Source organism: Kutzneria sp. CA-103260, assembly GCF_018263855.1.
In the GTDB taxonomy this organism is placed as follows: Bacteria; Actinomycetota; Actinomycetes; order Mycobacteriales; family Pseudonocardiaceae; genus Kutzneria.
The window spans coordinates 9,620,507-9,677,028 of record NZ_CP073318.1 but is presented as its reverse complement, the minus strand read 5'-3'; the positions used below and the strand labels follow the sequence as shown (position 1 = coordinate 9,677,028).

56 protein-coding genes and 2 pseudogenes (2 of these 58 running past the window's edge) are annotated in these 56,522 nt (G+C 70.6%); 27 read left to right on the top strand and 31 right to left on the bottom strand.

Annotation, left to right across the window (positions count from 1 at the left end; all coding sequences use genetic code 11):
• Positions 1-1,691, bottom strand: the 5' portion of a protein-coding gene (locus JJ691_RS43250) for a glycerol-3-phosphate dehydrogenase/oxidase (protein ID WP_442912558.1). 70 nt of this gene lie to the left of the window's left edge; the window shows 1,691 of its 1,761 coding nt (coding positions 1-1,691); the start codon lies at positions 1,689-1,691; its stop codon lies beyond the left edge, outside the window.
• A gap of 186 nt (positions 1,692-1,877) precedes the next feature.
• Between JJ691_RS43250 and JJ691_RS43245 the strand changes: the two genes are divergently transcribed.
• Together JJ691_RS43245 and glpK are read left to right on the top strand one after the other, a co-directional pair.
• Positions 1,878-2,624: an MIP/aquaporin family protein gene (locus tag JJ691_RS43245; RefSeq protein ID WP_211765211.1), complete on the top strand. Its 747-nt coding sequence runs from the start codon at positions 1,878-1,880 to the stop codon at positions 2,622-2,624.
• 19 nt (positions 2,625-2,643) lie between these two features.
• Positions 2,644-4,146 (top strand): glycerol kinase GlpK, encoded by a 1,503-nt coding sequence (glpK, locus tag JJ691_RS43240; RefSeq protein WP_211765210.1) that lies wholly within the window; start codon positions 2,644-2,646, stop codon positions 4,144-4,146.
• A gap of 34 nt (positions 4,147-4,180) precedes the next feature.
• Here the strand turns inward: glpK and JJ691_RS43235 are convergent, their stop codons facing one another.
• The 3 genes from JJ691_RS43235 to JJ691_RS43225 all read right to left on the bottom strand — a co-directional run bounded on the left by JJ691_RS43235 (position 4,181) and on the right by JJ691_RS43225 (position 6,936).
• The gene (locus tag JJ691_RS43235; protein ID WP_211765209.1) at positions 4,181-4,789 is read right to left on the bottom strand and encodes a class F sortase; all 609 of its coding nucleotides are present in this window, start codon (positions 4,787-4,789) and stop codon (positions 4,181-4,183) included.
• A 157-nt stretch (positions 4,790-4,946) separates the two neighbouring features.
• A complete protein-coding gene (locus JJ691_RS43230) occupies positions 4,947-5,423 on the bottom strand; it encodes a hypothetical protein (protein WP_211765208.1) in 477 nt (158 codons plus the stop codon).
• A 109-nt stretch (positions 5,424-5,532) separates the two neighbouring features.
• Positions 5,533-6,936 (bottom strand): NAD(P)H-quinone dehydrogenase, encoded by a 1,404-nt coding sequence (locus tag JJ691_RS43225; protein WP_211765207.1) that lies wholly within the window; start codon positions 6,934-6,936, stop codon positions 5,533-5,535.
• A 107-nt stretch (positions 6,937-7,043) separates the two neighbouring features.
• Here JJ691_RS43225 and JJ691_RS43220 point away from each other — a divergent pair, with 107 nt between their 5' ends.
• Positions 7,044-7,493, top strand: coding sequence for a gamma-glutamylcyclotransferase family protein (locus JJ691_RS43220; RefSeq protein ID WP_116172595.1), 450 nt, complete (start codon positions 7,044-7,046; stop codon positions 7,491-7,493).
• 18 nt (positions 7,494-7,511) lie between these two features.
• On the opposite strand, the gene JJ691_RS43215 is transcribed toward JJ691_RS43220, so the two are convergent.
• The 6 genes from JJ691_RS43215 to JJ691_RS43190 all read right to left on the bottom strand — a co-directional run bounded on the left by JJ691_RS43215 (position 7,512) and on the right by JJ691_RS43190 (position 13,541).
• The gene (locus tag JJ691_RS43215) at positions 7,512-8,414 is read right to left on the bottom strand and encodes an endonuclease domain-containing protein (RefSeq protein ID WP_211765206.1); all 903 of its coding nucleotides are present in this window, start codon (positions 8,412-8,414) and stop codon (positions 7,512-7,514) included.
• Positions 8,415-8,543: 129 nt separating this feature from the next.
• Positions 8,544-9,836, bottom strand: a complete 1,293-nt coding sequence (locus JJ691_RS43210) for an amidohydrolase (protein ID WP_211765205.1) — start codon at positions 9,834-9,836, stop codon at positions 8,544-8,546.
• Entirely contained in the window at positions 9,833-10,969 is a 1,137-nt protein-coding gene (locus JJ691_RS43205) for a M20 family metallopeptidase (protein WP_249227389.1), read from the bottom strand. Before JJ691_RS43205 ends, JJ691_RS43210 begins: the two co-directional genes overlap by 4 nt.
• Before the next feature lie 247 nt (positions 10,970-11,216).
• Positions 11,217-11,450 (bottom strand): hypothetical protein, encoded by a 234-nt coding sequence (locus tag JJ691_RS43200; protein ID WP_211765203.1) that lies wholly within the window; start codon positions 11,448-11,450, stop codon positions 11,217-11,219.
• 26 nt (positions 11,451-11,476) lie between these two features.
• On the bottom strand, positions 11,477-12,877 hold the full coding sequence (gene xylB, locus JJ691_RS43195; protein WP_211765202.1) for a xylulokinase: 1,401 nt from the start codon (positions 12,875-12,877) through the stop codon (positions 11,477-11,479).
• A 40-nt stretch (positions 12,878-12,917) separates the two neighbouring features.
• Complete coding sequence (locus JJ691_RS43190) at positions 12,918-13,541, bottom strand: GOLPH3/VPS74 family protein (RefSeq protein ID WP_256449448.1); 624 nt, start codon at positions 13,539-13,541, stop codon at positions 12,918-12,920.
• A 120-nt stretch (positions 13,542-13,661) separates the two neighbouring features.
• Between JJ691_RS43190 and JJ691_RS43185 the strand changes: the two genes are divergently transcribed.
• Together JJ691_RS43185 and JJ691_RS43180 are read left to right on the top strand one after the other, a co-directional pair.
• Entirely contained in the window at positions 13,662-15,104 is a 1,443-nt protein-coding gene (locus JJ691_RS43185) for an APC family permease (RefSeq protein WP_249227388.1), read from the top strand.
• Positions 15,104-15,691 carry a GNAT family N-acetyltransferase gene (locus JJ691_RS43180; protein ID WP_211765200.1) on the top strand — a complete coding sequence of 196 codons (588 nt, stop codon included), beginning with the start codon at positions 15,104-15,106 and terminating at the stop codon, positions 15,689-15,691. The genes JJ691_RS43185 and JJ691_RS43180 overlap by 1 nt, the downstream gene beginning before the upstream one ends.
• Here JJ691_RS43180 and JJ691_RS43175 read toward each other — a convergent pair.
• A complete protein-coding gene (locus JJ691_RS43175; protein ID WP_211765199.1) occupies positions 15,688-16,491 on the bottom strand; it encodes an LLM class flavin-dependent oxidoreductase in 804 nt (267 codons plus the stop codon). The two genes, JJ691_RS43180 and JJ691_RS43175, sit on opposite strands and share 4 nt — an antisense overlap.
• 89 nt (positions 16,492-16,580) lie before the next feature.
• Between JJ691_RS43175 and JJ691_RS43170 the strand changes: the two genes are divergently transcribed.
• From JJ691_RS43170 to JJ691_RS43155, 4 genes are read left to right on the top strand one after another with little or no spacing between them, the layout of a single operon-like run.
• Positions 16,581-17,090, top strand: coding sequence for a TetR/AcrR family transcriptional regulator (locus JJ691_RS43170; RefSeq protein ID WP_211765198.1), 510 nt, complete (start codon positions 16,581-16,583; stop codon positions 17,088-17,090).
• Positions 17,091-17,126: 36 nt separating this feature from the next.
• Positions 17,127-18,830: a serine/threonine-protein kinase gene (locus JJ691_RS43165; RefSeq protein ID WP_211765197.1), complete on the top strand. Its 1,704-nt coding sequence runs from the start codon at positions 17,127-17,129 to the stop codon at positions 18,828-18,830.
• A 21-nt stretch (positions 18,831-18,851) separates the two neighbouring features.
• Positions 18,852-19,667, top strand: a complete 816-nt coding sequence (locus tag JJ691_RS43160; RefSeq protein ID WP_442912557.1) for a purine-nucleoside phosphorylase — start codon at positions 18,852-18,854, stop codon at positions 19,665-19,667.
• Positions 19,664-21,313, top strand: coding sequence for a phospho-sugar mutase (locus tag JJ691_RS43155; protein WP_211765196.1), 1,650 nt, complete (start codon positions 19,664-19,666; stop codon positions 21,311-21,313). The genes JJ691_RS43160 and JJ691_RS43155 overlap by 4 nt, the downstream gene beginning before the upstream one ends.
• A gap of 5 nt (positions 21,314-21,318) precedes the next feature.
• Here JJ691_RS43155 and JJ691_RS43150 read toward each other — a convergent pair whose 3' ends face one another.
• Positions 21,319-21,654: a hypothetical protein gene (locus JJ691_RS43150; protein ID WP_211765195.1), complete on the bottom strand. Its 336-nt coding sequence runs from the start codon at positions 21,652-21,654 to the stop codon at positions 21,319-21,321.
• Positions 21,655-21,891: 237 nt separating this feature from the next.
• On the opposite strand from JJ691_RS43150, the gene JJ691_RS43145 reads away from it, so the two are divergent.
• A complete protein-coding gene (locus JJ691_RS43145) occupies positions 21,892-22,344 on the top strand; it encodes a flavodoxin family protein (protein WP_211765194.1) in 453 nt (150 codons plus the stop codon).
• A 43-nt stretch (positions 22,345-22,387) separates the two neighbouring features.
• Here JJ691_RS43145 and JJ691_RS43140 read toward each other — a convergent pair whose 3' ends face one another.
• From JJ691_RS43140 to JJ691_RS43130, 3 genes are read right to left on the bottom strand one after another with little or no spacing between them, the layout of a single operon-like run.
• The gene (locus JJ691_RS43140) at positions 22,388-23,377 is read right to left on the bottom strand and encodes an aldo/keto reductase (protein ID WP_211765193.1); all 990 of its coding nucleotides are present in this window, start codon (positions 23,375-23,377) and stop codon (positions 22,388-22,390) included.
• 8 nt (positions 23,378-23,385) lie between these two features.
• Positions 23,386-24,309, bottom strand: a complete 924-nt coding sequence (locus JJ691_RS43135; RefSeq protein WP_211772081.1) for an aldo/keto reductase — start codon at positions 24,307-24,309, stop codon at positions 23,386-23,388.
• Positions 24,310-24,365: 56 nt separating this feature from the next.
• A complete protein-coding gene (locus JJ691_RS43130) occupies positions 24,366-24,764 on the bottom strand; it encodes a MerR family transcriptional regulator (protein WP_211765192.1) in 399 nt (132 codons plus the stop codon).
• 98 nt (positions 24,765-24,862) lie between these two features.
• On the opposite strand from JJ691_RS43130, the pseudogene JJ691_RS43125 reads away from it, so the two are divergent.
• Positions 24,863-25,408 (top strand): annotated as a pseudogene (locus tag JJ691_RS43125) (DinB family protein).
• 2 nt (positions 25,409-25,410) lie between these two features.
• Here the strand turns inward: JJ691_RS43125 and JJ691_RS43120 are convergent.
• From JJ691_RS43120 to JJ691_RS43110, 3 genes are read right to left on the bottom strand one after another with little or no spacing between them, the layout of a single operon-like run.
• Positions 25,411-25,791, bottom strand: a complete 381-nt coding sequence (locus JJ691_RS43120; protein ID WP_211765191.1) for a type II toxin-antitoxin system death-on-curing family toxin — start codon at positions 25,789-25,791, stop codon at positions 25,411-25,413.
• Positions 25,792-25,992, bottom strand: a complete 201-nt coding sequence (locus JJ691_RS43115; RefSeq protein ID WP_249227387.1) for a CopG family transcriptional regulator — start codon at positions 25,990-25,992, stop codon at positions 25,792-25,794.
• A gap of 29 nt (positions 25,993-26,021) precedes the next feature.
• Positions 26,022-26,468, bottom strand: a complete 447-nt coding sequence (locus JJ691_RS43110) for a DUF4188 domain-containing protein (RefSeq protein ID WP_211765189.1) — start codon at positions 26,466-26,468, stop codon at positions 26,022-26,024.
• A gap of 64 nt (positions 26,469-26,532) precedes the next feature.
• Here JJ691_RS43110 and JJ691_RS43105 point away from each other — a divergent pair, with 64 nt between their 5' ends.
• Positions 26,533-27,195, top strand: coding sequence for a TetR/AcrR family transcriptional regulator (locus JJ691_RS43105; protein ID WP_211765188.1), 663 nt, complete (start codon positions 26,533-26,535; stop codon positions 27,193-27,195).
• A gap of 121 nt (positions 27,196-27,316) precedes the next feature.
• Here the strand turns inward: JJ691_RS43105 and upp are convergent, their stop codons facing one another.
• On the bottom strand, positions 27,317-27,940 hold the full coding sequence (gene upp, locus JJ691_RS43100) for a uracil phosphoribosyltransferase (RefSeq protein WP_211765187.1): 624 nt from the start codon (positions 27,938-27,940) through the stop codon (positions 27,317-27,319).
• A 132-nt stretch (positions 27,941-28,072) separates the two neighbouring features.
• Here upp and efeU point away from each other — a divergent pair, with 132 nt between their 5' ends.
• The 4 genes from efeU to JJ691_RS43080 all read left to right on the top strand — a co-directional run bounded on the left by efeU (position 28,073) and on the right by JJ691_RS43080 (position 32,100).
• Positions 28,073-28,909: an iron uptake transporter permease EfeU gene (efeU, locus tag JJ691_RS43095; RefSeq protein WP_211765186.1), complete on the top strand. Its 837-nt coding sequence runs from the start codon at positions 28,073-28,075 to the stop codon at positions 28,907-28,909.
• Positions 28,906-30,060: an iron uptake system protein EfeO gene (efeO, locus tag JJ691_RS43090; protein ID WP_211765185.1), complete on the top strand. Its 1,155-nt coding sequence runs from the start codon at positions 28,906-28,908 to the stop codon at positions 30,058-30,060. The genes efeU and efeO overlap by 4 nt, the downstream gene beginning before the upstream one ends.
• Positions 30,057-31,256, top strand: a complete 1,200-nt coding sequence (gene efeB, locus JJ691_RS43085; RefSeq protein WP_211765184.1) for an iron uptake transporter deferrochelatase/peroxidase subunit — start codon at positions 30,057-30,059, stop codon at positions 31,254-31,256. Before efeO ends, efeB begins: the two co-directional genes overlap by 4 nt.
• A gap of 211 nt (positions 31,257-31,467) precedes the next feature.
• A complete protein-coding gene (locus JJ691_RS43080; protein ID WP_211765183.1) occupies positions 31,468-32,100 on the top strand; it encodes a DUF1707 SHOCT-like domain-containing protein in 633 nt (210 codons plus the stop codon).
• A 40-nt stretch (positions 32,101-32,140) separates the two neighbouring features.
• On the opposite strand, the gene JJ691_RS43075 is transcribed toward JJ691_RS43080, so the two are convergent.
• Together JJ691_RS43075 and JJ691_RS43070 are read right to left on the bottom strand one after the other, a co-directional pair.
• A complete protein-coding gene (locus tag JJ691_RS43075) occupies positions 32,141-32,416 on the bottom strand; it encodes a CU044_2847 family protein (protein WP_211765182.1) in 276 nt (91 codons plus the stop codon).
• A 131-nt stretch (positions 32,417-32,547) separates the two neighbouring features.
• Entirely contained in the window at positions 32,548-33,276 is a 729-nt protein-coding gene (locus tag JJ691_RS43070) for a DivIVA domain-containing protein (protein WP_211765181.1), read from the bottom strand.
• 59 nt (positions 33,277-33,335) lie between these two features.
• Between JJ691_RS43070 and deoC the strand changes: the two genes are divergently transcribed.
• From deoC to JJ691_RS43050, 4 genes are all read left to right on the top strand, one after another.
• Positions 33,336-34,286 carry a deoxyribose-phosphate aldolase gene (gene deoC, locus JJ691_RS43065; protein ID WP_211765180.1) on the top strand — a complete coding sequence of 317 codons (951 nt, stop codon included), beginning with the start codon at positions 33,336-33,338 and terminating at the stop codon, positions 34,284-34,286.
• Between the two features lie 2 nt (positions 34,287-34,288).
• On the top strand, positions 34,289-35,722 hold the full coding sequence (locus JJ691_RS43060) for an aldehyde dehydrogenase family protein (protein ID WP_211765179.1): 1,434 nt from the start codon (positions 34,289-34,291) through the stop codon (positions 35,720-35,722).
• Positions 35,715-36,575, top strand: coding sequence for an aldehyde dehydrogenase family protein (locus tag JJ691_RS43055; protein ID WP_211765178.1), 861 nt, complete (start codon positions 35,715-35,717; stop codon positions 36,573-36,575). Before JJ691_RS43060 ends, JJ691_RS43055 begins: the two co-directional genes overlap by 8 nt.
• A 68-nt stretch (positions 36,576-36,643) precedes the next feature.
• A complete protein-coding gene (locus tag JJ691_RS43050; RefSeq protein WP_211765177.1) occupies positions 36,644-37,237 on the top strand; it encodes a Uma2 family endonuclease in 594 nt (197 codons plus the stop codon).
• Positions 37,238-37,244: 7 nt separating this feature from the next.
• Here JJ691_RS43050 and JJ691_RS43045 read toward each other — a convergent pair.
• Both JJ691_RS43045 and JJ691_RS43040 read right to left on the bottom strand, forming a co-directional pair.
• Positions 37,245-38,422 (bottom strand): annotated as a pseudogene (locus JJ691_RS43045) (thiolase family protein).
• A 115-nt stretch (positions 38,423-38,537) separates the two neighbouring features.
• Complete coding sequence (locus JJ691_RS43040; protein WP_305874433.1) at positions 38,538-39,797, bottom strand: hypothetical protein; 1,260 nt, start codon at positions 39,795-39,797, stop codon at positions 38,538-38,540.
• A 363-nt stretch (positions 39,798-40,160) separates the two neighbouring features.
• Here JJ691_RS43040 and JJ691_RS43035 point away from each other — a divergent pair, with 363 nt between their 5' ends.
• Together JJ691_RS43035 and JJ691_RS43030 are read left to right on the top strand one after the other, a co-directional pair.
• Complete coding sequence (locus JJ691_RS43035; protein ID WP_211765176.1) at positions 40,161-41,240, top strand: adenosine deaminase; 1,080 nt, start codon at positions 40,161-40,163, stop codon at positions 41,238-41,240.
• 93 nt (positions 41,241-41,333) lie between these two features.
• Positions 41,334-42,536: an MFS transporter gene (locus JJ691_RS43030; protein WP_211765175.1), complete on the top strand. Its 1,203-nt coding sequence runs from the start codon at positions 41,334-41,336 to the stop codon at positions 42,534-42,536.
• An 80-nt stretch (positions 42,537-42,616) separates the two neighbouring features.
• Here the strand turns inward: JJ691_RS43030 and JJ691_RS43025 are convergent, their stop codons facing one another.
• Complete coding sequence (locus JJ691_RS43025; protein ID WP_211765174.1) at positions 42,617-43,849, bottom strand: primosomal protein; 1,233 nt, start codon at positions 43,847-43,849, stop codon at positions 42,617-42,619.
• Between the two features lie 80 nt (positions 43,850-43,929).
• Positions 43,930-44,607, bottom strand: a complete 678-nt coding sequence (locus JJ691_RS43020) for a hypothetical protein (RefSeq protein ID WP_211765173.1) — start codon at positions 44,605-44,607, stop codon at positions 43,930-43,932.
• A 133-nt stretch (positions 44,608-44,740) separates the two neighbouring features.
• Between JJ691_RS43020 and JJ691_RS43015 the strand changes: the two genes are divergently transcribed.
• On the top strand, positions 44,741-45,322 hold the full coding sequence (locus tag JJ691_RS43015; RefSeq protein WP_211765172.1) for an SMI1/KNR4 family protein: 582 nt from the start codon (positions 44,741-44,743) through the stop codon (positions 45,320-45,322).
• Between the two features lie 126 nt (positions 45,323-45,448).
• Here the strand turns inward: JJ691_RS43015 and JJ691_RS43010 are convergent, their stop codons facing one another.
• The 6 genes from JJ691_RS43010 to JJ691_RS42985 all read right to left on the bottom strand — a co-directional run bounded on the left by JJ691_RS43010 (position 45,449) and on the right by JJ691_RS42985 (position 52,320).
• A complete protein-coding gene (locus JJ691_RS43010) occupies positions 45,449-46,729 on the bottom strand; it encodes a thymidine phosphorylase (protein WP_211765171.1) in 1,281 nt (426 codons plus the stop codon).
• 73 nt (positions 46,730-46,802) lie between these two features.
• Positions 46,803-47,192: a cytidine deaminase gene (locus JJ691_RS43005; protein WP_211765170.1), complete on the bottom strand. Its 390-nt coding sequence runs from the start codon at positions 47,190-47,192 to the stop codon at positions 46,803-46,805.
• On the bottom strand, positions 47,193-48,449 hold the full coding sequence (locus JJ691_RS43000) for an ABC transporter permease (protein WP_211772079.1): 1,257 nt from the start codon (positions 48,447-48,449) through the stop codon (positions 47,193-47,195). It abuts the gene before it with no gap.
• Between the two features lie 5 nt (positions 48,450-48,454).
• On the bottom strand, positions 48,455-49,543 hold the full coding sequence (locus tag JJ691_RS42995) for an ABC transporter permease (RefSeq protein ID WP_211765169.1): 1,089 nt from the start codon (positions 49,541-49,543) through the stop codon (positions 48,455-48,457).
• Positions 49,543-51,096 carry an ABC transporter ATP-binding protein gene (locus JJ691_RS42990; protein WP_211765168.1) on the bottom strand — a complete coding sequence of 518 codons (1,554 nt, stop codon included), beginning with the start codon at positions 51,094-51,096 and terminating at the stop codon, positions 49,543-49,545. Before JJ691_RS42990 ends, JJ691_RS42995 begins: the two co-directional genes overlap by 1 nt.
• 75 nt (positions 51,097-51,171) lie before the next feature.
• Positions 51,172-52,320: a BMP family lipoprotein gene (locus tag JJ691_RS42985; protein ID WP_211765167.1), complete on the bottom strand. Its 1,149-nt coding sequence runs from the start codon at positions 52,318-52,320 to the stop codon at positions 51,172-51,174.
• Between the two features lie 250 nt (positions 52,321-52,570).
• On the opposite strand from JJ691_RS42985, the gene JJ691_RS42980 reads away from it, so the two are divergent.
• The 4 genes in view from JJ691_RS42980 to JJ691_RS42965 are tightly spaced (at most 24 nt apart) and all read left to right on the top strand, a layout consistent with a single transcriptional unit that may run on beyond the window.
• Positions 52,571-53,947, top strand: a complete 1,377-nt coding sequence (locus JJ691_RS42980) for a YwqJ-related putative deaminase (RefSeq protein ID WP_211765166.1) — start codon at positions 52,571-52,573, stop codon at positions 53,945-53,947.
• 4 nt (positions 53,948-53,951) lie between these two features.
• Positions 53,952-54,314, top strand: a complete 363-nt coding sequence (locus JJ691_RS42975; RefSeq protein WP_211765165.1) for a toxin-antitoxin system YwqK family antitoxin — start codon at positions 53,952-53,954, stop codon at positions 54,312-54,314.
• A complete protein-coding gene (locus JJ691_RS42970; RefSeq protein ID WP_211765164.1) occupies positions 54,311-55,246 on the top strand; it encodes a toxin-antitoxin system YwqK family antitoxin in 936 nt (311 codons plus the stop codon). The genes JJ691_RS42975 and JJ691_RS42970 overlap by 4 nt, the downstream gene beginning before the upstream one ends.
• Positions 55,247-55,270: 24 nt before the next feature.
• On the top strand, positions 55,271-56,522 hold the 5' portion of the coding sequence (locus JJ691_RS42965) for a pentapeptide repeat-containing protein (RefSeq protein ID WP_211765163.1). The gene runs 119 nt beyond the window's last position; only the first 1,252 of its 1,371 coding nucleotides appear in the window; its start codon is at positions 55,271-55,273; the stop codon falls past the right edge of the window.

Here is a 56,522-nt window from a genome sequence, read left to right as displayed (position 1 = left end):
TCGGGCTCGGACTGGGAGTCCCGCTCGGCCCGCACCCGGGCGGTGTAGACCTCGACCTCGCGGGCGATGCGGGCCTCGTCCCAGCCCAGGACGCCGGCCATGAGGCGGGCGACCTGCTCGGCGCAGTCGACGCCGCGGTGCGGGTACTCGATGGAGATCCGGGTCCGCCGGGTGAGGGCGTCCTCCAGGTGCAGCGCGCCCTCGTGGGAGGCGGCGTAGACGATCTCGACCTGGAGGTAGTCGGGGGCGGCGGGCAGGGGGCGCAGCAGCTCGGGGTCGCCGTCGGCGGCGTCGAGCACCTCGTGCACAAGCGAGCCGTAGCGGTCGAGCAGGTGCCGCACGCGGTAGGGGTGCAGCCCGTGCCGGGTGGCGAGCTGGTCGGCCTGGTTGACGAGGGCGTAGTAGCCGTCGGCGCCGAGCAGCGGAACCTTGTCGGTGATGGAGGGCTGCAACCGGCCGGTGAGGTCGGCCCCGGCGGCGTCGACGGCGTCGGCGGCCATCACGCGGTACGTCGTGTACTTGCCGCCGGCGATGGCGACCAGGCCGGGGGCGACCCGGGCGACGGCGTGCTCGCGGGACAGCTTGGACGTGGACTCGTTCTCCCCGGCCAGCAGCGGCCGCAGCCCGGCGTAGACGCCCTCGATGTCGTCGTGCGTGAGCGGCGTGGCCAGCACGGTGTTGACGTGGTTGAGGATGTAGTCGATGTCGGCCTTGGTGGCGGCCGGGTGGGCCAGGTCGAGCTTCCAGTCGGTGTCGGTGGTGCCGACGATCCAGTGGTTGCGCCACGGGATCACGAACAGCACGGACTTCTCGGTGCGCAGGATGAGCCCGGACTCGGCGACGATCCGGTCCCGCGGCACCACGATGTGCACGCCCTTGCTGGCCCGCACCCGGAACCGGCCGCGGCTGCCGGACAGCCGCTGCAACTCGTCGGTCCACACGCCGGTGCAGTTGATCACGACGTTGGCCTTGACCTCGGTCTCCCGGCCGTCCTCGACGTCACGCACGCGCACGCCGGAGATCCGGTCGGCCTCCCGCAGGAAGCCGGTGACCTGGGTGGAGGTCCGCACCACGGCGCCGTAGTGGGCGGCGGTGCGGCCGACGGTCATGGTGTGCCGGGCGTCGTCGGACTGCGCGTCGTAGTAGCGGATGCCGCCGATCAGCGCGGACCGCTTGAGCGCCGGGAACATGCGCAGCGCGCCGGCCCGGGTCAGGTGCTTCTGCCCGGGCACCGAGCGGGCGCCGCCCATGGTGTCGTACATCAGCAGGCCGGCCGCGGTGTAGGGGCGCTCCCACAGCCGGTGGCTGAGCGGGTAGAGGAAGCTCACCGGCTTGACCAGGTGCGGCGCGATCCGGGTGAGCATCAGCTCCCGTTCCCGCAGCGCCTCGCGCACCAGGCCGAACTCCAACTGCTCCAGGTAGCGCAGGCCGCCGTGGAACAGCTTGCTGGACCGGCTGGACGTGCCGGACGCCAGGTCGCGGGCCTCGACGAGGGCCACCCGCAGGCCACGGGTCGCGGCGTCCAGCGCGGTGCCGGCGCCGACCACGCCGCCGCCGACCACCACGACGTCGAAGGTCTCCGAAGCCAGGCGCTGCCAGTCCCGCTCCCGTTCCTCGGTGCCGAGCCGCCCGGTCTCGGCCGAGGCTCGCGTCGGTGTCGTTGGGGCTGCTGCTGGTTTCCGGGTGGCCACGCCACTCGCCTCCCGCCTGTTGGCTGCCTGGTTCCGACGGATCATCACGCTACCTGCAACCGCACCGGGTCGGGCAGTGGAGCGGCCGGGGCGGGCAGTGGTGCCGTTGGGCCATGGACAGCACCCGTACCGCTAAGTAACGTCCGATCTCCCGTTCCAACGGCGTCGACGGGCGCGGAGGTGTGTATGGGCTATGGCGCGATCTTCGTCTGGGAGACGATCGGCACCGCGCTGCTGATCCTGCTGGGCACCGGTGTGGTGGCCAACGCTGTGCTGAAGAACACCAATGGCAACAACGGCGGCACGCTGTTCATCAACGTGGGGTGGGCCTTCGCGGTCTTCACCGGCGCGAGTGTCGCCAATCCGAGTGGCGCTCACCTCAATCCCGCGGTGACCCTCGGCCTGGCCATCGCCGACAAGGTCAGCTGGGACAAGGTCCCGTTCTACTTCGCCGGCCAGATGGTCGGCGCGATCATCGGCGCGATGCTGTGCTGGGCGACCTACAAGCTCCAGTTCGACAAGCACGACGAGCCGCAGAACACGCTCGGCATCTTCTCCACGGCGCCGCGTGTCGCGGGCACGGCGTGGAACCTGGTGACCGAGATCATCGGCACCTTCGTGCTGCTCATCTGGATCCTGGAGAGCCCGACCGTGAAGACCGGCACCGACGGCGTGCCGCAGTTCGGCAACTCGGCGCTGGGCTACGCCGGCGTCGCGTTCGTGGTGCTGGTCATCGGCACCTCGCTCGGCGGCCCCACCGGCTACGCCATCAACCCGGCCCGCGACCTGGGCCCGCGCATCGCGTACGCGTTCCTGATGCCGATCAAGGGCAAGGGCGACGGCAACTGGGGCTACTCCTGGGTGCCGGTCGTCGGCCCGCTGGTCGGCGGCGCGCTCGCCGCCCTGCTCTCGCTGGCCCTGCCCGCATCCTGAAGTCCGGAAAGGCGAATTCATGTCCTCCTATGTGGCCGCCATCGACCAGGGCACGACCTCGACCCGCTGCATGATCTTCGACCACTCCGGCCGGGTGGTCGCGGTCGACCAGAAGGAGCACCGGCAGATCTTCCCGAAGGCCGGCTGGGTCGAGCACGACCCCGAGGAGGTGTGGACCAACACCAGAGAGGTCGCCGCCGGCGCCGTGGCCAAGGCCGACCTGCATGTCAGCGACATCGTCGCGGTGGGCATCACCAACCAGCGCGAGACCGCCGTGGTGTGGGACCGGACCACCGGCAAGCCGGTGTACAACGCGATCGTCTGGCAGGACACCCGCACCCAGGCCATCGTCGACGAGCTCGGCGGGGACGTCGGCGCGGACCGGTACAAGACGAGGACCGGCCTGCCGCTGGCCACCTACTTCTCCGGGCCGAAGATCCGCTGGATCCTCGACAACGTCGAGGGCGCGCGGGCCAGGGCCGAGGCCGGCGACCTCGTGTTCGGCAACATGGACACCTGGGTGCTGTGGAACATGACCGGCGGCGTCGACGGCGGCGTGCACGTCACCGACCCGACCAACGCCTCCCGCACCCTGTTGATGGACCTGGACACGCTGTCCTGGGACGCCGAGATCGCCGCGGACATGGGCATCCCGCTGTCCATGCTGCCGGAGATCCGGTCCTCGTCCGAGGAGTACGGCAAGGTGCGCGAGCGGGGCGCGCTGGCCGGCGTGCCGATCGCCGGCATCCTCGGCGACCAGCAGGCGGCCACCTTCGGGCAGGCCTGCCTGTCCCCCGGCGAGGCCAAGAACACCTACGGCACCGGCAACTTCGTGCTGCTCAACACCGGCACCGAGAAGGTGCTCAGCGAGAACGGGCTGCTCACCACGGTCTGCTACAAGATCGGCTCGAACGACACGGTGTACGCGCTGGAGGGCTCCATCGCCGTCACCGGCTCGCTCGTGCAGTGGATCCGCGACAACCTCGGCATGATCAGCTCGGCCGCCGAGATCGAGGAGCACGCCCGCGCCGTGGAGGACAACGGCGGCTGCTACTTCGTGCCCGCCTTCTCCGGCCTGTTCGCCCCGTACTGGCGGGCCGACGCCCGCGGCGCGATCGTCGGTCTCACCCGCTTCGTCAACAAGGGCCACCTCGCCCGCGCCGTCCTGGAGGCCACCGCCTTCCAGACCCGCGAGGTCATCGACGCCATGAACGCCGACTCGGGCGTGCCCCTGACGTCGTTGAAGGTCGACGGCGGCATGGTCGTCAACGAGCTGCTGATGCAGTTCCAGTCCGACATCCTCGGCGTGCCGGTGATCCGGCCCGTCGTCGCCGAGACCACCGCGCTGGGCGCCGCCTACGCGGCCGGCCTGGCCGTCGGCTTCTGGAAGAGCGAGGACGACATCCGCCAGAACTGGGCCAAGGACAAGGAGTGGACCCCGGCGATGGACGAGGACCGGCGGGCCTCGGAGTACGCGAACTGGAAGAAGGCCGTCACCAAGACCTTCGACTGGGTGGACTGATTTCCGGCTGAGGGGTCGGCCTGCGGCCGGCCCCTCACGCCTTGTCCAGCGTGGCGAACACGATCACGTTGTCCACGTAGCTGTGCGCCTTGGCGTCGAACGCGCCACCGCAGGTGATGACCCGCAGGTCGGCGGTGCTGGTGTCGCCGTAGACGGCATCGGTCGGGAAGCTGTCCTTGCGGTCCAGCTCGACCTTCTGCACGGTGAACGTCGCGGTGCGGCCGTCCTGGCGCGCGACCGAGACCTTGTCGCCGGCGGCGAGCTCGTGCAGGCGGAAGAAGATGCCGGCCTGCTTGTTGCCGTCGACGTGGCCGAGGATGACGGCCGGCCCGATCTCACCGGGCGTCGGGCCCTCCTTGTACCAGCCGGCCTGCATCGGCGTGCTGACCGGCGGCACCTCGATGGTCTGGTCGGCGTTCAGGCCGAGCGGCACCAGCGACGAGTGCGCGCCGATCTTGGCGATGTCCACCGACACCGGGGTGGACGCCGGCAGCGACGGCGAGGCTGGCGCGTTGGCTGCCGTGGCCGCGCCGGTGGCGGTCGTGGTGCCGGTGGTCTGGACAGCCGACGGCGGCTGGGCGGCGCCGCAGGCGCCGGTGAGCAGGCCGCCGGCCAGCACCAGGCCGACGAGGATCTTCTTCATCTCATGCTCCAGGTGTTGGTCGCGCCGCCGTGGATTTCGTGCACCCCTGCAAAACGAAAGCCGCGACGGCGCGACCGCTGATGGGCGTGCCCATCGCCGTGGAGACGTAAACCGGCGACGGTGGGGTTGCCTGGGTCGGCGAACTTCTTCGGACGGGTCAGGCGAAGACGGTCGCCGTGCCACCGCCGCCGGTCTGCGGCGCGCCCACCGGCGTCTTGGTCACCTGCTTGCCCGGCACCGTGAAGGTGGCGCTGATCGACCTGTTTCCGCAGGTCATCGTCAGCTTGTACGCGCCCGCCCCGACGCCCGGCTTGAGCTTCGCCTTGGCGAACACGTTGGACGTCACGGCCATCACGTCGGCGTTGTAGGTGTAGCCGTCGAAGGTGAGCGCCGACGAGGAGAACACGCCCTTGTCGCCGGGGCAGTTGCCGTAGGCGACGTTACCCTCGGTGAACTGGTAGACGTTCGCACGGCCGGGCAGGGCGGCGGTGTCGGCGTTGAGCTGCACGAAGAGCTCGCCCTGCGCCGGCGGCGGGGTCGTCGTGGTGGTCGTGGTGGACGCGGACGCGATGGGCGCGACAGCGAGCAGGGCGGCGACGGCGACGGCGCCGCCAATGACGGTCTTGGCGAGCATGACTGGGCTCCCCCCGATGGTTTCCGATTCGAACGACGAGAAGACGTCGCCCGATCGGGCAGGGTTGCCGCTGGTCACGGGCAACCTTTCGGGGGTTCGCGCGTCGCGCTCAGTCCAGGTCGTCGTGCCGCATCAGCTGGCGGCCGGCGTCGGTGATCGAGCCGGACAGCGACGGGTAGACCGAGAACGTGTGGGCCAGGTGCTCGACGGTGAGCTGGTTCTGCACGGCCAGCGCGATCGGCAGGATCAGCTCGCTGGCCGACGGGGCCACCACCACGCCGCCGATGACCACGCCGGTGGCCGGCCGGCAGAACAGCTTCACGAAGCCGCGGCGCAGGCCCTCCATCTTGGCCCGCGGGTTGGTGGCCAGCGGCAGCATGATCGTGCGGGCCGGCACCTCGCCGGAGTCGATCGCCTGCTGGCTGATGCCGACGGTGGCGATCTCCGGGTTGGTGAACACGTTCGCGGCGACGGTCTTCAACCGGATCGGCTGCACGCCCTCGCCGAGCGCGTGCCACATCGCGATGCGGCCCTGCATGGCGGCGACCGAGGCGAGCATCAGCACACCGGTGCAGTCGCCGGCCGCGTACACGCCGCTGACCGAGGTGCGGGACACCCGGTCCACCGGGATGAAGCCGCCCTTGGCCGGCTCGATGCCGATCCGGTCCAGGCCGATGTCGGTGGTGTTGGGCACCGAGCCGACGGTCATCAGGGCGTGGCTTCCCTCGACCGTGCGACCGTCCTCCAGGTAGACCTTCACGCCCTTCTCGGTGCGCTCCACCCGGGAGGCGCGGCCGTGCTTGGCCATCTCGCTGCCGCGCTCGGTGAACACGTCCTCCAGCACTGCGGCCGCGTCGGCGTCCTCGTGCGGCAGCACCCGGTCCCGGCTGGACACCAGCGTGACCTTGACGCCGATCTCGGTGTAGGCGGACGCGAACTCGGCGCCGGTGACGCCGGAGCCGATCACGATCAGGTGCTCGGGCAGCTCGGTGAGGTCGTAGATCTGCCGCCAGTCCAGGATGCGCTCGCCGTCGGGCACCGCGCCCGGCAGCACGCGCGGCGTGGCGCCGGTGGCGATCAGCACCACGTCGGCCGGCAGCACCTCGGTGCCGCCGTCGGCGGTGTGGGCTACGACACGGTGCTGGGCCAGGCCGGGCGCGTCGTCGCAGAACCGGGCGGTGCCGGTGATGATGCGCACACCCTCGCGCTGGAGCTTGGCCCGCACGTCCGCGGACTGGGCCAGGGCCAGGCCCTTCACCCGTCCGTGCACGACGGGCACGTCCACCGCCGCGTCCGCGTTCTCGGTGCGAATGCCCAGCTCACCGGCGTTGCGGAAGGCCGAGCGGGCACCGGCGGAGGCGATGTAGGTCTTGGACGGCACGCAGTCGTAGAGCACGCAGGCGCCACCGAGGCCGTCCCGCTCGACCACGGTCACGTCGGCCCCGTGCGGCGCGGCGACCAGCGCCGCCTCGTAGCCGGCCGGGCCACCGCCCATGATCACGATCCGGGTCACCGGGTTCCTCCCAATACACCTGACGCGGGCGGTTAGAACTTACATCCTCACGCGCCGTGTGCTCGGCGTCCCGACTCCTGATCACATCGGTCGCTAGGCTGTCGGTCGTGCCGCTCTACGCCGCGTACGGCTCCAACATGGATCCGAACCAGATGATGGAGCGAGCCCCGCACTCCCCGATGGCGGGGACCGGGTGGCTCGCCGGTTGGCGCCTGTCCTTCGGCGGCGAGGATCTCGGCTGGGAGGGCTCGCTCGCGACTATCGTCGAGGACCCGGACTCGCAGGTCTTCGTCGTGCTGTACGACGTCAGCCCCCGGGACGAGGCCAGGCTGGACCGCTGGGAGGGCTCCCTCGGCCTCTACAAGAAGATCCGCCTGCGGGCCCAGACCCTCGAGGGCACCGTCGTGGCGTGGCTCTACGTCCTGGACGCCTACGAGGGCGGCCTCCCCTCGGCCCGCTACCTCGGCGTGGTCGCCGACGCCGCCGAAGCCGCCGGCGCCCCCGACGACTACGTCAACGACCTCCGCACCCGCCCCTGCCGAGGCATCACCGGCTAACCCCCGCGAGTCCCGCTCTCAGGCAACTATGCGTCGAGTTCGGAACGCGTCGCGGATCTCATCGATCAGACGGCGCGGGGTCATCAGATCGGCGACAGCCGCCCGGATGACGATCCAGCCGCGCCTGGCGAGATCCTCGTCCCTGAGTCGGTCGCGTTCCTGGCGTTCCGCGTGGGCGGCATAGCCGTCGTACTCGACCGCGATGCGGAATTCGGGCCAGGCGAAGTCGAGCCGGTACAGTTCCCGGCCGTCGATCGTCGTGATCGAATGCTGCGGAGTGGCCAGCGGCAGGTCGTGGTCGTAGAAAGTCAGCACGAGCTGGCTTTCGAACGGTGATTCCGGCAGTCCGGTCGCGAGATTGAGCAGAACCCCGGCCCGCTTCTGGCCGCGCGGGTCCTTGCGCTCACGGATCCGCCGAAGAACCAACTCTCGAAAGCCCGCTCGTCCCGCGTCGGGGAGCCGGGCGAGCATCTGGTCCGCGCAGGCCAGCGCCGCCGGCTGATATCCCCTGCACAGCAGGTCAGCCAGGACCATGTCGGGCACGAGCACCCGAAGACCCGAGACCTCGGCGACATCATCCTCATCGACGAAGGCGCCGTTGTGGATGGCCAGGCCCTGGCTCTGGTAGAGGCGGCGCGAATAGGGCACGAGAATGTCGATCGGCGCGGTATTGGCGGCTGTGCAACCGTAGAGCCGAGCGGCAGTATGTCGGGTCAGAACGGCGTCGTCACCGGCGAAGAGCAGACCCGCCGCCGCCCGAGTCTCAAGATCCGCGATGCGCTCCCGCACCACAAGCACTCGGCGGTGCGATGCCACAAGCCGGCCCTCGCGAATGGCCGCGCGAAGATCGGACAGGCCGATGGCGGCCTCGAGTTCGGGCCGCCGGTATGCGCCGTGCAATCCGTCAGGAAGTTCGGTCACGGATCCACGGTGCAACCGGCGGCCATCGACCGACAGCCCCCGTCCACAGCCTGTGGATAACTCCGCCAGGCTGTGGACAACTTGACTCGAACCTGTATTTCAGTTGCCCGAGAGCGGGACTCGCGGGGGTTAGGCGAGGGCGGTTAGGGCGGCGTGGACCATGACGCGGACGCCGACCAGGAGGGCGCGTTCGTCGAGGATGAAGGTCGGCTGGTGGAGGTCGTACTGGCGGCCCTCGCCGGACCAGACGCCCAGGCGGGCGAAGGAGCCGGAGACGTGCTCCAGGTACCAGCCGAAGTCCTCGCCGCCGGACGACTGCTCGGTGCCGGCCAGGGCGTCCTCGCCGAGGGCGGCCTCGATGCCGGCGCGCAGCACGGCGGTGCTCTCGGCGTCGTTGACCACGGGCGGCACGCCGCGGCGGTGCTCCAGCTCGAAGCCGACACCGGTGGGCCACAGGAGGGACTGCACGAGGTCCTTGACCAGCGGCTCCAGCTCGTTCCACACGTGGTGGTCGCCGGTGCGCAGGGTGCCGCGCAGCAGGCCGTCCTGCGGCACCGCGTTGGCGGCCTGGCCGGCGTGCACGGCGCCCCAGGTCAGCACGGTGCCGGACCGCGGGTCGACGCGGCGGTTGAGCAGCGCCGGCAGGCCGGTGATCACGGTGCCGAGGGCGTGCACGAGGTCGGCGGTCAGGTGCGGCCGCGAGGTGTGCCCGCCGGGCGAGGTGAGCTTGAGTTCGAGCAGGTCGGCGGCGGAGGTGATGGCGCCGACCCGGGTGCCGATGCGGCCGACCTCCAGCCGCGGGTCGCAGTGCAGGCCGAAGATCCGCTCCACGCCGTCGAGCGCGCCGGCGGCGATCACGTCGAGCGCGCCGCCGGGCATGGACTCCTCGGCCGGCTGGAAGATCAGCCGGACCCGGCCGGGCAGCTCCGGCGCGGAGGCCAGGGCCAGCGCCGCGCCGAGCAGCACGGCCGTGTGGGCGTCGTGGCCGCAGGCGTGGCAGGCGCCCTCGTTCGTGGACGAGAAGGGCAGGCCGGTGTCCTCGGTCAGCGGCAGCGCGTCGATGTCGGCCCGCAGCGCCACGCAGCGCTCGCCGGAGCCGATGTCGCAGATCAGGCCCGTGCCGCCGGGCAGCACCGTGGGGTGCAGGCCGACGGACCTGAGCACCCCGGCCAGCAGCTCGGTGGTGTCGTGCTCCTGCCGGGAGACCTCGGGGTGGGCGTGGATGTGCCGCCGCCACGCCACGACGTCGGCCGCACCCGATGTCAGCCACTCGTCGAGCCAGGCCGGGCCGCGCCCGGCGCCCAAATCCGCCACGTCGGACATGCTGACCCCGGAATCGGTGATCAGCACGTCGGATCCTTCGTCGTGCCGGCGGCCGCCGCCCTCTCTGGGCAGTTCCGGCCGCGAGTCCAGCACGGTCACGCCGCACCTCCAGCGCGGGCCACGCGGCTACCGGCGCCGGCCAGCAACCGTTCCCGCTGAGCGGGATCGGTCGCGGCGGCCACCGCTGTCCACGCCAGCGCGAGCGCGCCGTCCAACACGGCACGGTCCCCGCTCGGCGTGGCACAGGCGGCGGCGAACTCCGGCTGGTGGTTCACCGCGTCTCCGCAGTCGATCGCGATTGATGGGTGGATACCGGGCAACGCTCGGGTGACGTTGCCCATGTCGGTGCTGCCGGTCAGGCGAAGCAGCTCGTCGGAAGGACTCATCGGCGCACGGCCGAGTTCCGTCACGGCCTCGCGGTACGCGGAGGCCAGCCAGGGGTCCGGCGCCAGCTCCGCGTACACGGCCGAGATCTCCTTGACCTCGTGCGTGCACCCGGTGCCGACGGCGCCGGCGGTGAAGCAGCCCTGAATCCGGTCGACCAGGCGCTGCAACGACGAATAGTTTTCCGCACGCAGGTAGAACTGGGCAGAGGCCACTGCGGGCACGATGTTGGGCGCGGCGCCGCCGTGCGTCACGATGCCGTGCACCATCTGCTTCGGCTCCAGGTGCTGCCTGAGCAGCCCGATGGCGACCTGTGCGATGGTCAGCGCGTCGGCCGCGTTCACGCCCAACTCCGGAGCGGCGGCCGCGTGCGATGCCCGGCCGGTGTACTCGACCTCGAGGTCGGTGATGGCCAGCGAGGGCGACGCGACCGCCTCGTACGGCGCCGGGTGCACCATCATCGCCAACGCGACGTCGTCGAACACGCCGCGTTCCAACAGTTGGACCTTGCCACCGCCGGACTCCTCGGCCGGAGTGCCCACGAGCTTGACCGTCACACCCAGATCGTCCGCCACGTCGCGCAGCGCGATGGCGGCCCCGGTGGACGCGGCCGCGATGATGTTGTGGCCGCAGGCGTGGCCGACCTCGGGCAGCGCGTCGTACTCGGCGCACAGGCCGATGACCAGGTCGCCGCTGCCGTAGGTGGCGGTGAAGGCGGTGTCCAGGCCGGCGACGCCCCGCTCCACCTGGAAGCCCTCGCGCTCGGCGAGGTCGGCGACCTTCGCGGCGCTGCGGTGCTCGCGGTAGGCCAGCTCGGGCTCGGCGTGGATGCTCCGGGAGAGGCTCACCAGGGCATCCGAGTACCGCTCAACGGATGAACGGCAGGTCGCCTTCGGGTGGCTCACCCAGACAATCCTGCACCAAGCGTGCTAGTGACTCGCTTAACTTTCGTCCCTTCAGGGCCAGCCGGCACCGATATTGCGACGAACGGTGCAGTGCGGCCCCGGAAGTTATGCCTGGCTGTAGCCACCCCCGGGCCGATGATCATGAAATCGTCGGCGGACGGTCAGCTGTCCCACATCGTGGGAATTCGGATCAGCCGCTCTTCTGCCGCTTCTTGCGCGTCCGCCGGCCGTACCAGACGACCGCGGCCAGCACGACCGCGATCACGCCGAGGATCAGCCGCTGCCGGGCGTCGTCGCCAAGGCCCGCGTTCTGCGGCGGGTTCAGCGACGGTCCGGGCGGCGGTGTGTCGGTCTGCGCCACGGCGGTGCCCGCGAACCACACGCTGAACATCAGCATGGTGACGAACGTGGTCACCCGGGCCATGAACCGCCTCCTCGCCTATTGATCACCTAGCCTACGGGCCCGTGGAGCTGCGCGACAGCCGCCGTGTAGGCGGTGCGCACCGCGGCGCCGCCGTCGGTGGCGGCCAGTCCCTCGCCATGGACCCGCCAGTCCGGCGGCTCCGCCGCGCCGGACAGCGCCCACGCCGCCTGCCGGGCCGCGCCCAACGCCACGTACTCAGCGGGCTCGGGCACCTCGACCGGCGCGTCGAACAGCCCGGACGCGACCGCCTGCACAGCCGCCGACCGCGCCGCCCCACCGATGAGCAGTACCCGCCGGGCCTGCACGCCAACCCGGCGCAGCTCGGCGAGCCCGTCGGCCAGGCCGCACAGCATGCCCTCGACCGCGGATCGCGCCACGTTCTCCGGGGTGAGGTTGCCGCGCCGGATCCCGGTCAGCGTGCCCGAGGCGTCCGGCAGGTTGGGCGTCCGCTCGCCGTCCAGGTAGGGCACGAACACCAGGCCGCCGGATCCCGGCTCGGCCCGCAGCGCCAACTCGTCCAGGCCGGCGAGATCGGTGCCGAGCAGCGTCGCGGTCGTGGTCAGCACCCGCGCGGCGTTGAGCGTGCAGACGAGCGGCAGGTAGCGGCCAGTGGCGTCGCAGAAACCGGCGACGAACCCGGTCGGATCGGCGCTGCCCTGCTCGGTGACGGCGAAGACCGTGCCGGAGGTGCCCAGCGACACGACGACATCACCAGGCCCGGCGTTGAGGCCGAGGGCGGCGCCCATGTTGTCCCCGGTGCCGGCCGCCACCAGGGTGCCCTCCTTGGTGCGGCCGCCGGCCTCGGCCGGGCCCAGCAGCCGGGGCAGCGCGGGAGCGCGGCCGCCGAAGGCATCGGACAGCAGGTCGGGCAGCCATTCGCCGGCACGAGGCGAGAAGTAGCCGGTGCCGGACGCGTCGCCACGGTCGGTCGCCGGCTCCGTGCCTGGCTCGGACAGCGTCCAGCTCACCCAGTCGTGCGGCAGCAGCACGCGGGCCACCCGGTCCGCGGCCTCGGGCTCGTGCTCGGCCAGCCAGGCCAGTTTCGTCACGGTGAAGCTCGGCACCGGCACCGATCCGGTCAGTTCGGCCAACCGGTAGGCGCCGTGTTTGTGCACGAGCTGCTCGGTTTCGGCCGCCGACCTCGTGTCGTTCCACAGCAGCGCCGGCCGCACCGGCTCGCCGTCGGCGTCCACGGTCACCATGCCGTGCTGCTGTCCGGCGACCGCGATGGCGGCGATCGGCCCCGGCACGTTCGCGCGGGCCGCCGACATCGCGCGCGTGCAGGCCACCTGCCACGCGTGCGGGTCGACCTCGGTGCCTTCGGGATGCGGCGACCGGCCCTCGCCCAGCACACGGCCGGTCTCGGCCTCGACCACCAGCGCTTTTGTCGACTGCGTTGACGAGTCGACACCGATCACCAAGGTCACGTCCCCGATCCAACCTGAGCGGCGGTCCGGGCGGAAGACGTCAGCGGCGCTCGCCGCCGTACACCGAGGCGGCGATCGCGGCCTCCACGGCCGCGAGCACCTCGGTCGCCGCCGGCGGCATCGGCTTGGCCGCGCGGTCCAGCCACGACCGCAGCATCCGCCGGTCCACCTGCGGCTCGCACACGTCGTCCAGGCCGAGCTGCCAGGCCAGTAGCGCGAGGCTCACGTTGTAGACGTCCGGGCCGGTCGGCCCCAGCACCGCGGCCCGGATCTCGGTCAGGCCGGCCGCCGCGACCAGCACGTCGGTCGGCGGGTAGCGGTGCGTGCGGCGGAGCAGGGCCCGCTCGCTGATCCGGGTGACCAGGCCGGCGTCGGCGAGCTGGTCCACGACCATGTCCACGACCGTCGGCCGCAGGTGGTCGATCCACTCCCGCAGCGGGTAGCCGACCGGCTCGGCGGCGATCTCCGCCAGCACCGCGACCGACGCTCGATCACCGTGACCGCTTTTCCCCGTGGCCTCGGGGCCACCGTCGTTGACCGATATCCGCCCGGTGAACAATAGGTCACAAAAAATTGCACCGATCAAACAGATCTCCAGTGACGGCCGCGCCACCTGCGGCTTTCCCGTGAACTCGTCGTGCGCGAGGAAGAAGAGGGCCTCCACCAGCGGCGGACGGGAGTTCGCAGGGGCCACGACGGGCAAAACTAGCGGCTAGGAGAACCGGTGTCGAATGGCTACCATCGGCCGCCGTTGGTGGGATGTCTGCCCTGGGGAGAAACGTCGGTGGCTACCAGAACACCGCTGCGCGAACGCGGCCTTGCCCGGCCACGCCTTGGCGTAGTGCAAATTCTGTTCTTCGTCGTCGGCGCGTCCGGACCGCTGTACGCGATCGCCGGCGGCGTGACCGCGACCTACGCGGTGACCGGCATCGTCGGCGTGCCGCTGTCGTTCGTGCTGCTGGCCCCGGTGCTGGCGCTGTTCGCCGTCGGCTACGCCGCGATGAGCCGGTACATCACCGGGGCCGGCGCGTTCTACCCGTACGTCGTGAACGGCCTCGGCCGCTCCAGCGGTGTCGCCATCTCGTTCGTCGCGCTCGTCGCGTACAACGCCATCCAGATCAGCGTGTACGGCCTGTTCGGCTGGTCGCTGTCGAACTGGCTGAACCCGCTGCTCGGACTGGACACGCCGTGGTGGCTGTGGGCGATCGTGTGCGCGCTGGTCGTCGGCGGGCTCGGTGTGCTGCGGGTGGACCTGAACGCCAAGGTGCTCGGGGTGCTGCTCCTGCTGGAGTGCGCCGTGATCGTGGTGACGGACGTGGCACTGCTCGGCTCGCCCGCCGGCGGCGGTGCGCCGTCACTGACGCCGCTCGCGCCGAGCAGCCTGTTCACGACCGGCGTCGGCGCCGTGTTCGCGTTCTCGATCGCCGTGTTCACCGGCTTCGAGGGCGCGGCGACCTACAGCGAAGAGGTGCGTGATCCTCGCAAGACAGTCGCCCGCGCGACGTACCTCGCGGTGCTGCTGACCGCCGTGCTGTACACCGTGTCGGCGCTCGCGATGGCTGACGCGGCCGGCGCGGCGCAAATCGTCGGCGCCGCCCAGTCGCAGGGGCCGGGTCTGTTGTTCGGCTTGAACGCGCAGCGGCTCGGGAACATGTTCTCCGACGTCGCCTACGTGCTGTTCCTGACCAGCCAGTTCGCGTCGCTGCTGAGCTTCCACAACGCGATCGCCCGCTACTTCTTCGCGCTCGGACGCGAGGGCGTGCTGCCGGAGATGCTGGCGCGCACCAACCGCCGCACCGGCGCGCCGGCCGCGGGCTCGCTGCTGCAGACCGCGCTCGGCCTGGTCGTGGTGACGGTTTTCGCGATCGCCGGCCGGGATCCGTTCACCGAACTGTTCAGCTGGCTGGGCACGATGGCCTCGGCGGGCGTGGTCTTCGTGCTGGCCGCCGTGTCCGTGTCGGTGATCGGCTTCTTCCGCCGGCGTGAGCACGACGAGCCGGTGTGGCGGCACACCGTCGCGCCCGCCCTGGCCGCGGTGGGCCTGCTGGTGGTGCTGGTGCTGATCATCTGGAACTTCGACGTGCTGCTGGGCACGGCCGGCGACTCGCCGCTGCGCTGGATCCTGCCCGGCATCCTGCTGCTGGCCGCCGTGGCCGGCTTCCTGCGCGGCTCGGTGCTGCGCAGCCGCAACCCCGAGGTGTACGCCGGCATCGGAAAGGCGCAGTGATGGACGACGTGGTCCGGCCGGCGTCCCGGTCCGAAGTGGACGTTGTCGCCCGGGTGCTCGCCGAGGCGTTCCAGGACGATCCGGTGAGCATGTGGGTGTTCCCCGGCGACGAGCGGCGACGCGAGGTGCAGCCGGCGTTCTTCCGGGCGTTCACCGAGGCCGCCTTCGCCGACGGCGAGGTGTACCTGGCGCACGACCACACCGCCGCGTCGCTGTGGTTCCGCTCCGAGGGCGGCGAGAGCCCCGAGGAGTTCATGGCGCGGTTCGCCTTCCTCGACCCGGACGACCTCGACCGGTTCACCGTCCTCAGTGAACTGATGGCCGCCAGCTCCGCGCACTCTCAGCCGCATCTGCACTGGCAGTTCTGCGGGCTTCTGCCGTCGGCGCAACGCAAGGGTGTCGGCAGCGCGATCGCGCGGCAGCACTTCCGCCGACTCGACGCCGAGGGCGTCGCGTGTTCCGGCGAGGCCAGTTCAGCCCGTAGCGCCCGCCTGTGGCGGCGGCACGGCTTCGTCGACAGCGGCGAGCCGTTCGCGCCGCCCGGCGGGCCGCAGATGTTCCCGATCTGGCGGGAGCCGCAGGGTTAGCGCAACGCCGCCAGGGTTCGCCCGCGGTCGCCGACGACACTGACCACCAGCTCGGTGACGCCGGCGTCCGCGAGGCGCTGGATCTCCTGCCGCACAACCTTTTCGTCGCCGAGGATGGCCGTCTCCACGACGCTCGTCAGGCCCTGGCGGGCGAGGTGCTTGTGGTAGTTGGGCAGCTTCTTCACCGGCCCGAAGCCGGCGGCCAACTGCTGCCGCAGCGCATCCGCGTCATCGGTGACGCCGACCTGGGCCAGCGACACGATTTCCTTGTCGTGCAAGCGAGGCACGACCAACTCGGCGACGCCCTTGGCGGTGGTCCAGACGAGGATCGTGCCGTCGGCCAACTCGTCGGCGATGCCCAGCATGACCGGCCCCAGCGCCGACAACAGCAGCTTCGGCCGGGTCACGCCGACGAGGCCGGTGGTGTCGTCCAACAGCGGACGCAGCCGGGTCAGGTAGTCGCGGACGTGCGCCGCCGGCTTGTCATAGCTGATGCCGAAGCGCTCCTCCATCGGAGCCTTGTGGCCCGGTCCGACGCCGAGGACGAACCTGTTGCCGGTCGCGGCCTGGGCGCTCAGCGCCGCCAACGCCAACGCCTGCGGGTGACGCGGGTAGGTCAGCGTCACCGCCGTGCCCACCTCGATGCCCGGCACCCGCGCGCCGATCAACGCCGCCAGCTGGACTGGGTCCCAGCCGACCGTCTCGTTCACGTAGGCGGTGTCCACCGCGGCCTCCGCCGCCTCGGCCACCAGGTCGTCCAGCGTGCGGCCGACGCTGTGCACAAGCAGTCCGATTCGCATGTCTCCCCCTGAAGATGAACCATAGATTCCGCTTACGTGCCGATGCTAACCTAAGGTGAATCCGAGATTCCACTTCTTGGGAGGGGCTTGTGCGGGCCGACGCGCGGCGCAACCGCGAGCTGATCGTGCGCGCCGCCATCAAGGTCTTCACGACCGCCGGCGAGTGCGTGTCCATGGAGGACATCGCCCGCGCCGCCGGGCTCGGCGTCGGCACCCTCTACCGGCACTTCCCCGACCGCGCGGCGCTGCTCGCCCTCATCAGCTGCGACGTCGTCAGCCGCCTCACCGCCGGGCTGGAGGCCGCGCCCGCTGACCTGCCCCGCTGGGACGTCCTGCTCGACTACGTGCGCGCGGCCGTGCTGGAGCCCTTCGCCATGCTCAAGGCGGTGCCCATCGAGGACCCCGTCGTCGCCCAGCCGGTCGCGCGGTTGCACGAGGCTCTGCACCAGGTCATCAAGGGCGCCCAGGACGAGGGCTCGCTGCGCGCCGATGTCGAGCCGGCGGCCGTCATCGAACTGCTGTCGCTGGTCGTCTGCCGCCCCGGAGCCAGCGCCGAGGACGCGCTGGCGAAGGTGGTCCTGGCCGGCCTGCGGGCCTGAAACACTGGTCAGACACGGCTCGTGGAGAATGGCCGCATGGCCACGCCGGAATCCCCGTCGAACGACCGATCCCGCGTGATCGCCGGTCGCTACCGGCTCGAACACGTGCTGGGCAACGGGTCGATGGGCACGGTGTGGGCGGCCTACGACGAGTTCCTCCAACGCAAGGTCGCGGTGAAGGAAGTGCTGCTGCCGCCGGGCATCCCGGCCGGTGAGGCGGACGCGCTGCGGGAACGCACGCTGCGGGAGGCCCGGGCCATCGCGGTGCTGTCGCACCCGAACGTGGTCACGCTGCACGACATCGCGCGCCAGGACGGCGAGCCGTTCGTGGTGATGGAACTGGTGCCCTCGCGCAGCCTCGCGGAGGTGGTCCGCCAGCAGGGCCCGCTGAACACGCAGCAGACCGCGGCGGTCGCCGACGCGGTGGCGGCGGGTCTGGAGGCGGCGCACCGAGCCGGCATCACGCACCGGGACGTGAAGCCGGGCAACGTGCTGGTCGGCGACAGCGGCCAGATCAAGCTCACCGACTTCGGCATCGCCCGCAACGTCGCCGAGAACACCATGACCAGCACCGGCATCATGCTGGGCTCGCCGGCCTACATCGCGCCGGAGGTGGCCTCCGGCCAGGAGGTGACGCCGGCGGCCGACCTGTGGAGCCTGGGCGCGACGCTGTTCGCGGTGGTCGAGGGCGTGCCGCCGTACGACGCTGACGACGACCCGCTGGCCACGGTCACCGAGGTGGTGCACGGCGACGTGCCGCGGGCCGCCGCGGCCGGTGCGCTGGAACCGGTGATCGCCGGCCTGATGGTGAAGGACCCGGGCGGCCGGATGTCGCTGGCCGAGGTTCGCCGCCGGCTGCGGCCGCTGCTGGCGGAGCCCGGCACGGTGCTGTTCCCGGTGCCGAACCCGGATGCCCCGCCGGTGGCGCCGCCGCCCAAGCCGAAGCGCCCCGCCGGCTCGCTGTCCGAGCAGTTCGCGCCGCCGAAGGCGCCGGTCGCGCCGACGGACACGCCGCTGGCCAACGACCCGGGTCCGCTGCCGTTCATGGTGACCGACCCGCCGCTGCCCCAGCAGCCGCCGCGGCCGCGCAAGCGCCGCGGCAAGCTCGGCACGGCGGTGTTGGCGCTGGTCGCGGCGATGATCGTGGTGCTGTCGATGAGCGGCGGCTTCGTGCTGACCCGCTTCCTCGGCGGCCAGGCGCTGTTGCCGCCGGCCGTCGCCTTCGGCAGCACGCCGACCTCGCAGCCGACGTCGACCAGCACCACCCCGATATCGACCACGCCGGCCCAGGGCAGCGCCGTGACCGCCACTGGCCAGGCCGGCGGCAACTTCACCGTGGACGTGCCGGAGGACTGGCAGCAGTTCAAGCAGACCCGCGACGCCACCGACTCGCTGCCCAAGCGGGCGCAGGTGTTCTTCATCAGCCCGGACGGCTCGCGGGAGCTGTCCGTGCAGCGCTTCCCCCAGTTCACCAAGGTCGACGCCTACCTGACCGCGGTGGAGGCGCTGCCGAAGGTGAACATGCAGCGGATCGTGTCCATCACGGTGCCCGGCTTCTCCCAGGCCCAGCAGTTCGACTACTCGCAGGACACCGGCGGTTCCGCCCCGCCGTCCACGGTCGCGATGGTGCTGGTCAAGGGCAACGACCTGTGGGTGGTCGGGGTGAAAGCCCCGGTCGACGACCCGGTGGCCAAGGTCCTGTTCGACCAGATCTACCAGCACTTCCAGGTGACCGGCTAAGGGTGATTTAGGCTCGCCCGCGTGACCGGTATCAGCGAAGACCCCATTTCCCCCAACGCGCTGGCGACCGCCGCCGCGGCGGCGCTCGTCGAGCGCACCGGCGTCGCCCAGCACGATGTCGCCGTGGTGCTCGGCTCCGGCTGGCGGCCGGCCGCCGACGTGATCGGCGAGGCCGAGCACGAGGTGCCGATGCCGGAGCTGCCGGGCTTCCGCGCGCCGACCGCGGTCGGGCACGGCGGCACGATCCGTTCGCTGCAGGTCGGCGACAACCGCGTCCTGGTCATGCTCGGCCGCACCCACCTGTACGAGGGCTTCGGCATCGACCCGGTGGTGCACAACGTGCGCACCGCGACCGCCGCGGGCGTGCGCACGATCATCCTCACCAACGCGGCCGGTGGGCTGCGCCAGGGCATGAGCGTCGGGCAGCCGGTGCTGATCAGCGACCACATCAACATGACGGCCAAGTCGCCGCTGGTCGGGGCCCGGTTCGTGGACCTGACCGACCTGTACTCGTCGCGACTGCGGGACGTGGCCCGCGGCATCCGCCCCGATCTGGAGGAGGGCGTGTACGCGGCGATGCCCGGCCCGCACTTCGAGACGCCGGCCGAGATCCGGATGCTGCGCACCATGGGCGCGGACCTGGTCGGCATGTCGACGGTGCTGGAGGCCATCGCGGCGCGGGCGGCCGGCGCGGAGGTGTTCGGCCTGTCGCTGGTGACGAACCTGGCCGCCGGCATCACCGGCGAGCCGCTCAACCACGAGGAGGTCCTGGAGGCCGGCCGGCTCGCCGCCACCGACATGGGCACCCTGCTGCGTGACCTGGTGGGGAAGGCATGAGTTTGGCGCCGGCGCTGCGGGACGCCACGTTCCGGTGGATCGCCGACGACCCCGACCAGGACGCCCGAGCCGAGTTGCAGGGTGTTCTGGCGCGGGCGATCGCCGGTGACCAGGCTGCCGTCGACGAGCTCACCGACCGGATGGCCGGGCCGCTGACGTTCGGCACCGCCGGGCTGCGCGGACCGGTTCGCGCCGGTGCGAACGGCATGAACGAGGCGGTGGTCGTGCGGACCACCGCCGGCCTCGCGGACTGGCTGCAGCGCAATGGCCACGGCGGCGGTGTTGTGGTCGTCGGCCGGGACGCGCGGCACGGCTCGGAGTTGTTCCACCGAGCCGCCGCCGGCGTGCTGGCCGCGGCCGGGTTCGACGTGCGGGTGCTGGACGGGCCGTTGCCGACGCCCGTCACGGCATTCCTGGTGCGGGAGTTGAACGCGGTTGCCGGGGTGCAGATCACGGCGTCGCACAACCCGCCGGCAGACAATGGCTACAAGCTGTACATCGAGCACGGCGCCCAGATCGTGCCGCCGACCGACCGCCAGATCGAGGCGGCCATCGCCCAGGTGCCGGCCGCCGTGTCAGTGCCGCGTTCGCAGACCTGGACGACTGTGTCCGCCGACGAGGTCGCCGCGTACGTGAGGCGGGCCGCGAGCCTGCCCACCGGCGGAGTGCGGACGCTGCGCGTGGCCGCGACGCCGATGCACGGCGTCGGCGCCGCGACGCTGGCCGAGGTGCTGGCCGCGGCCGAGTTCACCGACGTGCACTTCGTGGCTCAGCAGCAGGATCCGGACCCGGACTTCCCGACGGTGTCGTTCCCGAACCCGGAGGAGCCGGGCGCGACGGACCTGCTGCTGGCGCTGGCCGCCGAGGTCGACGCCGACCTGGCGATCGCCCTCGATCCGGACGCCGACCGGTGCGCGCTGGGCGTGCGGGAACGGGACGGGTCGTGGCGCATGCTGCGCGGCGACGAGACCGGAGTGCTGCTCGGCGAGCACGTGCTGTCCACAATGGACGCGACCGGCGCGCTGGTGGCGACCACGATCGTGTCGTCCTCGCTGCTGTCCAAGATCGCGGCCGCGCACGGCGCCCGCTACGACGAGACGCTGACCGGCTTCAAGTGGCTCGTGCGAGCCGGCGACGGCGCTGGCACCGGTCTGGTCTACGCGTACGAGGAAGCGCTCGGCCACTGCGTCGACCCGGACTACGTGCGGGACAAGGACGGGATCTCGGCCGCGGTGCTGGCCTGCGACCTGGCCGCCGGGCTGAAGGCGGAGGGCCGGACGCCGCTGGACGTGCTCGACGACCTGGCCGTCGCGCACGGTCTGCACCTGACCGACCAGGTTTCGCTGCGGGTGACCGAGCTGAGCCGAATCGGCGAGCTGATGGCGAAGCTGCGCACCGATCCGCCGACGTCACTGGCGGGCGGCTCGGTGAGCGCCGAGGACCTGCGGCCGCGGGCCGACGTGCTGGCCCTGCGCGGCGAGGGGGTCCGGGTGTTGATCCGGCCGTCGGGCACCGAGCCGAAGCTCAAGGCCTATCTGGAGATCGTGGAACCGGTGCCGGACCGGGACGGGCTGGCCGCCGCGCGGCAGCGTGCCGTGGCACGGCTGGCCACACTGCGGGGCGAGGTGTCAGCCCTGTTCGAGTGACCGGCTCAGGACGACGCCGCGATGACCAGTGAGACCACCGCGACCGCCAGAAAAACGGCGGCCAGCACGTAGGGGAGGTTGCCCGGTCCCGACACCGGTCGGGGCCGGCTCTCCGTCATGCCGGCGACGGCCGCGCGGCCGAACGCGTAGGCGAGGGAGCACAGGCACAGTCCGAAGGCGAGCAGGACCGTGTTGGCCGAGTAGGGGGTGTGGTCGATGCCGGGCCACAGCGACAGGACCACCAGCGGTGCACCGATCAGGCCGATGCCTACGGCCAGCCAGCCCGCGTAGACCACACGCTTGCGCCGGCTGCCGGACAGGAGAGTTGAGGTGACGTCCACAGTTCTTCCATCTATACCAGCGTTTCCTCTAGGGAAGACGGCCGGGGTACCGGTCCGGTTGCCTCCGTTTCGCGCGGTTTTTCCTTGACGCGTCGGCACATTCGCTCACCACACTCCGTCACCCGCACCGATCGGGTCCGTCCGGAATCGTGCTGGCAGCACGGTTCTCCGGCCCCTGTGCGGCTACGCACCGTCGACCGGTTGCGGTGACGCGGACCGCTCGGCATCGTCGTAGGGGTGCCCCGACTGCTGATCGTGCACCACACTCCCTCGCCCAATCTCCAGGCGATGTTCGAGGCGACTGTGGCCGGAGCCACAACGCCCGAGATCGAGGGCGTCGAGGTCGTGCGCAAACCCGCGCTCGCCGCCACCGCCGTCGACGTGCTGGCGGCCGACGGCGTCCTCCTCGGCACCCCGGCCTCACTGGGGTACATGTCGGGCGCGTTGAAGGTGTTCTTCGATCTCGTCTACTACCCGTGCCTGGACGCGACGCAGGGTCGCCCGTACGGCTTGTACGTGCACGGCAACAGCGACATGTCCGGCGCCGTGCGCAGCGTGGAGGGCATCACCAAGGGACTGGGCTGGACACGCGTCACCGAGCACGTGCTGGTCACGGCGACACCGTCGAAGGAGGACCTACAGGCGTGCTGGGAGCTCGGGGCGACGGTGGCCGCCGGCCTGATGGCATGACAAAGCCGCCGGCCGTGTGATGGCCGGCGGCTTCTGTGTCAGGTCACTTGCCGATCGAGCCCATCCGCGCCTCGGGGTAGCGCGCGCCGGCGACGGCGTCCAGCGGGACGGCGGCCTCGATGGCGGCGAGGTCGTCGGCGGTCAGCGCGAGCGCGGCCGCGGCGACGTTCTCCTCCAGGTACTTGATCCGCTTGGTGCCCGGGATCGGCACCACGTCCTGGCCGCGGTGCTGCACCCAAGCCAGGGCCAGCTGACCGGGCGTGACGCCGCGCTCGGCGGCGACGGCCTTCAGCGCCTCGACGATCGCCTGGTTCTTGGCCAGGTTCTCCTCGCTGAACCGCGGCTGGCCAACGACGCGGAAGTCACCCTCGCCGAAGCTGTCGGTCGAGGTGAAGCGGCCGGTGAGGAAGCCACGGCCGAGCGGCGAGTACGCCACGATGCCGATGCCCAGCTCACGGCAGGTCGGCGCGATCGCGTCCTCGATGTCACGCGACCACAGGGACCACTCCGTCTGCAGCGCGGTGATCGGGTGCACGGCGTGGGCCCGGCGGATCGTCTCCGCACCGGCCTCCGACAGCCCGAGGTGGCGGACCTTGCCGGCCTGCACCAGCTCGGCCATCGCACCGACCGTCTCCTCGATCGGCACGTTCGGATCGACCCGGTGCTGGTAGTACAGGTCGATGTGGTCGACACCGAGCCGGGCCAGCGACTTGTCCACAGCCTCACGCACGTAGGCCGCGTCGCCGCGGACACCACGCACGTTCGGGTCGTCGGGGTCACGCACGAAACCGAACTTGGTGGCCAGCACGACCTGGTCGCGGCGGTCCTTGAGGGCCTGTCCGACCAGCTTCTCGTTCGCGCCGATGCCGTACATGTCGGCGGTGTCGAGGAAGGTGACGCCGAGGTCGATCGCGCGGTGGATGGTCGCGATCGACTCCGTGTCGTCGCCCTGTCCGTAGAACTCGCTCATCCCCATGCAACCGAGGCCCTGCGCGGACACCTCGAGGTCGCCGAGCTTGCGCGATTCCATCATTCTCCTTATCAGCGTCCGACGAGTTTCTGCATTTCGGGGCGGTACCGGTCACCCGAGACCGCGTCGGCCGGCGCGGTCGCGGCGATCGCCGCCAGGTCGTGCGCGGCCAGCTCCAGCTGCGCCGCGGCGACGTTCTCTTCGAGGTACTTGCGCCGCTTGGTGCCCGGGATCGGCACCACGTCCTCGCCCTGCCGCTGCACCCAGGCCAGGGCCAGCTGACCGGCCGTGACGCCGCGCTCGGCGGCCAGCGCGTTGAGCCGGTCGACGATCGCGAGGTTCTGGTCGAAGTTCTCGCCGGCGAACCGCGGCAGGGTGCGCCGCATGTCGTCGGCGGCGAGGTTGTCGACCGAGGTGACGCTGCCCGTCAGGAAACCGCGGCCGAGCGGCGAGAACGGCACGATGCCGATGCCCAGCTCACGGCAGGCCGGCAGGATCTCCGCCTCGATGTCCCTGGTCCACAGCGACCACTCGCTCTGCAGCGCGGTGATCGGGTGCACGGCGTGGGCCCTGCGGATCGTCTCCGCACCGGCCTCCGACAGGCCCAGGTGACGGACCTTGCCCGCCTGCACCAGCTCGGCCATCGCACCGACCGTCTCCTCGATCGGCACGTTCGGATCGACCCGGTGCTGGTAGTAGAGATCAATGTGGTCGACATTGAGCCGGCTCAACGACCTGTTGACCGCCTCGTGCACGTAAGCCGCGTCGCCGCGTACCGCGAGGCCACCGCCGTCACCAGGCACGAACCCGAACTTCGTCGCGATCGCCACCTGGTCACGCCGTCCCTTGAGGGCTCGTCCGAGCAGCTCCTCGTTGGCGCCCCGGCCGTACTGGTCGGCCGTGTCGAACAGGGTGACGCCCAGCTCGATCGCGCGGTGGACCGTCGCGACCGACTCCGTCTCGTCGCCCTGCCCGTAGGACTGGCTCATGCCCATGCAGCCGAGTCCCTGGGCCCCGACCGCCAGCTCGCCGAGCCGCCTCGCCGCCAGCGTCACGCCGACGCCTCCTGCACCAGGGTCACGCCGGCCAGCTTGGCCTCGACCTCGGCGTAGTTGGTGATCTTGTAGTCGAGAATGGCCAGGCACGCCTGGAGCTCGGCGATGCGCTGCCGGACGTCGGTCCGGTGGTCGTAGAGCAGCTGCTTGCGGCGGCCCGCGGTGGCCAGCCCCTTGCGCCGCAGCTGGGCGTACTCGCGCATCAGCCGGATCGGCATCCCGGTCGTGCGCAGTTTGGTGAGGAACTCCAGCCAGCCGAGGTCGTCGTCGGAGTACGAGCGACGTCCCCCGGAGTCCCGGGCCGGTGGATCGACCAGCCCGATTCGTTCGTAGTAGCGGAGGGTGTCGATGGACAACCCGCTTCGTTCCGCTGCCTGGGCGATCGAGTATGTCACGCCATTGACCGTAGAAGCTGGAGTGCACTCCAGGTCAAGCGCTGAGGCCCGTCGGCGTGACGCAAACGCTTGCCATCACGCTCTGGCAGCCTGGACCGGTGATCGACGACTTCGCGAAGCGGTATCTGCACGGCGACCTGCGGGAAGTCCGCGAGGAGATGGTGGGGCGGCTCGACGGGCTGTCCGAGTACGACGTGCGGCGGCCCCTGACCTCGACCGGGACCAACCTGCTGGGCCTGGTCAAGCACCTGACGCTCAGTGAGTCGCGGTGCTTCGGCGAGGTGTTCGGCCGGCCGTTCCCGGAGGCGCTGCCGCGGTGGGACGACCTCGGGGCCCGTGGCCTGGACATGTGGGCGGCCGAGGACGAGACGCGGGTGGAGATCATCGGGCGCTATCGCCGGGTGTGGGAGCACTCGGACGCGACGATCGAGGCCCTCGCCGTGGACGCGCCTGGGCACGTGCCGTGATGGCCGAGGCCCGAGGTGAAGCTGTTCAACGTGCTGACCGAGACCAACCGCCACGCGGGGCACGCGGACATCCTGCGGGAGCAGCTGGACGGCCGGACGTCGGCCCCGGGGCGGGACGCGGCGTTCTGGGCGCAGCGGTACGCCGAGATCGAGCGGGTGGCGCAGGCGAGCCACTGAGGTCAGGACTTCGGCAGCGCCCACGACTCGAAGCGGGTGGCCAGGTCGACGACGTCGAGGCGGTTGTGGGCGACGGCGCGGACCACGCCGAGGGCCTCGTCCTCGTCGGCGTCGATCCACCAGCCGTTGATGTCACAGAGGGCGACGGCGGCCACCCAGCCGAGGCGCCAGTTGCCCTCGGCCAGCGGCCGGGTGCGGACGACGGAATGGAGCACGGCGGCGGCCTTGAGCCAGAGGGTGGCGTAGGCCTCGACACCGAGCACGGTGGCCCGCGGCCGATAGGCGGCGGCGTCGAGCAGACCGAGGTCCCGCACCACGAGGTCGCCGCCGGTGACGGCGGTGGCCAGCACGAGCAGGTCGCCGGCGTCCAGGTATTCGGTCACTCAGGCCGAGCCGAGGCGGTCGAGCAGCCCCTGGTAGCGCGGCAGCACCCGGCCGAGCACCTCGCCGAGCTGCTCCTCCTTCTGCAGCCGGGCCCAGCGTTCGGCCAGCGCGAGGCGCATGATCTCCTGTTTGGAGCGCCCCTCGGCGGCCGCCAGCTCGTCGAGCTGGCGGTTCTCCTCATCGCTCAGACGCAGGGTCATCGCCACGCCGTCACGGTACCAATGTGGTATCAGGCCGGTCCAGCGTCGGCCAGCCGCTCGTGGCGGTACGCGGCGGCGAGCCCGAACGCCGGCATGTCGGCGCAGACGGACTCGAACTGGCCGGGCCGCAGCAGGTAGGTCTCGTGCCAGCTGCCGACGGTCCCGTCGGCGCCGACGGCGCGGTCGTAGGCCTGCCACGCCGCCAGGTGCGGCCCGGACCGGGCCGAGACGAAGTCGACCAGATCGTCGGCGCTGCGCCAGTACGACACCAGCACGGTGGTCCGGCCGAACCACGAGTGCCCGCCGAGAAAGCCCAGCTCAGGGTGCTTGCCGAGGTGGGCGATCATGCGCGGCAGGGCCCGGACCGCCGGCCACCACCGGTCCACCCGCCACGGCTTGTTGAACCGCATGCCGAGCAGGAACACCACGGCGCCCCGCTCGGGCAGCCGGGCCGTCCACCGCCCGTCGGAGACCATGGCCACTCCCCTTCCGCTATTTTGTGACAATGTTATAAAACAGCGTTTCGGTTACACTCGTCAAGTGCCACGACCGAAGACCCACGACGACGCCCTGCGCGGGCGGCTACTGGCCTGCGCGGCGGAACTGATCTCCACGGACGGGGTGGACGCGCTGAGCCTGCGCAAGTTGGCCGCCGACGTGCACACCTCGACGACGGCGGTGTACTCGCTGTTCGGCGGCAAGCCCGGCCTGATCAGAACCGTTTACCTGGAGGCGTTCGAGGGCTTCGAGCGGGAGCTGCGGGCCGCCGCGACGTCGGACGATCCGGTCGAGGACCTCATCCAGCTCGGACTGGCCTATCGCCGGTACGCGCTGGCCCAGCCGCACCTTTACACGCTGCTGTTCACCGACGCGGCCCGCGCCCACCTACACCAGTACGAGCTGCTGGCCGAGGTCTCGGCCAACGCGTTCGCGATCCTCTACGACACGGCGCGGCGGGGCGTCGAGGCCGGCGTCTACGTCGACGAGCGGCCAGAAGTGATCGCGGTCAGCGCCTGGGGCCTGACGCACGGCCTGATGTCGCTGGAACTCCAGGGCAACATGCCGGGCGGCGAGCAGATGGGGCCGGCCTACGAACGGGCGGTACGGGCCCTGGTGAACGGCTGGCGGCTCAGCCGAGCCGGCGTCGAGAACAACCCGGAGTCCCGACACGACACGAGGCCCGGGGAAGTGGCCGCCACGTGACCTCCCCGGGCCTCGCACTCGAAATGATGTGGTCCAGACCACCCTTCGTCAAGGTCTAGACCAGTCTGGACACTCGAAAGACGCAGCCGAAAAACTGGCAACCGTTAGAAGTAAACGTTTGCTAGACGGAGCCGTACTGACGGTCGCCGGCGTCGCCGAGGCCGGGGACGATGAAGCCGGACTCGTTGAGCCGCTCGTCGATGCTGGCGGTCACCACCCGCACCGGCAGCCCGGACTCCTCCAGGCGGCGAATGCCCTCGGGTGCGGCCAGCGCGCATACGGCGGTCACGTCGGTGGCGCCACGCTCGGTGAGCAGGTTGATGGTGTGCACCATCGACCCGCCGGTGGCCAGCATCGGGTCCAGCACCAGCACCGGCCGCCCGGCCAGGCTCTCCGGCAGCGACTCCATGTACGGCGTGGGCTGCAGCGTCTCCTCGTCGCGAGCCAGCCCGACGAATCCCATCTGGGCGTCCGGGATCAGCTTGTGCGCCTGGTCGGCCATGCCCAGCCCGGCCCGCAGCACCGGCACCAGCAGCGGCGGGTTGCTCAGCCGGTAGCCGTCGGTCCGGGCCACCGGCGTGTGGATGCGCTCGGTGGCCACCGGGGCCTCCCGGGTCGCCTCGTAGACGAGCATCACGGTGAGCTCGTGCAGGGCGGCCCGGAACGCGGCGCTGTCGGTGCGCGCGTCCCGCATGGTGGTCAGGCGGGCCCTGGCCAACGGGTGATCGACGACGAGGACGTCCATGGGTGGTCACGTTAGCCGCCGGATGTCCGGCTTCCGCGTGACAGGTCCCCCATCTGGTTGACAGTGCGCCACAGGGTGTTTTAGATAGCCTCGCCTTACTTGCAGGTAAGGCACGCCTGACCAGGAGACTCGATGCTGCCCACATTCGTGATCGGACTGCGTGAGGGCCTAGAGGCCGCGTTGATCGTCGGGATCATCGCCGCGTTCCTGGCCCAGCAGGGCCGTAAGGATGCGCTGCGCCAGGTCTGGATCGGCGTGGGCATCGCCGTCGCGCTGTGCGTCGTGATCGGCGTCGTGCTCCGCGTGGTGTCCCAGGAGCTGCCCCAGCAGGGCCAGGAGTCGCTGGAGACCGTGGTCGGCGCGCTGGCCGTGGTGATGGTCACGTACATGGTGCTGTGGATGGCCAAGCACTCCCGCGGCCTGAAGAAGGAGCTCGAGGGCGCCGCCGCCAGCGCGCTGGCCCAGGGCTCGACGACGGCGCTGGTCGGCATGGCGTTCCTGGCGGTGCTGCGGGAGGGCTTCGAGACGGCGGTGTTCCTGCTGGCGCTGACCCAGGCCAGCGGCAACGCCACGCTGTCCTTCCTGGGCGCCGTGCTGGGCATCCTGGTCGCCGCCGCGATCGGGTACGGCATCTACAAGGGCGGCGTGCGGCTCAACCTGAGCCGGTTCTTCCGGATCACCGGCATCGTGCTGGTGATCGTCGCCGCCGGCCTGGTGATGTCCACGCTGCACACGGCCTTCGAGGCGCACTGGATCTCGTTCGGCCAGCAGCGGGCGCTGGACCTGTCCTGGCTGGTGGTGCAGGGCACGCCGCTGTACTCGCTGTTCAGCGGGGTCCTCGGAGTGCAGCCCTACCCGACGGTGACCGAGGTGACGGGCTGGCTCGTCTACGCGGTGCCGATGCTCGCCTACGTGTTGTGGCCGCGCACGGCCACGAAGAAGAAGCTGATTGGAGCGACGAACTCGTGAGAACCACCATCGGCCTGGCCGCGATCGCGGCAGCGGCGACCCTGGCCCTCACCGCATGTGGGGGCAGCACCACCAGTGGGAACGCGCCGTCGAACGCCCCGGCCGGCCAGGGTGGCGACGTCGCGGTGACGCTGACGGCCGACGGCTGCCAGCCCTCGCCCACGTCGATCTCCAGCGGCGCGGTCAACTTCAAGGTGTCCAACAAGGACGCGGGCGCCGTCACTGAGGCGGAGCTGCTGTCCGGCGGCCAGATGCTCGGCGAGCAGGAGAACCTCACGCCCGGCCTGGACGGCGGCTTCTCCCTGGAACTGGCCAAGGGCGACTACCAGATCTACTGCCCGGGGGCCAAGCAGGAGCACTGGGACTTCCACGTGACCGGCGACGCGGCCAAGTCCTGGAAGGACAACCCGACACTGGTCACCGCGACCACCGACTACGGGAAGTGGATCGTGGACCAGGTCAACCAGCTGGTCACCGGCACCCAGGCGTTCGCCGACGCGGTGAAGTCGGGCGACCTGACCAAGTCGGGCATCGCCTACGGCCAGGCCCGCGTGTTCTACGAGAAGGTCGAGCCGGTCGCCGAGATCTGGGGCGACCTGGACAAGAACATCGACGGCCGGGTCGACGACTTCGACAACCCGGCCGACTTCAAGGGCTTCCACAAGATCGAGCAGGCCATCTTCGAGACCAAGAAGCTGGACGGCATGGGCCCGGTGGCCGACGAGCTGGTCAAGAACGTGACCTCGCTGCAGCAGTTGGTGGCCAAGGCGGCCTACCAGCCGGCCGAGATCGCCAACGGCGCCACCGAGCTGGTCGACGAGATCCAGAAGACCAAGGTCACCGGCGAGGAGGAGCGGTACTCGCACATCGACCTGCTGGACTTCAAGGCCAACCTGGACGGCTCGATGGAGGCGTTCAACGTCCTGCTGCCGGCGCTGCAGAAGAGCGCGCCCGACCTGGCCAAGACCGTGCAGGACCGGGACGCGGCGGTGGAGACGGCGCTCAAGCCGTACGAGCAGAGCCCGGGCTACCTCAACACCGGTTACGTGGACTACTCGACCGTGACCAAGGACCAGCAGAAGGTGTTGTCCCAGGCCGTGAACGCGTTGGGCGAGGCCATGTCGCAGGTGGCCGCGAAGGTCACGCAATGACCGCGGGAGTGTCCCGCCGGGCGCTGTTCTCGGGGCTGGGCGCGCTCGGCATCGGCGGCCTGGTCGCGGCCGACGCCTCGGCGTCGGCCCTCGACGCCGAGAACACCACCCAGATCGTGCCGTTCCGGGCCGACCACCAGGCCGGCATCATCACGCCGCAACAGGACCGGCTCACGTTCGCGGCGTTCGACGTGGTCACCAAGGACCGCAACGAACTGGTGGCGCTGCTCAAGACCTGGACCACCGCGGCCGAGTCGATGACCAGGGGCGACCTGGTGCCCGGTGGCGAGACGGACTTGCAGGCCCCGCCGGCCGACACCGGCGAGGCCGACGGCCTCAAGCCCGGCAACCTGACCGTGACGATCGGCTTCGGGCCGTCGTTGTTCGACGACCGGTTCGGGCTGGCGGCCAAGAAGCCGGCGGCCCTGGCCCCGTTGCCGAAACTCGTGCCGGAGCAGCTGGATCCCGCCTACACGGGCGGGGATCTGTGCGTGCAGGCGTGCGCGGACGACCCGCAGGTGACCTTCCACGCGGTGCGCAACCTGGCCCGGCTCGGGGCGGGAATCGTTGTGCTGCGCTGGATGCAGCTCGGTTTCGGCCGCACGGCGTCGACGTCGAGCGCGCAGGCCACGCCCCGCAACCTGATGGGTTTCAAGGACGGCACTCGAAATCTGCGCGCGGAGCAGACGGACCTGATCGACCAGAACGTGTGGGTCGGCGCCGAGACCGACCAGCCGTGGCTGCGCGGCGGCAGCTACCTGGTGGCTCGGCGGATCCGGATGTTCATCGAGAACTGGGACCGGGACTACCTGGCCGACCAGCAGAACGTGTTCGGGCGCTACAAGGCCAGCGGCGCGCCGCTGGGCGGGGCCGGCGAGTTCGACACGCCCAACCTCGGCAGCAGCGACATCCCCGACGACGCGCACATCCGGCTCGCCTCGCCGGAGCACAACGGCGGCATCCACCTGCTGCGGCGGGGCTACTCGTTCACCGACGGCATCGACAGCACCGGCAACCTGCTGGGCGGGCTGTTCTTCATCGCGTTCATGAAGGATCCGCACCAGTTCGTGACCGTGCAGAAGGCGTTGTCCGGGGACGCGCTCAACGAGTACATCCAGCACATCGGCAGCGGCCTGTTCGCGTGCCCGCCCGGGGTCACGGACGGCCAGCACTGGGGCCAGGGCCTGTTCACGTAGCGTTCACAGGACCGGCGGCGATGTCCTTGTCGTCGGGAAACGAACGTGTTGGGCGGTGCGGCATGGCGGATTCGGGATGCGTCGCGGTGCCGTGCCGCTGCTGGGTGTGCACGCTGCGCCGGCTGCGGCGGCCGGTGCCGCGCCGGCCGCCGAACGGGCCTTCCGGCAATTCCCGGGCGGGGCGGTAGCGCGGGGTCCTAGGCTGCTGGTCGTGAGCGAGCAGCCTGACCCCATGTCCATGCGGGCCTCGGACGCCGACCGTGAGCGGGTGGCGCAGGTGCTGCACAAAGCGATGTCCGAGGGTCGGCTGACCGTCAGCGAACTGGACGAGCGGCTGGCCGGGCTCTACCAGGCGAAAACCTTCGGCGAGCTGGTGCCGTTCACCCGTGACCTGCCGGACGTGCAGACCCCGATGCCGGCGCCGGTGCCGGCGGTGGCTCAGCCGAGCCAGTTCGCGCCGGCGGTCGGCGGCATGGTCACGTCGTCGAACTCGGTGGCCATCATGAGCCAGTCGGTGCGCAGCGGGCAGTGGGTGGTGCCGGCGTCCTACGCGGCCTCGGCGTTCTGGGGCGAGGTGCGGCTGGATCTGCGGGAGGCCAGCTTCGAGTCGGCCGAGTGCACCATCACCGCGACCGCGATCATGGCCGGCGTCAAGATCATCGTGCCGCCGGAGCTGACCGTGCGGATCGACGGCGTCGGCATCATGGGCGAGTTCCAGCGCGGCGCCGACGGCCCGGGCGTGCCCGGCTCACCGGTGCTGCGCATCACCGGCCTGGCTCTGATGGGGGCCGTGGAGGTGCGCCGCAAGCCCCGCAAGTCCGACCGCCGCCAAATCCCCGGCTGACCCCCGCGAGTCCCGCTCTCCGGCAACTGAATTACGAGTTTCAGGCCGCCCAGCTCGCGGTGATCGTGCACCGCGCCTCCGACGACGTGCCGCCGGTGACCGTGAACCCGAACTGGATGGTCACGTCCGTGGGCGGCTCGGCGCCGTTGCGCAGGTTGGCCAGCGCGGCCTGAAGTGTGGGCCGGACCTTCTCCAGCGCCTCGCGCAGCGCCCCGCCGGCCTCGATGACGAGGGAACCGGAGCGGTCCAGACCGCCGTCCACCTCGACCAGCACGTTGTCGCCGTCGTCCAGCGTCAAAGCCACCACGTTAACCATGACGACTCCTGGAGTTGTCCCAGTGTTCGGATCAGGGTAGATCCACTGCCGCGGGCCAGGCGGGTGAAACCGTTGTGGTGTCCCGCCAACGAGGGACACCCGCGGCCTGATTCACACATTCGGGGTGAGGGCTAAGCGGGACTCGCGGGGATGAGGGTGGGTGTGGACAGCTGGGCCTCGATGATGTCGAGGAAGGTGTCGACCTCGTCCTGGTCGTAGCCCTCGCCCTCGATCAGCGCCTCGCCGAAGGTGACCTCGCGGACCTGGGCGGCGGTGAGGCGGCCGCGGCCGCGCAGGGTGGCCTCGACCTTGTCGAGGAAGTGGTCGACCTCGTCCTCGTCGTAGCCGCGGTCGCCGGGGCTGGCGGTGTGGAAGCCGACGGTGACGATGTCGTCGGCGGTGAGGGTGCGCGGCCGGCCGCCGAGCCGTTCCAGCACCTTGGCCACGATGAGCAGGAAGGCGTCGACACCGTCCTCGTTGTAGCCGTCGGCGGTGGCGGCGGCCCGACTGAACCGCGCCTGCCGGACCTCGTCGACGGTGAGCCGGTCGGTGCCGTGCAGCGCGCCGACCACCCGGTCCAGGAAGGCGTCGACCTCGTCGATGTCGTAGCCGCAGCCCAGCGCCTCGGCGGCCAGCGCCAGGAACTGGTCGACCTCGTAGTCGAAGTAGCCGTCCTCGCCGGCCGGCGGCTTGTGGAACTTGACCTTGTTGACGTCCTGGCCGGTGAGACTGTCCAGGCCGCGCATCGTTGCCTCGATGCGGTCCACGAAGTCGTCCACCTCCCCCGGGTGGTAAGCCCGTCGCCCCGGCGGCGGCGGGTTGAAGACGACTTCACGCACCTCTTCGGGGGTCAATGTCACGGCGGTCTCCTCACGTCTCAGGAGACATACGCACGCAAGTGCCACTTAGACTCGATCCCATGTCAGCCCCTTCTCAGACAGAGTTGTCGGAGGTCACGCGCGATGACGCGTCACTACGACGCTTCCTGCACGGACTGCCCGGGGTCGACCAGGTCGGCGTCGAACAGCGTGCGGCCAACCTCGCCACACGCAGCATCAAGAAGGCCTCGAAGCTGTGGGCCATCGACACCGCGATCTCCATGGTCGACCTGACCACCCTGGAGGGCGCCGACACGCCTGGCAAGGTCCGGACCCTGGCCGCCAAGGCCCGTCGACCCGATCCCGAGTACGCGGACGTGCCGCACGTCGGAGCCGTCTGCGTGTACCCGGACATGGTCGCGACCGCCGTGGCCGGCGTCGGCGACAGCGGGGTCGGCGTGGCCAGCGTCGCGACCGCGTTCCCGTCCGGCCGGTCCAACCGCGCGGTGAAGCTCGCCGACACCGAGATGGCCGTGCAGGCCGGCGCCACCGAGATCGACATGGTCATCGACCGCGGCGCGTTCCTGTCCGGCCGCTACGGCCAGGTCTACGACGAGATCGTCGCGATCAAGGCGGCCTGCGGGGACGCGCACCTCAAGGTGATCCTGGAGACCGGCGAGCTCTCGACGTACGACAACGTGCGCCGGGCGTCCTGGCTGGCCCTGCTGGCCGGCGGCGACTTCATCAAGACCTCGACCGGCAAGGTCTCCCCCGCCGCGACGCTGCCCGTCACGCACGTGATGCTGCAGGCGGTCCGCGACTGGCACGACCGCACCGGCGAGCTGCGCGGCGTGAAGCCCGCCGGCGGCATCCGCACCACCAAGGACGCGATCCGCTACCTGGTCGCGGTGCACGAGGTCGCCGGGGAGCAGTGGCTGACCCCTACGCTGTTCCGTTTCGGCGCGTCCAGCCTGCTCAACGACTTGTTGATGCAGCGGCGCACCCAGCTGGAGGGCCACTACAGCGGCCCGGACTACGTGACGGTGGACTGACAATGAGCAACTGGGAGTACGCGCCCGCGCCCGAGTCGCGGGACATCGCGAACCTGAAGCCGGCCTACCGCATGTTCGTCGACGGCAAGTTCGTCGAGGGCTCGGGCGAGCCGCTCAAGACGGTCAACCCGGCCACCGAGGAGGTGCTGGCCGAGGTCAGCACGGCCTCGCCGGCCGATGTGGACACCGCGGTCAAGGCCGCGCGCCGGGCCCACGAGCGGGTGTGGGGCAAGATGCCCGGCGCCGAGCGGGCCAAGTACATCTTCCGCGTCGCCCGGCTAATCCAGGAGCGCGCGCGGGAGCTCGCCGTGCTGGAGAGCCTGGACAACGGCAAGCCGATCAAGGAGTCGCGGGACGTCGACGTGCCGACGGCCGCCGCGCATTTCTTCTACCACGCGGGCTGGGCCGACAAGCTGGGCTACGCCGGCTTCGGGCCGGACCCGCGGCCGCTGGGCGTGGCCGGCCAGGTCATCCCGTGGAACTTCCCGCTGCTGATGGCGGCCTGGAAGATCGCGCCGGCGCTGGCCTGCGGCAACACCGTCGTGCTCAAGCCGGCCGAGACCACGCCGCTGACCGCGCTGGTGCTGGCCGAGATCTGCCAGCAGGCCGACCTGCCGCCGGGCGTGGTGAACATCCTGCCCGGCGCCGGCGACGTGGGCTCGGAGCTGGTCAACCACGCCGGCATCGACAAGGTCGCGTTCACCGGGTCCACCGAGGTCGGCAAGCTGATCCAGCGCTCGCTGGCCGGCACCGGCAAGAAGCTCACCCTGGAGCTGGGCGGCAAGGCCGCCAACATCGTGTTCGACGACGCGCCGCTGGACCAGGCCGTCGAGGGCATCGTGAACGGCATCTTCTTCAACCAGGGGCACGTCTGCTGCGCCGGCTCGCGGCTGCTGGTGCAGGAGTCGATCGCCGACGAGCTGCTGGAGAAGCTGCGGCACCGGGTGTCCACGCTGCGGGTCGGCGACTCGCTGGACAAGAACACCGACGTGGGCGCGATCAACTCCCGGGCCCAGCTGGAGAAGATCCAGGAGCTGGCGGCGGCCGGCGACGCCGAGGGGGCCCAGCGCTGGACCAGCCCGTGTCCGGTGCCGGAGAAGGGATTCTTCTTCGCCCCCACGGTGTTCTCCGACGTGCAGCAGTCGATGCGGATCGCCCGCGAGGAGATCTTCGGGCCGGTGCTGTCGGTGCTGACCTTCCGCACCCCGGACGAGGCGGTGGCCAAGGCCAACAACACCCCGTACGGGCTGTCCGCCGGCATCTGGACCGAGAAGGGCTCGCGCATCCTGTGGGCGGCGCAGCGCATGCGGGCCGGTGTGGTGTGGGCCAACACGTTCAACCGTTTCGACCCGACCGCGCCGTTCGGCGGCTACCAGGAGTCGGGCTTCGGCCGCGAGGGCGGCCGCGCCGGGCTGGAGGCGTACCTCGATGTCTGACCGCATTTCCGTCGCCAAGACGTACAAGCTCTACATCGGCGGCGCGTTCCCGCGTTCCGAGTCCGGCCGGTCCTATCCGGTGAACGACTCACGGGGCGGCTTCCTGGCCAACGCCGCGCAGGGCTCGCGCAAGGACGCCCGGGACGCCGTCGCGGCCGCCCGCAAGGCGTTCCCCGGCTGGTCCGGCGCGACCGCCTACAACCGGGGCCAGGTGCTGTACCGGGTCGCCGAGCTGCTGGAGGGGCGGCGCGAGCAGTTCGTCGCCGAGGTCTCGGCCAGCGAGGGCACCAAGCGGGGCGAGGCCATCGTGGACGCCGCCATCGACCGCTGGGTCTGGTATGCCGGCTGGACCGACAAGATCGCCAGCGTGTTCGGCGCGTCCAATCCCGTCGCCGGGCCGTACTTCTCGTTCAGCGTGCCCGAGCCCACCGGCGTGGTCGCCGTGCTCGCGCCGCAGGCGTCGTCGCTGCTCGGGCTGGTCAGCGTGGTCGCCCCGGTGATCGCCACCGGCAGCACCTGCGTGGTCGTGGCCAGCCAGGACCGGCCGCTGCCGGCGATCACCCTGTCCGAGGTGCTGGCCACCTCCGACGTGCCCGGTGGCGTGGTCAACGTGCTCACCGGCCGCACCGCCGAGATCGCCCCCTGGCTCGCCGCCCACGCCGACGTCAACGCCCTGGACCTGACCGGCGCGCCGGATGCCGTCAAGGCCGACCTGGAGCGCGCCGCCGCCGGCACCGTGAAGCGGCTCGTGCGCTCCGGCCGTGGTGAACCGGACTGGGTGCGGGAACCGGACGTCAGCCGGATGCGCGCCGTGCTGGAGACCAAGACCGTCTGGCACCCGATGGGTGTGTGAGCGAACCACGCGAAGGGCCCGGTTGGATTCAGCCGGGCCCTTCGCGTCATGGCGGCTACCCTGGAACGGTGACCGTCGGACTCCAGTGGCCGTATGTGCCGCCAGATGGCTGGACTGCTGCTGATCTCGATCAGCTCAACCTGGACGGCCCCTATGGCGAGCTCGATGCGCTCAAGCACATCGAGCTGATCGATGGAGAGCTCATCGTCATGAGTCCGCAGACGGAGTTTCACCGACGAGTGGTTCAGCGTCTGTGCGATGAGCTGGAACGCCAAGCTCCGGACGAGCTCACTGCCACCCGCGAGATGGACATCATTCTCGGCGAGAGGCAACGTCCATGCCCCGATGTCTCCGTAGTGTCCGCCAGCGCCGCGACCGACCTGGATCGCACCTACTACACACCTGACGATGTGCTCCTCGTCGTCGAGGTGGTCTCCAAGTCCTCGGAGATCCGGGACCGGGAGACCAAGCCCCGACGGTACGCGGAGGCCGGGCTTCGGCACTTCTGGCGCATCGAGAACGACAGCGGCCGGCCAGTCGTCTACGTCTACGAGCTGGATCCTGCGACTCGCAGCTACACGCTGACCGGGATCTTCCACGATCGGTTGAAGACGTCGGTCCCGTTCCCGATCGACGTGTCGCTGACCGAACTTTCGCGCTGACGCCTGCTCACAGGCGTTCGATGATGGTGGCGTTGGCCAGGCCGCCGGCCTCGCACATGGTCTGCAGGCCGTAGCGGCCGCCGGTCTGCTCCAGGACGCCGAGCAGGGTGGTCATCAGGCGGGCGCCGCTGGCGCCGAGCGGGTGGCCGATGGCGGTGGCGCCGCCGTTGACGTTCACCTTGCCCAGGTCGGCGCCGGTCTCGGCCTGCCAGGCCAGCACGACGCTGGCGAACGCCTCGTTGACCTCGAAGGCGTCGATGTCGGCGAGGGTGAGGCCGGCCCGGTCCAGCACCTTGCGGGTGGCCGGGATGACGCCGGTGAGCATGTAGAGCGGGTCGTCGCCGACGACGGCGAAGGAGTGCAGCCGGGCGCGGGGCTTGAGGCCCAGCTTCAAGGCCGTCTCGCTGCTGGTGATCAGCACGGCGGCCGAGCCGTCGTTGATCGGGCTGGAGTTGCCGGCGGTGACCCGCCAGTCCAGGTCGGGGAAGCGCTGCTGCCAGAAGTCGGACTTGAACGCGGGCGGAGTCCGGCCAGCACCTCGGGGGTGGTGCTGGGGCGGATGGTCTCGTCCCCGTTGACCTCGACGGCGTTCACCTTGATCGGCGCGACCTCGGCGGCGAACCGGCCCTCGGACCACGCGGTGGCGGCCCGGCGGTGGCTCTCGGCGGCGAAGGCGTCCAGCTGCGCGCGGGACAGGTTCCAGCGCTGGGCGATCAGTTCGGCGCTGATGCCCTGCGGCACGAGGCCTTCCGGGTAACGGGCGGCGACGCCGGGGCCGAGGAAGTCCTGGCCGGCGGCCTGGCTGCCGATCGGGATCCGGCTCATGGACTCGATGCCGGAGGCGATCACCACGTCGTACGCGCCGGCGATGACGCCCTGCGCGGCGAAGTGGATGGCCTGCTGGCTGCTGCCGCACTGCCGGTCGACGGTCACCGCCGGCACTGACTCCGGCAGCCCCGCCGAGAGCGCGGCCCAGCGGGCCGTGTTGCCGCTCTGCTCCCCGATCTGGCCGACGGCGCCGCTGATCACGTCGTCGACCGCGGCCGGGTCGATGCCGGTGCGCTCGATCAGCGACCGGATGGCGTGCGCGTGCAGGTCGACGGGATGCACGCCGGACAGCGCGCCGCCCGGCTTGCCCTTGCCGATCGGTGTCCGCACTGCGTCGACGATGACGGCGTCCCTCATGACTCCTCCTCAGCAAAGCTCGTTCACCTGCTGAGTTGGATTTTACGACTCACTACCGATACAGAAGAGGCCCGAGGTGAGCGGTCTCACCCCGGGCCTGTTCTAGCTCACGAGATCAGGCGCCTTCGGCGGCCAGGTCGATGCCGTCGATGTCCACCTTGTCGCCCTTGTTGGCGATGGCGTTCTTCGGAGCCCGGGCCCGGCGCTGCGGACGGGGCAGCGCGGTGGGCGGCGGGGGCGGGGTGGGCGCGCCGCCGCCGAGGATGAGCTCGGCGAAGGTGGCCATGGCCTCGTCCAGCTGGCTGGCGTTGCGCCGCTCGGACTCCTCGTTGGCCCCACGGACCAGAGAGACCAGGCGGTCGGCGTCGGGACGGGCCGACAGGGTGCCGTGCACGTCCTGCAGGCCGTTGGAGACGGTGCCGGCCAGGTCGCCGATGCGGTCGCCAACGCCGGTGCCGACGGCGTCGACGCGGGTGTCGATCTCGTCGAGGCGGGTGGAGACCTGGTCCAGGCGGCGGGCCAGGGCCTCCAGCCGGTCGGTCGGGTCGACGGCCGGGCGGGACATGAGGTCGTCCAGCTTGGCGTGCACGGAGTCGTGCGTGGCGCTGATCCGGTCGTTCACCGTGCCGTGCACCTCGGCCAGCTTGTTCTCCAGCAGGGCGCGAGAGTCGCTCAGGCTGCTCTCCAGCGCGGCGCGCGAGTCGCCCAGCTTGCTCTCCAGGGCGGCCCGGGAGTCGCCGATGCTCGCCCGGACGCCGTCGCCGGACTCGACGACGGAGCGCTGCAGCGCCTCCTTGGTGCCGTCGAGGTGCTCGTGCACGCCCTCGTCGACCTCGTCGATGCGGCTGCGCAGGGCGGTCTCCAGCGCCTCGAGGCGCTCGCGGATCGGGGCGTGCAGCACACCGGGCAGCGCGTCGGCCTTGCCGTCCTGCTTGTCCAGGTGGCCGTCGACGTCGTCGAGGCGCTTGTGGATGTGGGTCAGCTTGTCCTCGAGGCCGTCCATCCGGCCGGCGACGCCCTCGAAGCGGCCGCCGACGCCGTCCAGCCGGCCGTCCAGCTGCGCGAACGGCTTGGCCAGCTTGTCGACCACGCCCTCCAGCGCGCGGCCCAGCTCGGCGATGGCGCCGTCCTGCGCCTCCAGCTTGGCCAGGGCCTCGTCGAGACGTTCGGCCAGCACGCTGACCTCGGTGCGGTCCGGCAGCTCCGACAGGCGCTTGCGAACGGAACCCAGCGATTCGAGCGGGGACATCCGCGCGTGGATCTCGTCGAGCGCGTCGAAGATCTGCTGCTGTTCGCTCTCACGAATCTCCGCGGCGCGCGTGAGCATGTTGCGCATCCGATCGAAGGACATCGTGGAGTTGTTGTTCTCGTTCACGGCTGGCGCCTTCGTCCATGGGGATGGGGAGACTCAGCGACTCTAGCCAGCTACTCACGGCGACACGAACCGGCCCCACGGATCTTGACGCAGCCGTGCCCTGATTTGGGTCGTTCGGAGCACGCCCACGGCCGCGTGGGACCTAATCGATCTTCATTCTGTTGCTGACTGAAACCAAAGATCCCCTGTTTGAGTGATGCCATACCCCGACTCGGTGGCAGACCGTGGTCGACATACCACCCGTCAGCGGGGGCCGCCATACGAGAGGGTGGATTTCACCGGCTCGGCTAACACCGTCGATGATCATAGCGCCCCAAGATCGCGCCGGCTGGGAACACGCCGCACTACAGGTACCGTGTCGCAATGCCTACGCCGATGACCCCCGAGGCGATCCGCCGCGCCCCCAAGGTGCTCCTGCACGACCACCTGGACGGCGGGTTGCGGCCCCAGACAGTGATCGAACTGGCCGACACGATCGGCTACCCGGAACTCCCCACCACTAATCCCGAAGCCCTGGGCGCCTGGTTCAGAGACGCCGCCGACTCCGGCTCGCTCGTGCGCTACCTGGAGACCTTCGCCCACACCTGTGGCGTGATGCAGTCCGAGCAGGCCCTGGTCCGGGTGGCCGCGGAGGCGGCCGAGGACCTGGCCGCCGACGGCGTCGTCTACGCCGAGGTCCGGTACGCCCCCGAGCTGTTCCTGCCCAGCGGCCTGTCCCTGGAGCAGGTCGTGGAGGCCGTGCAGGAGGGCTTCCGGCTGGGCGAGCGCAACACCGGCAACAAGATCCGGATCGGCACGCTGCTGTGCGCGATGCGGCAGAACGAGGGCTGGCTGCGGATCGCCGAGCTGGCCGTGCGCTACCGCGACGCCGGCGTGGTCGGCTTCGACATCGCCGGGCCCGAGGCCGGCTTCCCGCCCACCCGCGGCCTGGACGCCTTCGAGTACCTGCGCCAGCAGAACGCCCACTTCACCATCCACGCCGGCGAGGCGTTCGGACTGCCGTCGATCTGGGAGGCCATCCAGCACTGCGGCACCGACCGGCTCGGCCACGGCGTGCGCATCGTGGACGACATCACCCAGGACGCCGACGGCTCCGTCCACATCGGACGGCTGGCCGGCTTCGTCCGGGACAAGCGCATCCCGCTGGAGATGTGCCCGTCGTCCAACGTGCAGACCGGCGCGGCCAAGTCGATCGCCGAGCACCCCATCGGCCTGCTCACCGACCTGCGGTTCCGAGTGACCGTCAACACGGACAACCGGTTGATGAGCGGCTGCACCATGTCCAGCGAGTTCGCCGCCCTGCACGAGGCCTTCGGCTACGGCTGGACCGACCTGCAGTGGTTCACCGTGAACGCCATGAAGTCCGCCTTCATCGGCTTCGACGAGCGGCTGGCGCTGATCAACGAGGTGATCAAGCCCGGCTACGCCGAGCTGATGGCCTGAGTTTCAGTATCCGGGAATTTGTTGCCGTTGTAGAACTATCACCGCTAGCGTCCAACATGTAGGCAGTGGCGTCCACATGTTGGGAGGCGGTCGGTGGCCGAGAATCCACGGCGGTGGCTGATCCTGGGCCTCGGGCTGTCCGCGCAGGCGGCGGCGAGCACCTTTGTGTACGGCCTGCCGTTCCTCGTGCCGTATGTGCGGGCGGCGGAGAGGCTGTCGCTGGCTCAGGTGGGCGTGATGGTGTCGGCGCCGACGGTGGGTCTGCTGCTGACGCTGATCGCCTGGGGCGCGGCCGCGGACCGGTACGGCGAGCGGGTGGTGATGGCGCTCGGGCTGGGGGCCGCCGGCCTGGTGCTGGCGGCTGGCAGCCTGGGCACGCACAGCGTGCCACTGCTGGAAGTGCTGCTACTGGTCGCGGGCGCGGGCAGCGCGTCGGTGAACGCGGCGAGCGGCCGGGTCGTGATGGGCTGGTTCGGACCACGGGAACGCGGCCTGGCCATGGGCATCCGGCAGACGGCGCAGCCGGTCGGCGTGGGCGTCGCGGCGCTCACGCTGCCCTTCCTGGGGCAGGCCTTCGGTTATCGGGCGGCGTTGCTGTTCCCGGCCGCCCTGTGTGTTCTGTTGGCGGTGCTGGTGGCCGTGCTCGTGCAGGATCCGCCACGGCCGCCCCGCAAGGAGACGGAGCGGACACGGTCGCCGTATCTGGGGTCGTCGGCGCTGTGGCGGTTGCACGGCGCGAGCACGCTGCTGGTGGTGCCGCAGTTCGTCATCTCGGCGTTCAGCCTGGAGTACCTGGTGAGCGCGCAGCACTGGACGCCCGGCGGCGCGGGTGTGTTCCTGGGAGTGGTTCAGGCGGCTGGCGCGGTGGGCCGCATCGTGACCGGCCAGTGGGCCGACCTGGTGGGTAGTCGGTTGCGACCCATGCGCCAGCTCGCGGTGGCGAGCATGGTGGTGATGCTGCTACTGGCTCTCGGCGACCGGATCGCGCCGTGGCTCGCGGTCGCGGTCATCGCGATCGGCGCGGTCATCACCGTCGCGGACAACGGCCTGGGCTTCACCGCGACCGCGGAGCTGGCCGGCACCGCGTGGTCGGGCCGGGCGCTCGGTGCGCAGAACACGGCCCAGAACATCGCCGCCGCGCTCACTCCCCCGCTGCTCGGCGCGGTGGTCGGCGGCTACGGCTACGCCACCGCGTTCCTGGTCGGCGCGGTGTTCCCGCTGCTGGCCGTCTTCGCGACACCGGTGAAGGCCGAGGACATCCACCGCGAAGAGCAGCTGGCCGCAGGAAACAAATAGCGAAGCGCCGCCACCACAGAAGAGTGCGAGGCATCGGCCCCCGAAGGGGCCGAGCCCCGCGCGGAACGCGCGGCAGAAACTCAGTGGGTACGGAAGCGGTTCTCCAGGCCCTCGATGAGGGCCTTCCAGGCCTCGACCTCGGCGTCGAACGGGGCGCTCGGCGCCATCCGGGTCGGGTCGGGGCGGACCACGAAGGAGACCAGCCAGCCCAGGCTCTCGGACTGGGCCAGGGCCTCGCTCACGGAGTCGTCGCCGGCCCAGGCGGCGGCGTCCTCCAGCAGCTCGACGGCCAGGTCCAGCTGCACCGGGTCGACGGAGTCGACGCCCTCGGCGATGTCGTCGGCGATGCCGTTGAGCACGTAGACGTTGTCGTCGTGCACCTCGACCTCGAGCTCGCCGGCGGTGGCCTTGGTGGCGACCTCGTCCCAGGTGGCGACCTCGGTGATGTCGTTGCCGGCCAGCTCGTTGCCGGTGTTGACCAGGAAGCGGCCGAGCGCCTTGGCCGAGCCGAACACGTCGATCTCGCCGCTGGAGCCGAGGAACACCGGCTCGTCGTCGACGTAGCAGCGCAGCGTGAAGTACTCGTTGTCGCCGAGGATGATCTTGACGGGGTCGATGCCGACCTCGCCCCAGAAGCCCAGGTCCTCGGGCTCGTCGTCGGGCTCGCGCTCGGCGGCGTCCGCGTCGGCCTCGGCCTCCTCGGCCAGCTGGGCCTCGGCGTCGGCCAGCTCCTGCTCGGCCTCGGCCAGGGCCTTCTCGTCGACCTCGGGCACGGTGACGATGCCGTCGATGGCGTCGAGCACCTCGTCCCAGCGCTCCACGACGACCTTGGCCAGCTCGGTCCAGCGGCGCTCGCCGTCCCGGCCGGTGAACGGGAAGGTGCCCTGCGGCAGCAGCGCGAAGCCGTCCACCGAGTCCAGCACCTCGTTGACCTTGTCCAGCTCGCACACGTCGGCCAGCGAGCGCAGGATCGACACCACGTCGGCGAGCTCGCCGATGGTCCAGGTGTCCGGGTCCTCCGACACCAGCTCGGGCACGCCCACCAGGTCGAACTGGTGGTTCTCGTCGGGCACCAGCTCCACGGCCGACAGCGCCGGCAGCACGTGCCACGCGGGGTGGTCGGTCAGGTCGTGCTCGGTGGCGGTCCGCACGAAGGCGGCCAGCCGCGCGGCGTCCGGGAAGGCGTAGAGGTCCTCCTCGTGTCCGAGGAACGCCTCCCACTCCTCGCCTTCCTCGCGCCAGCGCGGCGCCCACAAGGTGATCAGGTCGCCCTGGGGGAGCCCGAGCTCGATCGGGACGATGTCCTGAGCCATCTGGAGACCTCCCGGTCACGGCCAGCGCTGTCTGCGGGAACGGGGCAGAGCCTACGTGGTCGCTCGATCATCACAGTTGACTAGGGGGTCTTCTCCCACACGGTCAGGTCGAAGGTCAGCTGCCCGCCGACCGCCGGATGGAACACGACCAGCGCGAACCGGCCCTGTGGGCTGGTCGTGCAGTACGCCCCACCGGCCAGGATCTGGTTGATGTCCAGCAGCGGCGTGTACGCGGTGGCGCCCGCGCAGTCGGCGTAGCCGGCGTTGGGCTGGGTCGGCGCGAAGCCCCGGCCGGAGCTGTTGACGGTGTCCTGGGTGTCGAACCGGAGGTCGTTGAAGTAGTTCGGGTCGTCGCTCTGCACCACGTCCCAGTTGGGCTGGGTGCTGTCCAGGTTCACGCCGTAGCCGACGTTGAGCACGACCGGCGAGCCGGCCGGGGTGGCGTTGCGGACGGTGCCCACGACGGCGGTGGTCGTTGTCGTCGTCGTGGTGGTCGTGTCGGAGGTGGTGGTCGTCGGCGCGACCGTGGTGGTGGTCGTCGGGGGCGTCGAGGAAGTCGTGGTCGGCGCGGCACTGGAAGGGAAGGCGGCCTGTTCGGATTGCGCGGTGCGCAGGCCCAGCAGGTAGCCGCCCATCGCGGCGGCGGCCAGCAGGGTGATCACCAGGACGATCAGGAAGGCGATCATCGGCTTGCGGTCCGGACGCTGCGGGGGCCGGCCGTCGTCGGCGGGCGCCCACATCGTCTCGGTGTCGGACACGACAGCCCCCTCACACGGCTCAGTGCCGCAGGTTAACCCGACCGGCGCGACATCGTCAGTCGGTGGCGCGAATCTCCGGTCCGTCCTCCGTTGGGCGGTACCGGTACGACCGTTCTTACTCGATCATGAACGGATGGCAGTGGCCGACGCGTGGGGTCGGATCGTGCGCTGGCTGTCCTTCTACGCACCGTCGACGGGGTCGGTGCTGCGCACGATGGCAGACCGGGAAGATGTCGTGATCCTCGAGCAGGAGATCGGTGTCGACCTGCCCGACGACCTGCACGAGTGGTGGTCGGTGTGCGGTGGCACCGGGAACTCGGCGTTCGCCGAGATCATTCCGCCCTTCTACACGCCGCACGGGCCGCAGGGCGCGCTGGACTCGTTCCGGGTGCAGCGAAAACTCTGGGCCGACACGTGGGACACGCCGGAGTGCGGTCCGGACGCGGGTTCGGCCGGCAACAGCTACCACCCGCTCTGGGTGCCGTTCGCGTTCGACGGCCTGGGCGACGCGCTGGTCGTCGACCTGCGGCCGGGTCCGCTGCGCGGCTGCGTGATGGAGTGGGATCACGAGCGGGCCGAGGCGCACGGGCCGGAGTGGCGCAGCCTCACCGAGATGCTGGAGCAGATCGCCACCGCGCTGGAGGAACGGTCCAAGGTCCGGCACAGCCGCCCCGACACCACCACCGACGGCCGCATCGACTGGCGCACGAGCTAGTACGTGGGTCTCCAAGACCTACAAACCCAGCAGGATCGGGTCTCTGACGACTACAAACCCGGCCGGGTTTGTAGTCGTCAGAGACCCCGGTAGCCGGGGTTTGTAGGTCTTGGAGACACGCAAACGTCAGCCGCGGATCGTGTCGATGACCAGCGGGGTGTGTTCCGTAGGGGCGTCGCCGATGGTGATGGCGCCGGTGAGGGCGTCGCGGCCGGCGGCCAGCAGCTCCGGGGTGTCGGTGCGCAGCTCCAGCAGCGGCTGTCCCTTGTGGACGGTGTCGCCGGGCTTGGCCAGGCACAGCACGCCGGCGGCGTGCTGCACCGGGTCCTCCTTGCGGGCCCGGCCGGCGCCGAGCCGCCAGGCGGCGACGCCGACGGCATAGGCGTCCAGGTCGGTCAGCACGCCGTCCTCGGCCGCCTCTACCACCTCGACGTGCTTGGCCACGGGCAGCGCGGCCTCCGGGTCGCCACCCTGGGCGGCGATCATCCGGCACCACGTCTCGTAGGCCTTGCCGGAGGCGAGCACCCCGGCCGGGTCCTCATCGGACAGTCCGGCCAGCGACAGCATCTCCCGGGCCAGCGCGACGGTCAGCGCCACCACGTCGGCCGGCCCGCCGCCCTTGAGCACCTCGACGGACTCGGCGACCTCGACGGCGTTGCCGACGGCCCGGCCCAGCGGCACCGACATGTCGGTCAGCACGGCGCTGATGCGCAGGCCGTGGTCGACACCGATGGACACCAGCGCCCGGGCCAGCTCGGTGGCGTCGGCCAGGTTCTTCATGAACGCGCCGGAGCCGACCTTCACGTCCAGCACCAGCGAGCCGGCGCCCTCGGCGATCTTCTTGCTCATGATGGAGCTGGCGATCAGCGGCACCGACTCGACAGTCCCGGTGACGTCCCGCAGCGCGTACAGCTTGCGGTCGGCCGGCGCGAGGCCCTCGGTGGCGGCGCAGACGACCGCGCCCACGGACCGCAGCTGGGCGCGAATGTCCTCCGTGGACAGCTGGGCCCGCCAGCCGGGAATGGACTCCAGCTTGTCCAGGGTGCCGCCGGTGTGGCCGAGACCACGGCCGGACAGCTGCGGCACGGCGGCGCCGCAGGCGGCGACCAGCGGGGCCAGCGGCAGCGTGATCTTGTCGCCGACGCCGCCGGTGGAGTGCTTGTCCACGGTCGGCCTGTCCACGTGCAGGGTCAGCCGCTCGCCCGAGGCGACCATGGCCCGCGTCCACCGGGCCGTCTCGGTGGAATCCATGCCGTTCAACAGGATCGCCATGGCCAGCGCCGACATCTGCTCGTCGGCGACCACGCCGTTGGTGTAGGCGTCGACGACCCAGTCGATCTGCTCGCCGGTCAGGGTCCGCCGGTCGCGCTTGGCGCGGATGATCTCGACGGCATTGAAGTGGCTCACAGACCCTCCTCGCTGGCGCTCGTCGCGTCTGCGGCCAAGGGCGCAGCGCTGGATGGTTCGCTCGCAAGCTCGCTCACGGCAGGTCCTCTGGTCCGAACGCGTCTGGCAGAACTTCCCGCATCGTAAGCACACCGCGCGGGGTGTCCACCAGGCAGTCCGGGCCGCCCAGCTCGTAGATGATCTGTCGGCAGCGCCCGCACGGCATCAGCAACTCGCCCTCGCCGCTGCGGCAGGCCACGGCGACGAACTTGCCGCCGCCGGTCAGCCGCAGCTGCCCGGCCATCGTGCACTCTGCGCACAGAGCCACGCCGTAGGCGGCGTTCTCGATGTTGCAGCCGGTCACGACCCGGCCGTCGTCACACAGGGCGGCGGCCCCGACCTGGAGCCCCGAGTAGGGGCAGTAGGCCGACGCCGCCGCGGCCACGGCCTGTCGCCGCAGCTGATCCCAGTCCACAGTGGACAACTAACTTCCCTGTCCTCGTCGATAAACCAGGCCGTCCGCCGCGGGCATGCGCAATCGTTGCGAGGACATCGCCAGCACCACGATGGTCACGATGTGCGGCAGGTAGGTGGTCAGTTCCTGCGGCAGCGAGTCGATCGACAGGTACAGCAGGTAGAGCGCGCCGCCCACGACGACCCCCACCAGCCCGACTATCCACTTGCGACGGATCAGCTGCACCAGTGCGATCACCCAGATCAGCAGGGACACGCCGTAGAACAGGCCCAGCACGGTCTTGCCGTCGGTCAGGGTCTGCAGGCCGTCGGCGTAGCCGAACAGCGCCGCGCCGCCGAGCAGGCCGCCGGGCCGCCAGTTGCCGAAGATCATGGCGGCCAGGCCGATATAGCCGCGGCCGTTGGTCTGGTTCTCCAGGTAGCCGTTCTGGCCGGGGGCCAGCACCAGCGCCGCGCCGCCGAGCCCGGCCAAGCCGCCGGAGACCGTCACCGCGATGTACTTCTGGAGGTACACGTTGACGCCGAGGGACTCGGCCGCGACCGGGTTCTCGCCGCATGACCGCAGCCGCAGGCCGAACCGGCTGTGCCAGAGCAGCAGATAGGTGGTCGGCACCAGCAGAATGGTGATCATCGTCAGCGGGGACACGCCGGACAGCACGCCGTGCAGGATGCCGGCCACGTCGGAGATCACGTACCGCTGCTGCTTCTCCAGGTCCCCCAACCAGTCCGCGACCGGCTGCGCCGAGTAGGTGTCGAACGACGGCACCTTCGGCGACTGCCGCGGGTTGTGCGACACCGGCGCGAACAGGAGCGTGGACAGGTACTTGGCCACGCCCGCGCCGAGCAGGTTGATCGCCACACCGGACACGATGTGGTTGACGCCGAAGGTGACCGTGGCCACCGCGTGCAGCAGGCCGCCGAGCGCGCCGAACACGATGCCGCCGATCACCGCCGCCCACGGGCCCCACTGGTAGCCGGCCCAGGCCGCGCCCCAGGTGCCCAGGATCATCATGCCCTCAAGACCGATGTTGACCACGCCGGCCCGCTCGGCCCAGAGGCCGCCGAGGCCGGCCAGCAGCAGCGGCACGGCCAGCTGGAGTCCGGCCTGGACGGTCGAGGTGGCCGTGATGTTGGGCAGCCCGGTCAGGTCCGCGGTCACGGTGAGCAGCACGATGGCCGCCAGGGACCAGAGAACACCGTTGGCCCAGCCGGGGATCCGTCGCTTGGCCGGGGCGGCCGGGGTGACCGTCGCCGTCGGCGGGTTCATGTCGATCACGACGCGCTCCCGGTGGTCGCGGCGGCCGCGGCCGCCAGCTGGCTGCCGACCCTGCGTTGCTCGGCGGCCAGTTCAAGCCTGCGGATCACCTCGTAGGACACGACGACCGACAGCACGATCGCGCCCTGCATGATGGTGACGATCTCCCGTGGCACCTGGATGTTGTCCAGCGACACCGCGGACTGGTCGAGGAACGCCCACAGCAGCGCGCCGAAGGCGATGCCGCCAGGGTTGTTCCGGCCGAGCAGCGCGACGGCGATGCCGGTGAATCCGTAGCCCTGCGGGGAGATCAGGGTGTAGGTGTGGTCGCGGCCCAGCAGCTCGGGCAGCGCTGTGAGGCCGGCGATGGCGCCGGACAGCAGCATCGCGATGACGATCATGCGCTTGGCGTCCACGCCGCCGGCGGTGGCCGCGGTCGGCGACTCGCCGGAGGCCTGGAGTTCGAAGCCGAACCGGGTGCGGTTGAGCATCACCCAGTAGCCGACGCCGACCAGGATCGCGATCACCACGAAGCCGAAGACCGTGCCGGCCGAGCCGAGCGGGATGCCCGGGATCCAGTCGGCCGACGGGATCGGCCTGGTGCCGATGTTGTTGTTGCTCAGCACGCCGAACACACCCTGCTTGATCAGCAGCGCGATGATACCGCCGGCGATGGCGTTCAGCATGATCGTGGTGATCACCTCGCTGACGCCCCGGGTGACCTTGAGGATGGCCGGCAGCGCGGCGAACAGCGCGCCGCCGGCCATCGCGACCAGGATGATCACGATCTGCCCGAGCACCGGCGGCAGGTTCAGCTCGCCGCCGACGATCGCGGCGCACACCGCGCCGATCCGGTACTGGCCCTCGACGCCGATGTTGAACAGGTTCATCTTGAACCCGATGGCGACGGCGATGCCGACCAGGTAGTAGATCGACGCGCTGTTGACGATGTCCACGGCCGTGGTGTTGTGGCCGACCTGGACCACCATCGCGGCCAACGCCTGGGCCGGGTTGCGGCCCGAGATGATCAGCGCCACCGAGCACAGCAACGCCGAGAACACGATCGCCACCACCGGCGGCAGCAGCTTGCCACGCAGCGAGCGCATCAGGCTTCTTCCTCTCCACCGGTCGTCGCGCCGGTCATGGCGCTGCCCAGTTCCTCGGGCGTGACCGTCGCCGGGTCGGCGTCCGCGACCAGCCGTCCGCGCAGCATCACCTTGATCGTGTCGGACAGGCCGATCAGCTCGTCCAGGTCGGCCGACACCAGCAGCACGGCCAGGCCGGCGGCGCGGGCCTGCTTGATCTGCTCCCAGATCAGGGCCTGCGCGCCGACGTCGACGCCGCGGGTCGGGTGCGAGGCGATCAGCAGCACCGGGTCGCCGGACAGCTCGCGGCCGACGATCAGCTTCTGCTGGTTGCCGCCGGACAGCGCGGCCGCCGGCACCTCGATGCCGGGCGTGCGGACGTCGAACTGCTCGACGATGCGCCGGGTGTCGGCGCGGGCCCCTTCCACGTCCAGCCAGCGCCCGTTGACCGCGGGCTTGCGGGTCTGGAAGCCGAGGATCCGGTTGAACCACAACGACTGCGTGAGCAGCAGGCCATGCCGGTGCCGGTCCTCGGCGATGTAGCCGATGCCGGCCTCGCGGCGGTGCAGCGTGCTCAGCTTGGTCAGGTCGGTGATCGCACTGTCCGAGCCGACGAGCAGCACCGAGCCCGCGTCGGCCTTGCGCATGCCCATGATCGCCTCGACCAGTTCGGTCTGGCCGTTGCCCTCGACGCCGGCGATGCCGACGATCTCGCCGGCGTGCACGGCCAGGTCGATCTCGGCCAGGACGGCGCGTCCGCCCGTGTCGTTCAGGCGCAGGCCGGACACGGTGAGCACGGCCCGGTCGGTCACAGTGGACTCGCGGGTCTCGGGGCTGGGCAGCTCGGAGCCGACCATCATCTCGGCTAGCTGGCGCGAGGTGACGGTCTTCGGGTCGACGGTGCCGACGGTGGTGCCGCGGCGAATCACCGTGATGCTGTCGGCGATGGCCCGCACCTCGTCCAGCTTGTGCGAGATGAACAGGAACGTGAAGCCCTGCTCGCGCATGCCGCGCAGGGTGTCGAACAGCTCGTCGACCTCCTGCGGCACCAGCACGGCGGTCGGCTCGTCCAGGATGATGATCCGGGCGCCGCGGTAGAGCACCTTGAGGATCTCCACCCGCTGCCGGTCGGCCACGCCCAACTGCTCGACCAGCACGCCGGAGTCGACGCGCAGGCCGGTCTGCCCGGCCAGCTCGGCGATGCGGGCCTTGGCCCTGGCCCCGATGCCGTGCAGCGACTCCGCGCCGAGCACGACGTTCTCCAGCACGGTGAGGTTGTCGGCCAGCATGAAGTGCTGGTGCACCATGCCGATGCCGGCCTTGATGGCGTCGGCCGGGGTGCGGAAGCGGATCTCGGTCCCGGCCACCTCGATGGTGCCCTCGTCCGGCTGCTGCATGCCGTAGAGGATCTTCATCAGGGTGGACTTGCCGGCGCCGTTCTCGCCGCACAGCGCGTGCACCTCGCCGGCCCGGACGGTGAGCCTGATGTCGTCGTTGGCCACGACGCCGGGGAAGCGCTTGGTGATCCCGGTGAGCACGACCGCGGGGGCTCCGCTGTCGGTGGCGGTGGTCATGGGGCAACTCCTTACAGCACTACCGCGGGCCCGGCCAATCTGGCGGGCCCGCGGTAGGGGTGCTTGCCGCAGTGGTCAGCTGCCGGACACGGTGGAGGGAACCTTGATCGCACCGGAAATGATCTGCGCCTTGTAGGCGTCGACGGTGCTCTTGATGTCGTCCACCTTGCCGCCGGAGGTGGCGTAGTCCACTCCGCCGACCGCGAGGTCGAAGACCTTCGGGATGCTGGTCAGGTCGCCCGCCGCGACGCCGCGCAGGAAGTCGTACACCGCGGTGTCCACGCGCTTCATCATCGAGGAGATGATGATGTCCTTGTCGTCCGCGACGCCGGCCTGCTTGTACTGGTCGGAGTCGACGCCGATGGCGTAGGTGCCGGACTTGGCCTTGACCGCGTCGAAGATGCCCTTGCCGGAGTTGCCGGCGGCCTGGTAGATCACGTCGGCGCCGGCGGACAACTCGCCCTGCGCGACCAGGCGGCCCTTGTCGGGTGCCTGGAAGCCGGTGAAGTCACCGGCCGGCGTAATGTACTTGTCCTCGATCTTGATGTCCGGCGCGGCAGCCTTGGCGCCCGCGTCGAAGCCGGCCTGGAACTTCTGGATCAGCGGCACGTTCACGCCGCCGACGAAGCCCACGTGGCAGCCCTTGGACTTGTACGCGGCGATCACGCCGACCAGGAAGGAGCCCTGCTCCTCGGTGAAGGTCAGCGGGGTGACGTTCGGGGAGTTCTCCACCGTGGAGTCGACGATGGCGAACTTGGTGTTCGGGAAGTCCTTGGCCACGTTTTGCAGCGCCGGGCCGTAGGCGAAGCCGACCGTGACGATCGGGTTGTAGCCGTCCTGCGCCAGCTGGCGCAGTCGCGCCTCCTTCGCCGCGTCCGACTCGTTCGGCGCGGCGGTGGTCTCCTTGACGTTTTCGGCCTTCACGCCCAACTGCGACTTGGCCAGGTCCAGGCCGGCCGCCGCCGCGTCGTTGAACGACGCGTCGCCGCGGCCGCCGATGTCGTAGGCCAGGCCGACCTTGAGGGCGCTGCCGTCCACCTTGCTCGAGCTGGTGGTGGTGCTCGAGCCGGCCGCGGCCGCGGTGGGCGGGGTGGCCAGCTTGCAGCCGCTGCCCGACGCCGAGTTGCTGCTGCCGCCTGCACTGCTCGAGGTGCTGTCCTTGGCACACGCGGCCATCGACATCACGCTGGTCAGCGCGATCGCCGCTACCGCTACTCCACGCATTCGACGCACGGTTGGTCGTCCTCTCCCTGCTCCGGCGGGCTTCGATCCCCGACCCCGTTGTCGGTGTCGGTCCCACCGAGGGCGAAACGGTACCTCCCGGTCCTGGGCCCACGACACCGGTCACGGTCCGTGTAACCGAATCGTTGACCCGGTCGGACGAAACGTCGGCACGTGTTTACTCTTCGTAACCAGGAACCGGCGGCCGCCGTAACACGTCACACTCCCCGACCGGGACCGGGGAGGCCGCCGCTTGAGCAAGATCCACACAAATCCGGATCACCTGCGCCGTTCGGGCAGCAACCTGTCGAAGTTCGGGCAGACCGTCTCCACCGCCGGCGAGAAGCTGGACACCACCGGCCAGAACCTGGTCGAGCACGCCAACGGCGACCGCTCCGGCATCGGCTCGGTGGTGGCCAAGGCGATGGGCCGCGGCGTCGAGGTCACCGGCAAGGTCTTCAAGGAGGGCGGCCGGGTCGCCGACAAGGCCGGCCAGAACCTGGGCAAGACCGGCGACCTGCACGAGGAGGCCGATCACGCCGCCCGGGACGGCCTGCTCAAGGTCCGCCCCGACGCCAAGTCCAAGCATCTGCCCGGCGGCGGCGAACGCCCGCCGGCTCCGGTCGCGGGCGGTGGTGGTGGCGGTGGTCGCAAGCCGCCGAAGGTGCGCACCGGCGGTGGCGGTGGCGGCGATGAGGAAGAGCCGACGCACCTGTCCGGCAACCTCAACCACTCGCCCGGCTACCGCGGCACTGCCAGCACAGGCCTCAGCTCCGCGTCACCCGAGCACATGCCCGAGCCGTCGCTGAACCCGGCGCCACACAAGCTGGCGGACCTGAGCCACGCCGAGGGTGTGACCCGGGACAAGGAGACCGGCCTGATCACAGGGGTTGGCGACCGGTCGTCCAAGGACTACGTCACCCACGTCGCCGAGCACCGCGCCAGCCAGTACCGGGCGCCCCAGCAGCAGGCGAAACAGGAGCAACGCGACTACCAACGCCAGCTCGCTGAGCACAAACAGCAGATGCAGACCTACAACGAGGACAAACGGGCCTGGGTCGAGCAGCGCAAACAGGAGGCCGCCGCGGCCAAGGCCGAAGGGCGGGAGCCGAACTTCCCACCCGAGCCGAGGATGCCCGAGAAGCCCACGCCACCCAGCACCGGCGATGTGTATAACCAAGCCAATGTCGGCGTCACCGCCGTGGGCATGGACATGCGCACCGGCCTGGTCTACGAGGGCATCAACGGCACGGGCGAGGACGTCATCCCCGACGCCGACCTCCACCCGACACTGCGACAACACCTCGACGACATGACCAACAAGCCGGGCGGCTACCCGGTGCAGGACGACACCACGGGAGCGACACGCGACCGTCCCCATCCCGATGAGCCACTGGGCCATGCCGAGGTGAAAGCAGTCAACGCGCTGCTGTGGGAACGCAACCGGCTGGGCATTGACGACGGCCCCGGCGCGTTGGCGGAGATGCGGGTGGACAACTACCACCCGTTCCGCAGCGGCGGCATCGAGCAGGCGCCGTGCTGCGCCAACTGCAACCTGATGTTGCAGGGGGCGCCCAGCAACGCCGGGCGCTACGATCGGTTCCCTCCAGGCGAGAAGATTCCGGAGTGATGTCATGAAGCGGATCCACGTCTTCCTGGACGACAGCGAGTTGGACGACTCGTTGCGCCTGGTTTACGAGGGCGAACCGTTTACGGGCGAGCTGGTCAACACCTACGGCGAGACGCTGATCTTCCTGGAGACCTACCGCGACGGCTGGCGGGACGGCCCGCGACGCGAGTGGTACGAGGACGGCACACTCAGGGCAGAGGGAATGGCCCGGCACAGCGTCGCCATCGGCACGCACCAGAGGTGGCACCACAACGGTCAACTGGCCGTGGAGAAGGTGTTCACCGACAAGGGCCGGCTGATCAGCGAGAAGCACTGGGACGAGAACGGCGCGCCGGAGGCCTTCCGTTCCGCCGGTATGCCGGAGTGACCGACCACATCGACGTCCAGGCCGACGAGGTCGACTGGGACGACAGCCAGCGCCTGCTGCACCGGGGCGTGCCGTTCACCGGCGAGGCGGTCACGTACAACTGGCTCGACGAGATGACGTCGCTGATCACCTACAAGAACGGCATCCGCGAGGGCGTGCGGCGGACGTGGTACGACGGCGGTCAGCTGAAGTCGGAGATGACAGTCCACAAGGGACGAATGATCAGGGCCGCCCGGGAGTGGGACCAGGACGGGAACCTGGTGCGGGAGCGACGCTACGACGACACGGCGCTGGTGAAGCTGGGGCCGGAGTGGGGAACGGGGCCGCTCTGGGTGGACTGGGAGTACCGCGAGCTGGACGACTTCGGCCTGTCGGACGGGCTGGTGGCGTTGATCGAGCAGTGGGACGACGAGTTCCAGGCGATCTACCAGCCGGACGACCCTCCGTCATCGGAGTTCCCGGACGAGCAGGCAGAGCAGCGGTGGCTGGACCGAGGACGGGAGCTGGCCCGACAGATCGCACCGGAGGTGCTGTTCTCGGCCATGGGCGTCAGGGAGACGATCCGGCGGGTCGAGCGGATCCACGAGTTTCTGGACGACAACGAGCTGGACGACTGGCTGCGCCTGACCCACGACGGCGAGCCGTTCACAGGTGAGCTGGTCAACACCTACGGCGAGACGCTGGTCTCCCTGACGACGTACCGCGCTGGCTGGTGCGACGGCCCGACGAAGGCCTGGTACGAGGACGGCACGCGCAAGGCGGAGGGGATGAACCGGCGCAGCAAAGCCGTGGGGGTGCACCGGAGGTGGCACCACAACGGCCAACTGGCGGTGGAGAAGCGGTTCGACGACAACGGCCGTCTGGTGGCCGAAGAGCATTGGGACGAGGAGGGCAACCCTGTCTCCTTCCGGAGAACGGGGATGCCCGAGTAGGACCCGGGACAGTACGGTCGAGGGGTGAGTGAGTGGCTGCCGGTCCGCTGGCCGGACGATGACGAAGCGGCGGTCGCGCTGGAGGACTGGCTGGACGAGGGTGTCGGTGACTTCACGGGACTGGACCTGCGGGGCGCGGACCTGACGGGCGCGCCGCTGAGCGGGGCGGTGCTGCTGGGCGCGGACCTGCGGGACGTGGTGCTGCGGAAAGCGGAGTTGGACGACGCGCAGCTGACGGGGGCGGACCTGCGGGGTGCGGACCTGGCCGAGGCGCAGCTGGCGGACGCGAACCTGGACGACGCGAACCTGGCCGAGGCCAGTCTCCAAGGGGCCAACCTGACCCGGGCGACGGCGATCGGGGCGGTGTTCACGGGCACGAACCTGCGCGGGGCCAACCTGACGGCGGCGATGCTGGACGACGTGGACCTGTCCACGGCCGACGTGACGGATGCGGTGCTGGACGGGGCTTTCCTGCCTCGCCGGGCACGCCGGATCGAGGTGTACGCGGACGCGCCGACCCGCGACGACAACGGGCGACTGGTGCACGGCGGCGAGCTGTTCACCGGCGAGCTGGTCCGGGAGAACGGGGATCGCCTGCTGTCGCTGGAGACCTACCAGGACGGCGTGCGCCGGTCGGCGAGAACCTGGTACGACAGCGGGATTCTGCGCAGCGACGGGACGAAACGCTGGCATCCCAACGGAATGCCGGCCGAGAACGGCGACGGCTGCTGGGACGAGCGCGGCCGGCCGACGACCAGGGTCGACCGGACCCGAACGACCCAGGAGAACGGCGTGACGAGCGTAGCCGGAACCCCGTTCACCGGCCAACTGACCGAGGGCGACACGGTCACGTCCTATCGGGACGGTGTCCCCGACGGCCCGTGGTGGTCTCCGAACGCCGAGGGGCGGCACGAGCAGGGCGTGCGAGTCGGCGAGTGGCGGCGCTGGCACGCCAACGGGCGCGTGAAAGAGCTCACCGTGCACGACCAGACGGGCGCCGTCACCAGGATCCAGCGCTGGGACGACGCCGGTTTCCTGCTGGACGAGCGCGAGGCGCCGGCCGACGAGCCGCCGCTGCCCCGCATCGACCTCCAGGTCAGCACGGTTGAGTGGGACGACGGCGCGCGGCTGCGGCACGACGGCCACGCCTTCACCGGCGAGGCGGTGATCCACGGCTACAGCGGCGAGGTGACGTCGCTGGTGACCTACCGATACGGCCTGGAGGACGGCCCGCGCCGCGAGTGGTACGAGGACGGCACGCCGAAGTCGGAGCTGA

Bases quoted from the DNA above. Each gene is read 5' to 3' on its own strand.
- JJ691_RS43245 (WP_211765211.1), top strand. From the start codon at position 1,878: ATGGGCTATGGCGCGATCTTCGTCTGGGAGACGATCGGCACCGCGCTG.
- glpK (WP_211765210.1), top strand. From the start codon at position 2,644: ATGTCCTCCTATGTGGCCGCCATCGACCAGGGCACGACCTCGACCCGC.
- JJ691_RS43235 (WP_211765209.1), bottom strand. From the start codon at position 4,789: ATGAAGAAGATCCTCGTCGGCCTGGTGCTGGCCGGCGGCCTGCTCACC.
- JJ691_RS43230 (WP_211765208.1), bottom strand. From the start codon at position 5,423: ATGCTCGCCAAGACCGTCATTGGCGGCGCCGTCGCCGTCGCCGCCCTG.
- JJ691_RS43200 (WP_211765203.1), bottom strand. From the start codon at position 11,450: ATGGCCCGGGTGACCACGTTCGTCACCATGCTGATGTTCAGCGTGTGG.
- JJ691_RS43180 (WP_211765200.1), top strand. From the start codon at position 15,104: ATGGACGACGTGGTCCGGCCGGCGTCCCGGTCCGAAGTGGACGTTGTC.
- JJ691_RS43175 (WP_211765199.1), bottom strand. From the start codon at position 16,491: ATGCGAATCGGACTGCTTGTGCACAGCGTCGGCCGCACGCTGGACGAC.
- JJ691_RS43165 (WP_211765197.1), top strand. From the start codon at position 17,127: ATGGCCACGCCGGAATCCCCGTCGAACGACCGATCCCGCGTGATCGCC.
- JJ691_RS43155 (WP_211765196.1), top strand. From the start codon at position 19,664: ATGAGTTTGGCGCCGGCGCTGCGGGACGCCACGTTCCGGTGGATCGCC.
- JJ691_RS43140 (WP_211765193.1), bottom strand. From the start codon at position 23,377: ATGATGGAATCGCGCAAGCTCGGCGACCTCGAGGTGTCCGCGCAGGGC.
- JJ691_RS43135 (WP_211772081.1), bottom strand. From the start codon at position 24,309: ATGGGCATGAGCCAGTCCTACGGGCAGGGCGACGAGACGGAGTCGGTC.
- JJ691_RS43115 (WP_249227387.1), bottom strand. From the start codon at position 25,992: ATGACCCTGCGTCTGAGCGATGAGGAGAACCGCCAGCTCGACGAGCTG.
- JJ691_RS43110 (WP_211765189.1), bottom strand. From the start codon at position 26,468: ATGGTCTCCGACGGGCGGTGGACGGCCCGGCTGCCCGAGCGGGGCGCC.
- upp (WP_211765187.1), bottom strand. From the start codon at position 27,940: ATGGACGTCCTCGTCGTCGATCACCCGTTGGCCAGGGCCCGCCTGACC.
- efeU (WP_211765186.1), top strand. From the start codon at position 28,073: ATGCTGCCCACATTCGTGATCGGACTGCGTGAGGGCCTAGAGGCCGCG.
- efeB (WP_211765184.1), top strand. From the start codon at position 30,057: ATGACCGCGGGAGTGTCCCGCCGGGCGCTGTTCTCGGGGCTGGGCGCG.
- JJ691_RS43075 (WP_211765182.1), bottom strand. From the start codon at position 32,416: ATGGTTAACGTGGTGGCTTTGACGCTGGACGACGGCGACAACGTGCTG.
- deoC (WP_211765180.1), top strand. From the start codon at position 33,336: ATGTCAGCCCCTTCTCAGACAGAGTTGTCGGAGGTCACGCGCGATGAC.
- JJ691_RS43060 (WP_211765179.1), top strand. From the start codon at position 34,289: ATGAGCAACTGGGAGTACGCGCCCGCGCCCGAGTCGCGGGACATCGCG.
- JJ691_RS43055 (WP_211765178.1), top strand. From the start codon at position 35,715: ATGTCTGACCGCATTTCCGTCGCCAAGACGTACAAGCTCTACATCGGC.
- JJ691_RS43035 (WP_211765176.1), top strand. From the start codon at position 40,161: ATGCCTACGCCGATGACCCCCGAGGCGATCCGCCGCGCCCCCAAGGTG.
- JJ691_RS43025 (WP_211765174.1), bottom strand. From the start codon at position 43,849: ATGGCTCAGGACATCGTCCCGATCGAGCTCGGGCTCCCCCAGGGCGAC.
- JJ691_RS43015 (WP_211765172.1), top strand. From the start codon at position 44,741: ATGGCAGTGGCCGACGCGTGGGGTCGGATCGTGCGCTGGCTGTCCTTC.
- JJ691_RS43000 (WP_211772079.1), bottom strand. From the start codon at position 48,449: ATGAACCCGCCGACGGCGACGGTCACCCCGGCCGCCCCGGCCAAGCGA.
- JJ691_RS42995 (WP_211765169.1), bottom strand. From the start codon at position 49,543: ATGCGCTCGCTGCGTGGCAAGCTGCTGCCGCCGGTGGTGGCGATCGTG.
- JJ691_RS42990 (WP_211765168.1), bottom strand. From the start codon at position 51,096: ATGACCACCGCCACCGACAGCGGAGCCCCCGCGGTCGTGCTCACCGGG.
- JJ691_RS42985 (WP_211765167.1), bottom strand. From the start codon at position 52,320: ATGCGTGGAGTAGCGGTAGCGGCGATCGCGCTGACCAGCGTGATGTCG.
- JJ691_RS42975 (WP_211765165.1), top strand. From the start codon at position 53,952: ATGAAGCGGATCCACGTCTTCCTGGACGACAGCGAGTTGGACGACTCG.